The sequence below is a fragment of the Psychroflexus sediminis genome, from assembly GCF_900099815.1.
In the GTDB taxonomy this organism is placed as follows: Bacteria; Bacteroidota; Bacteroidia; order Flavobacteriales; family Flavobacteriaceae; genus Psychroflexus; species Psychroflexus sediminis.
Genome location: NZ_FNCW01000013.1, coordinates 1 through 57,671 on the forward strand (window position 1 = coordinate 1; position 57,671 = coordinate 57,671).

Genomic DNA, 57,671 nt, shown 5'->3' on the forward strand with positions numbered 1-57,671 from the left:
ATCAATATCCTGATATAAAGACAGCCTACGATCTGGTTCAAGGACTCAGAAACATATTCAATACCGCAACATCTATTGAAATAGCCTATACAAAATTAGCACATTGGTATAAAGATGTAGAAAATACTGGCTTGAGAGCTTTCAATACAATAGCAAACACAATAACGCTCAATTATAGATCCATCCTGAACTACTTTATAAACAGAAGCACGAATGCATCAGCAGAATCCTTTAATGCCAAAATAAAAGCTTTTAGAGCACAGTTCAGAGGTGTTAAAAATGTAGAATTTTTCCTTTATAGACTCACTACGATATTTGCATAAACACAACTTTTAGTCTTGATCCTTTAAAAGCTTTATCTGACAGAGGATACTGGTGTTTTCCTGAAATTTCTCGTGAAGTCACCCTGGAAGCTAGACAACTTGGGATAGAACATCTATTTTTGGATGAGCCGCTGAAGTTTAGCGAGATGCTTTTAAAAGGTAGAATAAAACAATTTGAGGAAGCCGAAACCTTAGAGACACGACAGGTCTTTATAGACAGGGGTATTCCAGATGTTACCGCATATATGAATCATTTTAAGCAAGAGTACCCTCAAGAATTTAACGAAGCCAACGACAATTATAGATACGATCATGTATTTCTCTTTCCCATTTGGAACGACATTTATACACAAGACAATGAACGCTTCGAAGACTTGGAACTTGCAAAAAACCTTCAAGATGCTCTCATAAAAACTTATCGCGATCTTGATTATGAACTCATAGAAGTTCCAAAATCAAGAATTCAAGAGCGAATAGAATTCATTTTGAAAAGCATTCAAGAAAAATGACACCCACTCCCCTAGACATACTCAAAACCCATTGGGGATATGAAAGTTTTAAGCCTTCACAGAAACTTGCTGTCACATCTGTTTTGTCGGGGAAAGATACCTGTGTGTTCCTCCCTACTGGTGGTGGAAAATCGCTTTGTTTCCAGATTCCTGCCCTTGTGGAACCTGGAATTTGCATTGTGATTTCACCTCTCGTTGCCCTGATGCAGGACCAAGTTGAAAACCTGAAGTCTAGAGGGATAAAAGCTCAACTGCTTAGAAGCGGGATGTCCTACAAAGAAATTGATCAGAAACTGGATAACTGCGTGTATGGTAATTACAAGTTTCTGTATCTATCCCCTGAGCGCCTTCAGCAGGATCTGGTCCAGCAGCGTTTAACCAAAATGAATGTCAACTTTATTGCTATAGACGAAGCTCACTGTATTTCTCAGTGGGGACACGATTTTCGTCCAGCCTATTTAGAAATTTCAATTCTTAAAGAATTACATCCTAAAGTTCCTATTATAGCTTTAACTGCCACTGCTACAAGTCAAGTCAAAGAAGATATTGTTGAAGAACTTAAACTTAATGATCCCATCGTGGTTGAAGAGAGTTTTGAACGATCAAACATTTCGTTTCTGAATTTGTTTTCAAATGATAAAATGAATGATTTGTTCATATTATTGAGTCAAACAGGACCAAGTAGTATCGTTTACGTGCGTAATCGCTCAGCCTGTATGGAGCTATCTGTTTTTCTCAATAAAAAAGGACTGAGATCCACTTTTTTTCACGGAGGAATCACTCAAACTGAAAAACAAAATCGGCTGACTTCCTGGTTAGCTGAAGAACATCACGTTATGATTGCTACCAATGCTTTTGGCATGGGAATCGACAAAGCTAATGTAAGGCTAGTCATTCATTACCATTTGCCAGAAAGCATGGAAAGCTACTATCAAGAAGCCGGAAGAGCTGGAAGAGATGGCTTATCAGCGAAAGCCATTATTCTTTATAATGAAAGTGACAAACAGCGTCTGAACAATCAGTTTGTAAAAACCATTCCCACCTTTGAGGCTGTAAAACTGGTTTATAAAGCTCTGATGAGCAAATTTAGGGTAGCTTACGGGGAAGGTGAAAACAGAACTTTTGATTTTAATTTTCATGAGTTTTGTTTACATTATAAGCTGCATACTATCCTGACATATAATACCCTGAATCTTTTAGATAGATTGAGTGTTATCAGTTTAGATAAATCCTTTCAGAAAAAAACTAAATTGAAGTTTTTGGTCTCCAGCCAACACCTTATTCGTTTTATCGATACTCACACGCAATATGCCCTGCTTGTGAGAACTCTGTTAAGAACTTACGGCGGTGTTTTTGAACAAGAGCTAAGCATCAACCCACAACTTCTTAAAAAGAAAACAGGATTTAATGATACCGAAGTTTACACACAACTCGAAGCTCTGGAAAAGCATGGATTGCTCTCGGCTGAATTTTTAAAACAAGACCTCAGTATTACCTTGATTAAACCACGTGAAGACAAATACAGCTTAAATCCACTTCGAAAACACATTTTTCAATACCAGGAAAACAAACTTCGAAAAGCTGAGACTGTTTTGAAATATATTGAAGAAAATGACTTGTGCTTACAAAATTTTATTCTTAAATATTTTGGCGAAACAGACTTCACTGCATGTAGGATATGCAGCAATTGCCTTAAGACTAAAGCGGAAGGGAAAAAAGAATCCAGTTTTGGAGATGATAATAGCATTGAATCTTTTATCTTAAAAGTTTTAGGCCAATCTGAATCCAGTTCAAAAGAAATTATCCAAAAATGCGATTTTCCTAAAGCTATGCTGCTTGAAAGCTTACAAAGCCTCCTTGAAAAAGGAAAGATTAAATTAACTTCTAAAAACACTTATAGAAAAAACTTATGAACAAATTACGTGTACTTTTTATGGGAACCCCCGAATTTGCTGTTGGGATCTTAGACCACCTGGTAAACTCTCAAGTCGATATAGTTGGCGTGGTTACAGCTCCTGATAAACCGGCTGGCCGGGGTAAACGCTTACAGGCTTCCGCTGTAAAGCAATATGCTGAAAAACAAAATATTGAGGTTTTACAGCCGACCAATCTTAAATCTGAAGAATTTCAGGAAGATTTGAAGCGTTTAAATCCGAATTTGATGGTAGTTGTGGCCTTCAGGATGTTACCTAAAAAGGTCTGGAGTTTTCCCGAATTTGGTACTTTCAATCTTCATGCCTCCCTGTTACCACAATACCGTGGGGCTGCCCCTATCAATTGGGCAATTATCAATGGTGAAAAAGAAACTGGAGTCACGACCTTCTTTATCGATGAACAAATTGATACCGGTAAAATTATTGATTTTAAAACTTTACCTATAAAACCTGAAGATGATGTAGAAAGTCTTCATGATAAATTAGTAACACTAGGAGCTGCATTGGTACTTGAAACTGTCAAGTCTATTGAAAAAGGAAAAACGGAGGCTAAATCTCAAAAACATGAGATGACTTTAAAATCTGCTCCGAAACTAACCAGAGAAAATACAAAGATCAACTGGAATCAATCAGCTCAAGAAATTATCAATTTTGTAAGAGGCTTAACTCCTTTTCCAACCGCCTGGACAGAGGTGAATATGAATGGTGAGGTTCTAAGAGTGAAAATCTATAAAGTAGACGCTAGTTTTGAAAATCATGATAAAACTGTTGGGAGTTCCTTCTATAATAAGGAAGAGAAAAATATTTGTGTCGCAGTAAATGATGGCCTTATCCAGATTAAGGAACTTCAGTTGCCTGGTAAAAAAAGATTGACATCACAGGCTTTGGTGAACGGATTGGGGTGGGATAATGACTACAGATTTATATAAAATTTAAATTTAGATATCAGATATTTAAAAATAATAGCTGGAAAAGCTGTTTTTTCGCCCATTCTACAAGGATTTTATGCGTATTTTCTTGCACAGTAATATTTTCCATATAAATTTGTAATGTGTTAATAAAATGTTTAATCAATAAAATCTAAATTTTACATTATGAACAAAACGAATTTAATCGATGCCATGGCAGAAGATGCTGGCGTTACTAAAGCTGAAGCTAAAAAAGCATTAGAGTCTTTTCTGGAAAACGTAGAAGGCGCTCTTAAAAAAGGAGATCGCGTTTCTTTAGTTGGATTTGGATCTTGGTCTGTATCTAAAAGAGCTGCACGTGAAGGTAGAAACCCACAAACCGGTAAAACTATCAAAATCGCTGCTAAAAATGTAGTAAAATTCAAAGCTGGATCTGACTTGCAAAAAGCGGTCAATTAAGCTAGGAATTTTTACATTTCATTAAAAAATTAAAGACCTTTTGTAAAAAGGTCTTTTTTTTATTATAATTTTAATTAAATTGTTAAATCTAAAACCCTGACTATGGAAAGACTGCAACCTAACCGAGGGGATGTATTAGTATCTGAACCTTCTACGATTGGTGATTTAACGTTTAATCGATCGGTTATACTCCTAGCACATCTGGATACAGAAGGAGCTGTCGGTTTTATCATCAATAAGCCATTGGATTTTAATCTTGAAGAATTAATTCCGGAGATAGATGAAACTTTTAAAATTTTTAATGGGGGTCCAGTCGAGCAAGAAAACCTTTATTTTATCCATGACGTTCCCCATCTGATTTCAAATAGTGTTGAAATAAAAGATGGTATTTACTGGGGAGGTTCCTTTGAAACCATTGTGAATTTGATTAATACCAGGAAAATAACTTCAGAAAACATCAAATTTTTTCTAGGCTATTCGGGCTGGGATGCTTCTCAACTTGAATCTGAAATCGATTTGAATACTTGGATTATAGATTCAGATACCAAGGCCAATGATATTCTTAATTCTCTTAAAGATGGCCGATACTGGCAGGAAAAGATGAAAAACCTTGGAGGCCAATACCTATTATGGTCTAATGCACCGGATAATCCAAACTATAACTAAACTTCCACTAGCCTAGCTTTCGCATTAAGCTTTCCTATTAAATTTTTAGCTAAAGTGTTAGTGTAGGTCTTCTTTCTATATTTAGTGATGGATTGTATACCTTGTATCGCGTTTGTATAAAAGATTTCATCTGCTTTTTGCAGTTCAAATGGCGAAATCGACTCTTCGGTTATGGTATAATCTTCCGTCTTCTTTAAAATTTCTATAAGTTGCTTCCGAATAATACCATTAAGGCAGCCATCCGATAAAGGCGGCGTTTTAATTGCAGAGCCTTTTATAACGAAAATATTACCATTGGTGACTTCAAGAACAGATTTTTTCTCGTTGATAAGAAAACAATTATCAAAGTCATTTTCTTTGGCGTAAACACCCGCCAGAATATTGACTAGTTTATTATTAGACTTGATTGTGGAAAGCATTCCTGACTGAATGTAGTGGTCTTTAAATAATTCAACTTCACAAGGCTTATCATTTAAAGTGAAAAAAGCGTTATCTAATGGCCTTGTTGAAATAATGTATCCAATCGTATTATCTTCTGGGATGTAATACCCCCCTTCAGATCTGTGGATGTTTATCCTTACTCTCACTGGTGCTTTTTCTAAATCATTGGCTTTGATTAATTCAATAATTTTTTCTTCCAAAAATTCGGGTGAAAATTCCATAGGAATATGCATTCTCAAAATACGCATGGAAGACATTAACCTAAAATAATGAGACTCCCAAAACATGATTTTGGAATTGATAACTCTCAGGGTTTCAAAAAGTCCGTCACCATAAGTATAGCCTCTATTATTGAGATTTAAAGATGAATTTTCAATAGATTGTATTTCTCCGTTTATAAAAACGTTCATAGTAATTTATTATGATGATCCTAAAATTTGCTTCAAGTCTGACACTGTATTTTCCCACAACATCTTGCCTTCATCCACTTCATCCTCCTCGGCAAAATCGGTAATCATGAGCGATACATCTTTGGTAATTTCATCGACTTGAATCTTCATCTCAAAATAATAATTTAAACCTTCTTCCTCATCTGCAGTCCACCTCAATTTCATGCGATCGTCTGTTTTTTTGGAAAGTAACTTAGCCTGTTCTTCACTTCCTTCCCAAATAAAGGTGAAAAGTTCGCCCCTGGAGTTCACATTATCAGCAAACCACTCGCTTAAACCAGATGGAGTTGATATGTATTGATACAATAAGGATGGAGAGGCTTGTATTGGAAATTCTAATTCATATTTGACTTTATCACTCATCTTAATCAATTTTAGATTGAAAAGCAATATATGGATAATTGGGTGAAGAATAAAAATTTTAATTGAAATTATTCCATAAACAAATTTGCGAAAGCAAAAGATAATATTATCTTTGCAATCCTTTAAAAAGGCGTGGTAGCTCAGTTGGTTAGAGCGTCGGATTCATAACCCGGAGGTCACGAGTTCAACTCTCGTCCACGCTACAAAAAAACCCTGCATTTTGCAGGGTTTTTTAATTTAAGAGGGTTCTCACTCAATTAAGCATTATTTTCAGGGCTTAAGTAAATTGTTCAAATTACTTACTAGATTTTTTCTTATTATCTTTCTTTTTTTTGCCTTTTTCAGCTTTCTCTTTAGCCAATTGTTTATCACGCTTAGCTTTGGCTTTAATTTCTCTGTTGAAGTGAACTCCATCACCATGCATATCGGCTAGATGCACCTGCTCTTCACTTTTACTCGCATCCTCCCAGGGCTTGATGTGTGTTTTATCTTTTAAACTCATATTTTTTTTTGTTTAAATATAAAGTTAATCTTACTTTACACAACATAATAAAGAGTTAAAAGGGTTAAAAACTGAGAATTCGATAGCTTTTTGACCAAATTTTCTAAGACTATAGTTAAAACAGATTAAATATCAAACCCAGCAGTGGGTATTCAAATTGGTATTACTCAATTTTAACTAATGTTGATTTACCAGACTTATTCTTTTTAATAAATAAGGATTCAGAAACTTGTTTGTAGGATATTTTAGGTGGATTTTTTATATAGGATTCATCAAGGATTATATTTTGAGGTTCTTTGGATAAGTAGGCTTCCAAATCGCCTTGTTTATTGATCAAAACTTCAAAATAGTTGTAATACACCACTTTCTTACCCAAAGCTTTATTTTCACCCGCTACTTCTTTAATCAGTTGCAAAACAATGGCTTTGCCCTTCTTGAAATTTTTTGCATTTAAAAACTGGGGTACTATAACTTCGTTTCCTGAGGTATCGATATAACCAAAATAGGATATCCCCTCTTTTTCCATTTCTATTAAACATCTTCCATCACTAAATAAGGGATAAAAGCCGTTATCTGTTTGGTTTTCAACAAGATCGGATCTATAATCAATAACTATAGCGCCCTCTCTGTCGATAAAAGCCCATCGATCATTTTTTTGTACAGCAGCCAAATCTTCATGAAACGGAGATACATAGTCTAAATTATCTAGGGTTTGAGATAAGCTTAAAAAAGGAAGCATTAAAATAATGCAACTTATCCATTTAAATTTTGCCATTATTTTGGTATTTTAAGATTTATATCATAAATATACGAACCTATTATGGCTTCTAAAATGATATTAATCATGGTTTAGGGTAATTATGACAAATTTAGAAGAGTCTCTGCTTTTGAAAATTTAAAAATTATGATACAAATCTAGTGGGGTTTAGCCAGAGACATGAATCATCAATTTTTCTAAATTGCAGTTGCTTTGCTCGCCAGTAGCCATATTTTTAAGATTATACACTTGATTTTGCATTTCGCGACCACCAGCTAAAACCACGTAAGGAATAGAGCGTTTATCGGCATAAGACATCTGTTTTTTCATCTTTGCAGCATCTGGATAAAGCTCTGCTGCAATATGATTTTTTCTTAATGCTTGTATTGCTTTTAAGGCATATAAAGCTTCTTCATCTCCAAAGTTGATGAATAATAATTTTGTGGTCTCTTCTACAGTTTTTGGAAATAGGTTCAATTCTTCCAAAACCAAATAAATTCGATCCAAACCAAAGGAAATACCAACGCCACTCATATTTTTTAAGCCGAAGATGCCAGTCAAGTCATCATATCTTCCACCTCCCCCGATGGAACCCATTTTTACATTGGGAGGAGCAGAAATTTCAAAAATAGCTCCTGTGTAATAATTGAGTCCGCGTGCAAGTGTGACATCCAGATCTAATTTTGCGGTTTTAAGCGGTAATTCCTGTAAGGCTTTCTGAATAAATTCAAGTTCTTCTATTCCTTTTTGACCGATTTTAGAATGGGACAATAAAGATTTTAAAAGATTGATTTTTGTTTCGAAATCATCTTTCAAATTAAAAATAGGCTTGATGTTTTCTATGGCAGATTCAGAAATACCTTTCTCCAGCATTTCTTTTTTAACTCCTTCTTCTCCAATTTTATCGAGTTTATCCAAGGCCACTGTAAAATCGATAAGTTTATCGCTTTCTCCAATCACTTCAGCGAGTCCGGAAAGAATTTTTCGATTGTTGATTTTGATGCTGACACCTTTTAGATTCAAACTGGTAAATACAGCATCATAGAGCTGGATAAACTCGACTTCCTGCCACAAACTATCGCTACCAATCACGTCGGCATCGCATTGCGTAAATTCTCTAAACCTTCCTTTCTGTGGACGATCTGCTCTAAATACATTTTGAATTTGGTAGCGCTTAAAAGGAAAATCAATATCGTTTTGATGCTGAACCACATACCTGGCAAAAGGAACCGTAAGATCGTACTTGAGGGCTTTTTCCGTAATAGAGGATGATAATCTTAAACTATCTTTCTTTTCATAAACAGCAGTATCAACTTTCTTTAAAAAATCCCCGGAATTTAAAATTTTAAAAATCAGGCGATCACCTTCATCTCCATATTTACCCATTAAGGTATCAGAGTTTTCGAAAGTAGGGGTTTCAATAGGTTGAAAACCAAAATCTTTGAAATGCTGTTGAATCGTGGAAATGATATAGTTTCGCTTGCTGACTTCTATCGGTGAAAAATCTCTGGTTCCTTTGGGTATTGACGCCTGACTTGCCATGTTGTATATTAAAATTATAAAAATGCTAAAATAAATTTACTTTTCTACCATCGCATTAAAATACTGGTAAAGTTTGCCTTTAGTGATATGAGCACCTTGCTTTATGAGAGCAAAAATATCTTTATTTCTATCTTCACTTAAAGCTTTAGTGGAAGTGTAAATTTGAATATCATCATTCAATAAGTTATCTCTAAGCCACTGAAACCCTTCTTTGGTATTGATATCCACAGCTTCATTCTCAATTTTAATCCCAATCAAATTAATGTGTTGATCTGTAAATTCAAATAAAAAGAGCTGCTGTGGAGAAAAATGTTCAAGATAATTAACTTTATTGAGGACACCTTCCCAAACTAGATCGCTAAACACGTCGAGTTCATCTTCAGCAACTTGTGGTTTATGGGTTTTAATATCCTCCCATTCCTCTTTAGTTATAGATTGGCTTGCCAAAAAATTGATGAATTCTTTGTGCATCTCTTTGAATTGTTCCTGTGTAAGTCTTTCGTATTTCATAAATGCAAAAATAAAAAAAGATCGGCAGAAGCTCTACCGATCTTTCAAATGAAACTTAGAATATCTTTAGAAAATATATCTTAGGCCAACCTGCATTCTCCAACGAGAAATTAAACTGGTATTGACCGCAAATGAATCTACTCTATTTTCACTAAAAGTGTAGACAGGTTCATTGGTTTGTGAATCTACAGTCACACCAATTGGTTGTTGGTTAAATGGTTCCTGAACGATACCCCAATCAGAATTGATAAGGTTTCCAAAGTTCAAAATATCCAAACTCAACTGAATCGTATTGGTCTTATCGCCAGAAACTTTAAAGTTATAATCCTGTAAAACTCTTAGGTCTACAGTACTTCTCCAGGGTGCTAAAGCGCCGTATCTCTCAAAGTAACTACCTCTATTATCTCTTAAATAATCATTATTTTCAATAAAAGCATTAAAAGCATCTGCTTGTCCTGCACCTGTAAACTGCATTTGTAACAATTCCTGCTCGGTAGGAATATAAATAAGATCATTGATATTGGAGCCATCGTTATTGATGTCACCACCGTAAGTATAATTATAGCGTCCGCCTTTGGCGTATTCTATAAAACTAGAGACTGTAGTGGCCCATTGGTTTTGTGACCCATATTGCCAGTTTTTAGAGATGACAGCAATAAATCTATGAGTATCTCCATATTTTGAAAAGCCAAGAACGTCCTGGTTTGCATTTCCTACAACCGGGTTGAATGTAAATGCATCACCAGTAATTTCGGCTTCAATAGAATTCACATCTTTAGCATTTAAATAACTGTAGGAAGTGCTAATGTAAAGCCCATTATCAAAGTTCTTTTTAAGGGTTCCAACAAGATTATAAATTCTTCCTTTGTCAGAATTTGTAAAAACGAAAGCACTGTTTTCACCTTTATCAGAAGCAGCATAAACAGCTCTACCATCTGCGCCATTCAGTGTTTCTGAAGGGGGCTGTAATCCCCAATTTTGTACGTGAGCAGCATTGATGTCTTTGGTGTAAGAAAGGTCGGTAGAAGCAATGATTCCATTTTCAAATTTATAATCCAGCCCCAGGTTGGATCTCCATACCTGTGGAAATCTGAAATCTGGATCTACAATCTGAAAAAACGTCTGATCGGCACCAGTCACCTGATTCCCAATCCAAACAAAAGGTAATCGACCTGTAAACACACCTGTTCCACCTCTTACCTGCAAGGTTTTATCATCTCTGACGTCCCAGTTAAAACCAAGTCTTGGAGAAATTAAAACTTCATCCGTTGGCAACTGAGTGGAGTTAAGCCTTGTTTCTGAATTGGTTTCAGGATCAAAATAAACCGTACTAGGATCTACGGAAGCCCCGTTATCTGTTTCAATAAATTCACGGATATTTTCATCGGTATCAAAATACATCGGCTTGTCGAATCTTACGCCGTAAGTCAGTTTAAAATTATCAGTCATACTCCATTCATCCTGAGCATAAAATGACAATTGACCTACATTGGTTTCTGCAAGTCTCCATCCTCCGTCGTTTCCAACACCATTGGCGTTCCTTGATTCAAAAACGTTTTGCGCATAGGTTAAATTTCTAGCGATGGCACTCTGGTCTCCGGCATTGGCATCAGCTAGAAAGGCCTCTACAGAGGGATAAGCTCTGAAGGTTCCATAATATCCGTTGGGATTCCCAAAGTTGTCGTAAGCCGCCAAATTGAATGAATTATCAAATTCAAAGCGCTCAAAAGCTGCTCCGATGGTAATGGAATGATCTCCAACAAAAATGTTGAAGTTATTGGTGACCTGAAATACCTTTTGCTGCAGTTCATTATTGATTGAAAAAGGCTCGTGTCCTGCGATGATGTAATTAGACCCACTCCCATCCTGAATGGTAATGGGGGGAGCAGGAGAAGAAAACGGATTTCTAAAGTCGTCAAAATGGGTAAATCCCGCCTGAAACTTATTGGAGTATTTATTACCGAAACTTGAATTTAATTCAAATTGAACGGAGTTCAGGTTGTTGTTAATTTCGTATCCGGAATTTTCAAACTGAATGACTGAAGGACTTGGTCCTCTGAATCCTAACGCGGTTCTATTGGCTGGGTTATCTTTTGAGGCTCTCAAGAAGTTGTAAATAAGTGCCGCTTTATGATTTTGATCAATGTTCCAATCCAGTTTTAAAATACCTTTTGTGGATTCAGAATTATAATTGAAATTTTCAAATCTTCCAGTATCATACCCCAAATCTGAAAGGGCATTAGACACAGCAACCATGTCTGAAGCCAGGACTCTGGATTCGTTGATTGCTCCGGTTCCTCTATTGGGAGCAAAAGGCGAACCTAAATCTGTCCTATCGTCTTTTTCAAAATTGGCAAAAAAGAAGAGTTTGTTTTCAATAATTGGTCCACCCACGCTGACGCCATATTGAATTTGTTCCAAATCATTTCTTGGGACATCCTGACCTTTAATTTCACCGCCTGTCATATCTTCATTTCTAAAAAAACTGTAGGCTGTCGCTTTAAAGGTGTTATCACCACTTTTGGTAACAGCATTAACGGAAGCACCGGTAAATCCGGATAAAGTCACATCGTAAGGCGCTGTGGTTACTTTGATTTGTTCAATGGCATCCAGAGAAATGGGCTGAGCCCCGGTTTGTCCTCCGGGAGTTGGAGAGTCCAGGCCAAAAGGATTATTGAAAACGGCTCCATCCAGGCTAAAATTGTTGAATTGGTCATTTCTACCACCAAAGGAATTGCCACTAGCCGTAGGTTCCAGTCTTGTGAAATCCTGTGCAGATCTGGAAATGGTAGGAAGTCGTTTTAGGTCCTTGCTGGTGATTTGAGTAGCTGCTCCGGTTCTCTCACTGGAGAAAGTAGGATTGTCAGAAACCGTAATTAAGACTTCATCCAATGCATTGGAAGTCGTTACCAGTGTGATATCGATATTGTAAGTTTCCCCTAGGTCGAGAGTTATATTATCCAAAATTTTGGTCTCGAAGCCAACGTAACTTATGTTAACCCGGTAAGGTCCTCCAATTCTCATGTTATTCAATCGGAATCTCCCATCTATATTAGTCATAGCTCCATATACAGAACCTGTGGGCAAATGTGTAGCAACCACATTTGCTCCGGGCAAGGTGATTCCCTGATCATCCTTTACAAGGCCAGACATAGTTGCCGTAGTCACCTGAGCTGTAACAGCAGACATACTCATTAAGAACAGTAAAATTAAAACGTAATTTTTTTTCATATTAAGATTTGTTGAGTGTTATAAAAAAGAAAAAAGCTGCCCATTCAAGGACAGCTTTTAAAATAAAGTTTAGTGTTAGATGCATTTAGCTTTCTTCAACAACATCAAAAGTGAAATCTAAAATCACATCTCTGTGAAATCTCAATTTTGCTTCGTATTGACCTAAACGTTTAATGTTTCCACCTAAGATAGTAATGTACTTTTTGTCGATATCCACATCATGCTTTTTCAACTCTTCACTAAGGTCGCCAGCGGTAATACTTCCAAAAAGTTTATCACCAGCACCTGCCTTAGAAGGTATTTTTATGTCAAGCTCTTTTGCTCTCTCAGATAACGTATTAGCCTCTTCAATGACTTTCTTTTCTTTGTAAACGCGCTGCTTAAGGTTTTCTGCCAAAACTTTCTTTGCTGAAGGCGTTGCAAGTACTGCAAGACCCTGAGGGATTAAAAAGTTACGACCATATCCATTTTTAACAGATACCAAGTCATCGGCAAAACCAAGTTTTTCAACGTCTTTTTTAAGTATAATTTCCATTTTTTTGCCTTTTTATTTTAATAAATCACCTACGTATGGCATCAAAGCTAAGTGGCGTGAACGCTTGATAGCCTGAGATACTTTTCTTTGGTATTTTAAAGAGGTTCCTGTTAAACGTCTTGGTAAAATTTTACCTTGCTCGTTTACAAATTCCATCAAGAAGTCAGCATTTTTGTAATCTACATACTTAATGCCAGCTCTTTTAAAACGACAAAAGCGGGTTTTACTTTTAGTTTCAATGTCTAACGGGGTTAGGTATCTAATCTCACCGTCATTTTTTCCTTTCGATTGTTCTTCAATTGTTGCCATAATTACGCGCCAGTTTTAATTCGTTTAACTCGTTCTTTAGCCCAATCAATAGCATGTTTGTCTAATGCAACGGTCAAATAACGCATCATTCTCTCGTCTCTTCTAAACATAACTTCTAAAGGCTCGATGGTTGCTCCATCTACTGTGTACTCAAATAAGTGGTAAAATCCACTCTTCTTGTGCTGGATTGGGTAAGCCAATTTTTTTAGGCCCCAATCTTCTTTGTTTACCATCTTTGCACCTTTCGAAACCAGAAAATCTTCGTATTTCTTTACTGTTTCCTTTATCTGTTCTTCAGATAAAACGGGATTCAAGATGAAAACAGTTTCATAATGATTCATAAATATTTGTTTTAATTTAATGCCTGCAAAAGTACAACTTATTCTTAATATTGCAAACCCCTTGTCTTGATATATTTTAGCTATTATTCTTCATATCCATTTCAAACTTTTATCTTTACTCAAAAATCATTCAAACACCTATGAATACTTATATAGATCATACTTTATTAACTGCCGATACCACTTTAAAACAAATACATAACCTCTGTGAGGAAGCTATCGCCTACAAATTTGCGACTGTATGCATCAACTCCAGTTATGTTGAATCTGCCGCAGAAATTCTTAAAGACTCAGATGTTAAGGTTTGTACTGTCGTAGGTTTTCCACTAGGTGCGTCTTCAACCAAAGCTAAAGTTGAGGAAGCCCAACAAGCCATAGCTGATGGTGCTTCAGAAATAGATATGGTGATCCATCAGGGAAAACTAAAAGCTAAAGATTACGACTATATAAAAGCTGATATCTCAGCTGTCAAAAATGCTATTGGCAGTCATACCTTAAAAGTTATTCTTGAAATCTGTAATCTTAACGACGAAGAAATTGCCAAAGCCAGTAAAATTGCTGACACAGCCGGAGCTGATTTTGTTAAAACTTCAACTGGATTTGGAAGTCACGGGGCAACTTTAGAGGCTATTAGGATTATGAAAGCTAATATTTCCAACCACGTCCAAATCAAAGCTTCGGGTGGCATAAGAGATGCGAAAACTGCTCAACAATATATTGAGCTTGGGGTGACTAGAATTGGCGCTTCAGCAGGAATTGCCATTGTAGAGGGAACATCACCTGATTCAACTTATTAAATTTAACAACGATGAGTGTACATATCGACGCTAAAAAAGGCGATATCGCCGAAACTATACTTTTACCCGGAGATCCTTTGAGAGCCAAGTGGATAGCCGAAACTTTTCTTGACAATCCAACCTGCTACAATAAGGTTCGAGGCATGCTGGGTTTTACGGGTTCCTATAAAGGACAAAAAGTATCTGTGCAAGGTACCGGAATGGGAATTCCTTCCATCAGTATATATGCGCATGAATTGATTTCCGAGTTTGGCGTAAAAAATCTTATTCGGGTTGGTAGTGCTGGTGCCATCAAAAAAGAAGTTGAGATGCGTGATGTGATTATCGCTATGTCGGCATCTTCAAACTCTTCTTTGAACAGGAATAGATTCAAAGGTGGCGATTTTGCTCCTACGGCAAGTTTTAAACTCTTTGATAAAGCTGTTCAAACAGCTAGAAAGCTCGCTATCCCCTTTAAAGCAGGGAATGTGCTTTCGTCAGATCTATTTTACACCGACGACCCGAAAGATCATGAAATGTGGGCGGCTTTCAACGTGTTATGTGTAGAAATGGAAGCCGCAGGTTTATATTCCATAGCTTCCAAACATCAGGTCAGTGCTCTTGCCATTCTAACCATTTCAGATTCTTTAATTACTGGTGAAAAAACCTCTGCCGAAGAACGTGAATCTACTTTCAATCAAATGATCAAAATTGCCTTAGAACTTGGAGACTAAAGATTCAGATCTTCAAGTATTGAACCAATACCAGGGCTTCATGAATGCGAAGTTGATGATAGATCAGCTTCCGGATTCCACTATTCCTGCTTTTGAATTTGAACGCCTGGAAGACATCAGGCAAATTGATAACTTTCCCTATGATGAAGCCAGGGTGTTTAATTTTTTAGGAAAACGAGCTGAAGTTTTTTTTAGATATTACCTTAATTTATCCAATCGCTACGACGAGATTGCTTACAGCCTCCAAATTTTGAATGATAAAATAACTATTGGAGAATTTGATTTTCTCTGCCAAGATGTTGTTCAGAATGAAATTTTACATGTGGAATTAGTCAATAAAATCTACCTGTACGATGATAGTCTGCATGAAAATCCAGATTATTGCTGGATTGGTCCCAATAAGCGAGATCGGCTTATAGATAAATTGGACAAACTAAAATCTCAACAATTCCCACTGCTCTACCATCCAAAAGCGGAAAGCAGCTTACATAAATTTAACATCGATCCTTGGAAAGTCAAGCAGAGAATATGTTTTAAGTCTATTTTGTTTTTGCCTGAACATTGCAACATCAGGTTCTATGCCACCAATCTTGAAGCTGTCGCCGGCTATTTTTATACGCTTAGTCAATTTTTGAGTAAAAAATGGAAACATCAGTCCTTTTTTATTCCGAAGAAAATAAACTGGTTTACAGATGAAACCCGACATACCAACTGGTATTCCTACTCTAAAGTATTACTAAAGCTGCAAGAGTTTATGGAAAATAAACAATCGGTAATGCTCTTCAGAAGAAATAAGAAAGGCGAAACCCATAAATTTTTTGTGGTGTGGTGGTAATGCCTAAGACAGAGTTTGCACTTCTTCAGCCTTCATGTCTTCAATTGTTTCCTCTCCTATTCTGTAGCGAATTAGTCTTAAGGTTGGCAAACCCACTTTTGCTGTCATTTTACGCACTTGTCTGTATTTTCCTTCTGTAAGTGTAATGGAAAGCCATGATGTTGCACCGTGATCTTTTTCATTTCTGATATTTTTGGCACGTTTAGGCAATTCATTCGGAGGAGTGATTATACTGACTTTGCATGATTTGGTTTGATAAGGCTTACCATAAATACTGATTTCTAATCCTTCTGAAAGCTGAGCTAACTGCTTTTCTGTGGCAAGACCATCTACTTGAGCCCAGTATTCTTTTTCTATTCCTGTTGAAGTGATTTTGTGACTGAATTTACCATCAGTAGTTAGAAATAATAAACCTTCAGAATCTTGATCCAGGCGACCAACGGACATGATCCCTTCGGGAAAATCACCGAGTTCACCAAGAAGTCGTTTGTTACGCCTTCGGTTTTGATTGTTTATAAACTGACTTAACATGCCGTAAGGCTTAAAAATTTTGAAATTCGCCATCTAAACAGGACTTTGGTTTTATATTTATGCAAAAATACAATTAAGAATATGCTGGAAGAAATTAAAAAGAACTACGGTCATTTATTTGAAGAAGAACTGCTTCAAGAGATCAAAGACATAGGAGTTTTAAAAACAGTAAGTGCTGGTGATGAGTTGATAAGGACTGGTCAATATTTATCGGCTATGCCCCTGCTTATTGACGGAGTCATAAAAGTAATGCGAGAAGATGAAGATGGCTTTGAACTCATGCTTTACTTTTTAGAAAAAGGAGAGACATGCGCTATGACCTTATCGTGTTGCACAGGGTCTGCAGTCAGCGAAATACGAGCCGTGGCAGAGACAGATTCTAAATTGTTGATGATTCCTGTTGAAAAAATGGAAGAATGGCTGGGTAAATATAAATCATGGAGAAATTTTATTTTTGACAGCTATCACCAGCGCCTCATGGAAGTTCTAGCGACAATTGACAACATAGCTTTCAAAAAAATGGATGAGCGTTTACTTGAATATTTGAAAAACAAATCTAAATATTACAAGGATTCTGAAATCAAAGTTACACATCAAGATATTGCTTTCGATCTTCACACCAGTCGTGTAGTCGTTTCAAGACTTTTAAAACAGCTTGAAAAAACCAATCGCATAAAATTGAACAGGAATTCGATAAAGTTAATCGATATCGATTAATGCGTAACTTTTGTTACTGTAAGATCTGACAAAATTCTTTTATTTTGCATAAAATTTAATCCCTCAAGATTTTTACCTACTCTGTATTAAAATTCAGAAATAAAGGTTTTGAAGTTCAAATCCAATAAGATGCAAACAAAAATAACAGTACAAAATTTAAAATGTGGAGGCTGCGCCAATACCATCTACAAACATCTCAATTCTTTTGAAGATGTAAGCAACCTAGATATTGAAGCAGAGCTTTCATCGGTTTCTTTTTCTTATAAAGACGACTCAACCCTTTCAGACGTTGAAAATAAATTAAAGCAGTTAGGCTATCCGGTTGTTGGAGACGCAAACAACTATATAAATAAGGCGAAATCATTTATAAGCTGTGCAACAGGTAAAATGAACAAATAATTTTTTAAAACAAAAGCTATGACAATAAAACAATATAACGACAAACCTTTATCTCATCTCTCTTATGCCATTGTAAGTAATGGAAAAATGGCGGTTGTTGATCCTGCAAGAGATCCACAGCCCTATTATGAATTTGCTGAAGAAAACGATGCACAAATCGTTGCGGTGTTTGAAACCCACCCCCATGCCGATTTCGTAAGTAGCCATTTGCAAATCCATAAGGAAACCGGCGCTACAATTTATGTAAGCAAGCTTGTAGGTGCCGATTATCCCCACAAGGCTTTCGATGAAGGCGATGAATTCAAAATGGAAGACATCACTTTCAAATGTATTCACACCCCTGGACATTCTCCAGACGGCATAACTATTCATGCGGTAGACGATACCACGACCAAAGAGGCTATTTTTACTGGTGATACTTTGTTTATTGGAGATGTGGGAAGACCCGACTTAAGAGAAAAAGCAGGTAATATGACGGCTAAACGCAAGGAACTTGCTCAGGCGATGTACAAGACCATGACAACGAAATTCAATCATTTGTCTGACAATGTTTGGGTGTATCCTGCACACGGAGCCGGGAGTTTATGCGGCAAAAATATGAGTGATGATACAACGAGTACTCTAGGTAATGAGCGCATTGGAAACTGGGCGTTTCAGGAACAAACAGAAGAGGAGTTTGTAAAAGAAATTCTCGACGGACAACCGTTTATACCTTCTTATTTCGGACATGATGTCGACATCAATAAAACCGGAGCGGCCAATTATAAAGCTTCCGTTTCTGATATTCCTGTTCATTTGAACGTGGAGACTTTTGATGCAGATGCTCCTATTATCGATACACGACCTCAAGCGGCTTTCAAAGCCAATCACATTTCCGGCAGCATCAACATCATGGCCAGAACCGAAAATGATAAGATTGAAACCTGGATTGGTGCAATCATTAAGCCAGGTGAAGCATTTTATTTGGTGCTGGAATCTATCTCAGATTATGATGAAGTTGTCTCTAGAATAGCTAAAATAGGCTATGAATCACAAATTAAAGCGGTTTTAACCCTGGGTCAGGCTCAATTTGAATCTTCTGAGGATTTGGATTACACAGATTTTAAGCAAAACCCGGATCAGTATACCATTATAGACATCAGAAATGTGAGTGAGTTTGAAGAATCTCAAGCCTTCGATTCAGCCAAAAATCATCCTTTGAACGAATTAAGGGAAACTGCAGAAGAGATTTCAACAGACAAACCTATTGTAGTTCACTGTGCCGGCGGTTACAGAAGTGCAGCCGGAAGCAGTATTATCGAAAGAATTTTACCAAAGGCTAAGGTTTATGATTTAAGTGAACGGATAAAAGACTTTAATCAATAGTTCCAAATTATATTTTTTTTAAAGGGCGATGAATTCTCATCGCCCTTTTATTTTTGGTGTAGTTTTGTAATGATGAAAAAAATAATTTTACTTTTTATAGGATTTACTTTGTTTTCCTGTATGCAGCCTCTTGATAAGCAATCAACCAGACTGCCTTATGTTTTGAAAGGAAGCATCAATGGAGAATTTGATGATTTCATTAGGATCAGGTACGACGACCAGATCGATTCTGTAGAGGTCATTAACAATAGCTTTCAATTTGAAGGCGAGGTATCTTCACCTAAAGCTTTCCGATTTACATTTGACTCGATAACAACTTCTGATGTGTTTTATCTTGAAAATGATACCTTAGTTTTCGATATCATTGTTGATGAAGTGAAACTTGATCAGGATACATTTAAAGATTACGAAATCAGACAGTTAAGCGGAGGAAAAACGAAAGATCTAAAAGCATACATGAATACCCTTTTGAAATCAAGTTCGAAATCAAAAAAAAACAGAAGCCTCCTCGTAAAAGAAATTGATAGTTTAATTAAAATTTATCCAAATCATGATTATCTTGGAAAATTGCTTTCAGAACTGAGCATGAAACAGTATTTGTTATATACCGATATAAGAGGCTTAGTTTCTAAGATAAATATAGATGAATTAAATCCTCATGATATTGGTGTACTTGAAAAATACCAACAGAAACGAAGAAATTATCAAATAGGCAGTGAGATTCCTTCTTTTGAATTGATTTCAATTACTTCTGAAACCGTAAAACTCAGGTCTGAACTTTCTAAACTCAATCTCATTATATTTTGGGACAGCTGGTGTGAAGAATGTAAATCCAAGCAAGCCGATTTACTAGAAATCTATCGTAGTTATAAATTCGAAGGCTTTGAAGTTATTGGTGTTTCCTTAGATACCAATCAGCAGGATTGGATTACTGCTGTTTCCCAAAAATCCTTCCCTTGGAAGTCCCTTAGAGTGGAAAGCGGCTTTACAGGAAAGATGGCTTCCGAAATGGGTATCGTAGACCTTCCTCAGAATTATCTCGTGGATAAAAAAGGCAGAATTATTGAAATAAATTTAAGTCTTGATGAACTTAAAACTATATTATCTGCGTTATTAGATTAACTTATTTTAAATTAGTAAAAAAAAACATCATGAAACGTATAATCAAACTTATAGTCATTGGTTTATTTTTTTTAAGCGCGACAAATTCAAATTCTCAAAGTCTGGATCTTGGAATTAAAGGTGGAATCAATTATGCTTCCATATCAAGTATAGGTGAGGATAGTAGGCTAGGTCTAACTGGAGGCGCGTTTATCGGAGCTCGGTTTAATGCATTTGCAGTTCAGGCGGAAGTTTTATTTTCTCAACAAGGAGGTGAATTTAATCAGGAGTCCATAGAAACCGATCATGCTCTGGTTCCTATCCTTTTAAAATTTCATTTTCTGAGAATCTTCAACTTGCAGGCTGGTCCGCAATTCAATTTTCTGGTAAATGACTCCGATATCTTAGAATCTGAAAAACTCAGTGTTTCCGGTGCTGTTGGTGTGGGCTTGAGCTTAGGCTCCTCATTGAGTATTGATGCCAGGTATAATTATGGTTTTACCGATGCGTTTAAAGGAGCTGAAGGAAAACACAGGTTTATTTCTCTGGCACTTGGTTTTTCTTTTCTATAAGCTCAATTGAAAACTCAGAGTTTTCACCAATGTCAATTCTGGACATCTGATAGTCCGGATGAGTCAAAATGAGTTCATCACCTCTGTTTTTGGTGTTGATTCTGAATTCACCTTTGGCATTCGTAGTCGAATTTAAGTCGGTTCCCATCACTTGTACGAGAACATTTTCTACAGGTGCTCCACTGGCGTCAGTAACTTTCCCGTCCAGCAGATGACTATCACTTCCGCAGGAAATAAAAACCAGAGAAAGCAAGATAAAAGTAACTTTTTTCATAGTATCATTGTAATAAATAGTTATTGAGTCTATGACACGAATATACAGTTTACTTTTCATCTTCTGCACCACTTTCAGCATGCAGTCTCAATTATTGACTGGAGAAAATAAGCAATTTAGCAGAGCGGATACCTTACGGGGAAGTCTCAGACCAGAACGAACCAGTTTTGATGTCTTGTCCTACAATTTAGATATCCAACTCGATCCCAAGGAACGTTTTTTAAGCGGTTTTAATGAAATCGAGTTTCGGGTCTTGGAGAAAACCTCAAAAATACAGCTGGATTTATTTCAGAATATGAAAATAGATTCGATCGTATTCAACGAAACGAACCTGACTTACGAAAGAGATGAACATGCAGTTTTTATCAATTTTGAAACCCCTTTGAAAGCAGGAACTACAGAAAGTCTTACCTTCTATTATTCAGGCTACCCAGTGGTTGCTAAAAATGCTCCCTGGGACGGTGGCTTTGTGTTTTCTGAAGACAAACAGGGAAAGCCTTTTATAGCAGTTGCAGTTCAGGGAACGGGAGCCAGTCTCTGGTATCCAAACAAAGACCACCAAAGCGATGAACCGGATTCAGCAGATATAAAAGTGAGCGTACCCAATGGGCTTATGAATGTTTCCAATGGTAGATTGATAGAAGAAATCCCTCTGGACAACGCTTATACCAAATGGCACTGGAGGGTGGAACATCCAATCAACAATTATAATATCACTTTGAATATTGCAGATTATGCGCATTTTGAAGATGAATACAGGGGTTTATCTCTTAATTATTATGTCTTGAAGGAAAATTTAGAAAAGGCTAAAGAACAATTCCAACAGGTCAAGCCTATGATGGATTGTTTTTATGAAAAATTTGGTGAATATCCCTTTCAGAAAGATGGCTATAAGCTCGTTGAGACCCCCTATTTAGGAATGGAGCATCAAAGTGCAGTGGCTTATGGTAATAATTACTTAAACGGCTACCTGGGGAAGGATATGTCCAATACTGGTATTGGCTTAAAATGGGATTTTATCATCATACACGAATCTGCACATGAATGGTTTGGAAACTCTGTATCTGCCGCAGACATTGCAGACATGTGGATTCACGAAAGTTTCACTGCTTATGCCGAATCTGTTTATGTAGAATGTGAATATGGTAAAAAGGATGCTGTCCAGTATTTATATGGTCTGAGAAGGATAATTTCTAACGACAAACCTATCATTGGTAAATATGGCCTCAATCATGAAGGCTCTGGAGATATGTACTACAAAGGGGCCAACATGCTGAATACCTTGAGAAGTGTTATCAACAATGATGAAAAGTGGTGGAAACTTTTGAAAGAATTTCATGAAACCTTCAAGTATCAAACCATTCATGCTGATGATGTGATTGACTTTTACAATCAGAATACTAATTTTGATCTAAAACCTATTTTCAATCAATATCTGAATTACGCTGATATACCAGAATTACAACTGAAATTTAACGATAAAGGTCAGGTGCATATGAGATGGAAAACCGATGTAAAAAACTTTAAAATGCCGATTGAATTTCAAAATTCTACAGAGAAGATTATCAAAAGGCAAGTTGTTGGTAATGACTGGGAATCAATAGATCTGGAAATAAATGATATCGATGAATTAGCCATTAATAGATATGGATTTTACATAGATATCACCAAAATTGATGAGTCAAATTAACTCATCAATTTTGATAAGGTTTTCTTTCGATGTATTTTACCTGAGGGAGTTTCTTCAAACTTGTCTATTAGATAAATATGTTTAGGTTTTTCGTACTTGTCAAAACTTGACATCTTATTGATGGCTTCTCTTAGATCGCTCAGGAATTTGTCATTTTGAGGGGCTTCTATAAACAGAACCACTTGTTCTCCAAGGGAGTCATCAGCTAAGCCAGCTATAAAAAATCTATGCGTAATGAGTTTCTGTAGTTTTTTCTCAACGCTTTCTGGAAATATTTTAACTCCGCCAGAATTGATAATATTATCTACCCTACCCTTCCAATAAAACTTTTTATACGTCAGTACCTCTACAATATCATTAGTCACAAGTTCATCATCCAGTATTTTTGGGGCTTTTATAACTAAACAATTATTTTCATTTTGAGATACACTTACATTGGGCAAAGCTTTAAATGGCCTTTTTTCGGTATTATCAGTTTTAGGATTCAATTTTCTTGCTGCTATATGCGAAATGGTTTCAGTCATCCCATACACTTCAAAAACTTTGGTAGGAATGCCTTGAATTAATCCGATAAGATTTTCAGAAACAGCCCCCCCTCCGACAATTAATTTCTTCACCAAATGAAGCCTTCCTAAAGAATTATCCATCTGAAAAGGAGTCATCGCGCAAAAATCATAAGTTTTAAAAAGCTTGTCCAGTGGATTTGATTTTGGTTCTACTATATCCAAATCCCAACCGAGAACCATAGCTCTTACGAGCATCATACGGCCTCCAATATAATCTGTTGGTAAACAAAGCAAGGCGTTTGTTCCTTCTTCAACTTTAAAAAATTTACCTGTAGCCAAAGCGCTATTGATCATTTTTTGTTTGTCGATGAAATAAACCTTAGGTTCTCCAGTAGAACCTGAGGTTCTTACTTTTATACTGTCATAATCGTCATTAAGCCAATCCAGAAGAAAGTTTCCCACGGGTTCTTCAAACGGCTCACCTTCTTTTACATAACTATAAGCTACAGAGCGTAATTCAGTTTTATTGAAATGATTCCCATTAATTTTAAAACGAGGATGAATTTCAAAAGAATGATTTTTCATAAGCCGATATTTAGATAATATCAATACTAAATATTATTAAAATAATAATCCACATTAATATGTTAAATTATCATTATGAGGCATTTAAAGTAATTCGACTTTACCAAATAGCCTGGATTTCCAATTTTTCCAATTATAAACCTTTGCCATAATTAATAAATAAATAGGGTAAATTATAAGAACTGGAATTAAAACATCAAAGCCTATGGATGGTTCTGCCGTGTAAATTAAGATAGATTCTGTTTGAAAAGCTGTCCAGTCTGCTGTAACGAGCAAGGCCGTAATCAAGTTATTACCCGCATGAAAGCCTATAGAAAGTTCCAGACCTTCGTCCATAAGTGCCATAACGCCCAGCAAAAAACCGGTTCCTATATAACTTATCATAATCACATAACCAAGCTTTGTCACTTCTGGATTGCCAAGATGTAATAGTCCAAAACCAACCGAAGTTGCGATTAAAGGAAGCCATCTGTTTCTAAAAACAATACCAAGTCCTTGCATGAGATAACCTCTAAAATAAATTTCCTCGAAAGTGGTCTGAATAGGAACCATAATAATACCGATAGCCGCTAAAATCAGGAATTGATCCCATTTCAAATTCCATAAAAAATCATCCGGATTTAAAACAAAATCTATTATTGTCATGACAGCTATAAAAAAACCAACGATGCTGAAGCCTAAAAGGACTCGTTTCCAATCAAATTTTACACGAGTCGTCAAAACATCTTTAAATTTCTGATTATGAAAAAATTTCACAATAAGCCAAATTCCCAAAAATCCAATGGCAAATGATAATAGCATCAAAAAAAACGTAAGGTTTGAATCCAAGGTGCCCATCAAGGTCTCGTAATTCGACAAACTAGACAAATCTCTTCCCTCCATTGCCAATTTGTAACTGACTACACCTATAAAAGGTATGGTACCCGCTTGCCAAATAATGAATATCAAAAATGCGCCAACAAGATACCTCCACCATTCGTGATCTCCTTTTGCAGCTAATGCGATGTAATCTTTCATAAATTGAATTTATTTTCCCATTCAAGATCAGGATTATACATGATTTTTTCACCTTTTATCACTAAAGGACTTTCAATATTATTGGTGTAAAGCCCTCCTGTACCAAGCCCTTGTGGCATGTTATTATGTTGGACATAGGTAAACTGAGCTATGGCATTAAGACCGATATTACTTTCTAAGGCACTCGTGATCCACCATCCGATGTTATGCTGTTTTGCCAGCTCAATCCATTCTTCAGAACCACGAAAACCACCGATTAAACTGGGTTTCAAAATAATATACTGCGGCTGTATAGTTAGTAAAGCCTTTTCCTTATTTGTTACATCTTTAACACCAATTAATTCTTCATCTAAAGCTATAGGCAAAGGGGTTTGTTGACAAAGCCTGGCCATGTCCTGCCATTGACCCTGAGCGATAGGTTGCTCTATACTATGCAAATCGAATTGACTCAAACGTTCAAGCTTATCCAAAGCATCATCGGGAGAAAAAGCGCCATTGGCATCTACACGCAATTCTATATCCGAGGCTGAAAATTCACTTCTAATGTATTTTAACAATTCCAATTCTGATTCGAAATCTATGGCGCCAATTTTGAGTTTAATACAGCTAAACCCCTGTTGGATTTTTTCCTGAATTTGGGTTTTCATAAAGGGCTTATCTCCCATCCAGATCAATCCATTGATAAGCATTCCCTCTTTTCCCTCTGTAAATTCTGAAGGAAATAAAAGGTAAGGATTTGCAGAAGATAAAGATTGAAAAGCCATTTCCAGACCAAATTGGATGGAAGGGAAATCTTTTAATTGTGAATAAAGTGTTTTAAGACCTAAATGAATATTTTCGCAGGTCCATTTTAGCTTTTCTTCATAATCTTTCCTATCATCGATGCTTAACCCTTTAAGGAGCCCACACTCTCCTATTCCATAGCTTTCTTTTGTTTCAAGCTTGATGAACCAGGATTCCTTAGTTTTTAAAACACCCCGCGAAGTTCCGCTTGGACGTTTAAATTCTAAGCTGTGTTTAAAATAAGATGCCTTCATTTTAAAATTTGGATTAAAATTAAAAAAGCCAATCTACTATGAGAGGCTTTTTTAAAATTTGGGTTTAGATATATGTTTTAACGTAATTTATCTAACCAGTTTTTTATACTTGATACGTTTTGGCATCGTATCTCCGCCAAGACGTTTCTTTTTGTTTTCTTCGTAATCACTAAAGCTTCCTTCGAAAAAATAAACTTCAGAATTTCCTTCAAAAGCCAAAATGTGAGTACAAATCCTATCCAGGAACCATCTGTCGTGAGAAATCACGACCGCACAGCCCGCAAAATTCTCCAAACCTTCTTCCAAAGCTCGCAGCGTGTTAACGTCCAAATCGTTTGTAGGCTCATCGAGTAAAAGTACGTTCCCTTCTTCTTTTAAAGTCATAGCCAGGTGAAGCCTGTTGCGTTCTCCACCCGAGAGTTTATCTACTTTTTTGTTTTGCTCACTTCCATTGAAATTGAATCGACTTAAATACGCCCTGGAATTCACTTTCTTTCCGCCCATCATAACCAGGTCCTGACCATCACTGAAGTTTTCCCATATGGATTTATCCGGGTCAATATTGGAATGCGCCTGATCTACATAAGCGATTTTAGCGGTTTCTCCCACGATAAATTCACCTTTGTCTGGTTCAATTTCACCCATGATCATCTTGAAAATCGTGGTTTTACCGGCTCCGTTAGGGCCAATAACGCCAACAATCCCAGCCTGTGGCAGATTGAAATTCAAATTTTCATACAAAAGCTTGTCATCAAATGCTTTGCTAACGCCTTTGGCATCAATCACGTTGGTTCCCAGTCGCGGTCCGTTGGGAATATAGATTTCGAGTTTTTCATCAAGTTTATCCTGATCCTGACTCATTAATTTGTCGTAATTATTTAACCTGGCCTTTTGTTTGGATTGACGTCCTTTTGGCGCCATCTTAACCCATTCCAACTCGCGTTCTAAAGTCTTCTGACGCTTGCTGGCCTGTTTTTGCTCCTGAGCCATTCGCTTAGATTTTTGATCCAGCCAGGAGGAATAATTACCTTTCCAGGGAATACCCTCTCCTCTGTCCAGTTCCAAAATCCAGCCGGCTACATTGTCTAGGAAATATCTGTCGTGAGTTACAGCGATGACGGTTCCTTTATACTGCTGTAAATGATGCTCCAGCCAATGCACAGATTCAGCATCTAAGTGGTTGGTAGGTTCATCCAGAAGCAATACATCCGGCTCCTGAAGTAATAATCGGCAAAGCGCTACTCTACGCTTTTCACCACCAGATAGGCTTTCGATCTTCTGATCGGAAGGTGGAGTTCTAAGCGCATCCATAGCCACATCAAGTTTATTGTCCAGCTCCCAGGCATTGGTAGCATCTATTTTATCCTGAAGTATCGCCTGTCTGTCCATCAGTTTTTGCATTTTATCTGCATCTTCATAAACCTCCGGCAATCCAAAATCATCATTGATTTTATTGTATTCATCCAGTATTGCGACTACATCCGAAACGCCTTCCTTTACTACATCTAAAACAGTTTTATCAGGATCTAATTCCGGTTCCTGTTCCAGATAGCCAACTGAATAATCTTGTGAAAACACAACATCTCCCTGGTAATTTTTTTCTCTCCCGGCGATAATTTTCATCAAAGTCGATTTCCCCGAACCATTAAGTCCCAGAATACCGATTTTTGCACCGTAGAAAAAACTGAGGTATATGTTTTTCAGTACAGGCTTATCTTCACCCGGATAGGTTTTGGATACTCCCGACATGGAAAATATCACTTTTTTATCGTCTGCCATTTTAATTTTTTTATTCGATTATAAGTCTGCAAATATCTGAAATTAAAGTCAGATTGAATTTTTATTATTTATAAAGCCTTAGCAATCGTAAGATGATTAACATTTGCCCTGTATGATATGACGTATGCTCTACCACCAGGAGTATTTCACGTAACAAGCTATGTTCGTCAGAATTTTTAACCGGAAGATTTAAATCGTTTTCAGGGTCTAAAATGAAATCTTCTAATTTTCTCCGATCCTCAAAATAATCTTCTTTGAGCTTTTTCCAGTCTTTTTCAGATTCCGGAGAGGACTTTGCAGGCCAGTAATCCTCAGGCCAGGCAGAGCCCTTGTAGTCTTCTGAAGTGGAAAATTTCAAGATGTCCTTTTGAGCCCAGACAATATGATAAAAAAGTTCATAAAAAGAATAAGGTAAATTATTCGGGCGTTCGCCTAATTTCTCGAAGCTTATATGATCTATAACCTCTTCTATAGGCATAAATGCCTGTCCCCCTTTTAAATGTTTTACCAGTTGTTTCCGTTCAGCTGAATCTGACATCTTAGCAATTTTAAACTCTCCCCTTCAAAGCATTAAACACCCATGCAATTGCAAAAAAGCCAACACCAACAGAAGCAAAACCCCAGCCGGCAATCTCATTATATCTAAAAGCACCCAGAGCTATAAGCCCTAATCCAACAATCACCATGATAAAGGTTGCCCACGCTAAAACAGTATTTTTATTCATTAATTATTGTATTTGTGAAATACAAAATTACGAAAACGATTTTTAATGTTGCTGACCTCCTGGATTCTTTATGCTTAACTCAAAGATGAATTCGTTAAATCCTTCTTAGATGCAGTTTTTTAAGCACAGGTTTAATGTTGACTTCAAGGCATACATTTCATCTATATTTTGTAGTAACTTTTGATTGATTTCAAGTTCAATACCCAGATAGTGTTCCGGGAACTTTTTCCGTAAACTTGTTGTAAATCCGTCTGCTTTTCCCAAATACGGGTAATTCATTCGAGCTCTGAACTGACCAAAGCGTGTATTCAATTCTTTTTTAAAGCGTTTTGCCCAGTCTTTCTCAGCTTTTCGTTTGGGATCGTACAAAATCCCAAATTCTGCTTCCCGAACTCTGCCGTTCAAAACAGGAGTGAAACTATGTACCGATACATGCAAAACCTGTTCTTCAGCGATGATTGTGTCTTCTATTTTCTGCTGAATTTGATGTCGATAGGATTCATAAAAATCAATTATAAGACGATTTTTCTCTGCTTTGACCATATGTTTTGAGATACTGGAAAATAAGTGAGGATGATGCAGTGACCTGTTCACTTCGATTAAAAGTCTGCTCCAGGGGTAATGCGAGGAATAATCCGCTAAATCCTGCAGGGATTCGTAAACCTCAAAAGCACCGAGGTCGAAGCCTTCATGGGTTTCCAGGCGATGCTGTTCACTTTCAAACCGGGTTTGGTAGTGGGATGGCAGCAAATTAGCAGCATGTTCGCAAGTCAGGATCAATTTCACGGTAAAAACAATTCGTTTTTGGATAAGCTGTCACCGAGTTTATGATAGACTTTCAGAATATTTACTTCAGAAAAGTCCGCGTCAACTGCTTTTAAAATTCTGGTAGATAAACTCCCCTGTTTTAAAATCAAACCAATAGCATCAGCATGTCTGTCGCTCATTCTTGAAGAAACCTTGTCAAATAGATGTTTGAGAACTCCTTTTGCAGGCATGGATTTTGCCTTTATTCCAAATAATCCCAGGTAAGCTTCATTAGAGATGACCGCTTCTTCTGCATACTCGATACTATCATTCAAGATCTCAAAAAGCGGAACTTCATGCCAGGCTTTCTGTTCTTCCAAAGGGGTATAGGTTTCATGGATTAAATCCTTTAAAATTTCAACACTGAAACTGGCTATAGCCACATCAGCCAGAGGGCATTCCTGTAAATCCAGTACCCTGATTTCGATGGCATTTCTGTCAAATCTGGCAATAGCTCCTCTGGAATTCAGGAAATGATGTTCTAAAATTTCATCTGTATCGAAATCTGCAATTGCTGCATTAATAGGATCAAAAATCTTTGTCTTATAGGCTTCATAGTTAAACACCTGTTCAGGAATCACCTTCCCGGTCATTTCTGGTATTTGCTTCTGATTGGTGAGATACAATTTCATCCTGGCATCCATATATCCTTCAAACTTGCCGTCTAAAATCGGTGAACTCGCGCTTAAGGCTGGTAAAATGGGCAGCAAAATGCGTATCGCGGCATGTAGTTTTTCAAATTCTGAATCATCGTAAAAGGGTAAATTGATGTGCATGCTCTGCACATTGGACCATCCGTGACCTCGACAATCAAAAATTCTGTTGTAAAGCGCATAGATTTCACTATAAGAATGCTGCCACAACTTCATCTCCAGTTCCGAATTCATCAGTGGATGGGCCGCTGAAGGCCACAGACGCCAATTTCGGGCCTGAAGCAGTTGGTTGATTTCGAGTATGTTTTTATGAAAGTTTTGATCCAGCGCATTTAAATCTGTGACGGGACCATTGGTTTTCAATTCTACCACATGCGCAGCTAACTCATTACTCCATTCAATAGAACCGTTATCCACATCAGAAACAATGCTTCCCGTTTTGAGCTTCATCAATTCATCTACAGAAGCCTGGATTTTGCCGGTTGAAGCATGCACAAGCATGTATTCCAACTCTATACCGAATACATCAAAGAGGTGATATTTCATAGCTCCTGTTTAGAATTAAGACGGTTTTTCAAAGCCTGAAGAATTGTTGTGTATACGGCATCTCCATAAAGCCCGTCTTCCACTCCAAAATCTATATTTGGATTGTCATTGATTTCGATGACAAGTGCTTTTCCATCAACCTCTTTCACATCTATGCCATAAAGCCCTTTCCCCATGATTTTAGCTGATTTCAAAGCGGCTTTTATCACAGGCTCCGGGACTTCTTCAACAGCAATACAGTCTGCATTTCCATCCTGATCTCCTTTTTTGTTTGCAGTCCAGTTATAAATTTGCCAATGCCCTTTGGCCATAAAATAGCGACAGGCATAAAAGGGTTTGGAATCTATAATCCCAATTCTCCAGTCATATTCAGAAAAGGTGTATTCCTGAGCAATAATGAGATCGGAGGTTTTAAACATCTCTGTGATTAAGGTTTCATATTCTTCTTCCGTTTTCGCCTTTTTTACACCAAAGGAGAACGTGGAATCAGGGGATTTCAATACACATGGCAATCCCGTGTATTTAAGGACTTCATGTGTATTGTCTTTATGAACAATCATTGTTTTTGGTGTAGAAATTCCGTTCTTATTCAGCGCCTCAGCCATAAATACTTTATTGCAGCATTTCAAGATGGCATCCGGGTAATCGACAATCGCTAAACCATCCTGCAGGGCTTTTCTGGCAAAGGTATACGCCTCATTATTGACCTCTGTACTCTGTCTTATAAACAGGGCGTCGAACGAAGAAAGTCTGTATAAATCTTCCGGATAGATCAGTTCGACATAGAAATTCATTTTCTCTGCTACATCCATAAACTTTTTCAAAGCCTTTGGATTACTGGGTGGTGCAGGATCGTTTTTTTGTACCAGAATCGCTAAATCGTATTCAGATTTATCAATTTTAAGGGTATCGTAGCGCTTTTTAGAAAAATACTGAGAAGCGAAATGATGCATGCTTTCCAAATGATCTTTCGGGATTTCAGAAAGAGAAATGGCCTTTATCGACTTTATATTCCATTTGGTGGTGTGTTTAAAAATCACTCTAAGGAAGGGAATTTGATAATACCTGAATATCAAAGTACTTAATTCCCGATACTTTTGTGCAACATTTTGACCGAAATAGATGCTCAAAGTGAATTCCTGAGACTTAATGGTCTTTAAACTTTTCTGAATTTCTTCTTCAAAATCTTCAGAGACGATTTTCACCAGTTTCTTTTCGCCGAGATCTACCAAATTACTTATCGTAGGTATGGAAATATGTCCCCTGGCTTCTGCCAGTAAGGATACATAATACCCTTTGGATTGATAAGTGTAGGTATCACTCAAATTGAATACCCTTGCATTTTTCAATGCTGTATATTCAGGCTTTATAAGGTAATCTTGAGAAGTTATAATGGAGGTATTATCCATTACAATTGGCCATTTTTCGGGTTGGCTCACCACAATTAGTTTGTTCATTTAGGGATTAAAAAACCAATCAAAAGTAGTCTAAAATTGAATCCCAATTCAGTTTTGGAAAAAAATAACTGGTAATGTATTTATTATTTTTATTCCGGTCTTAATCCAACAAAAAAACTCCCTAGCTTTCGATAGAGAGTTGAATCTGAATACTGATTTTATGAGTAAGAAGTCGTTCTTAAATAAGGTTTGATTTCTTTGTAGTTCGGAAACTTTTCCTTGGCTTCCTCGTTGCTTACCGATGGAGAAATAATGCAATCTTCCCCTTGTTTCCAGTCTGCCGGAGTAGCCAGTTTTTGATTGGCCGTTAATTGCAGACTATCAATCACTCTTAAAAGTTCGTTGAAATTTCTTCCTGTAGAAGGCGGATAAGTCAGTGTAAGTTTTATTTTCTTATCGGGACCGATCACAAATACAGAACGTACAGTCGATTTTTCAGAAGTGTTGGGATGAATCATATCATACAACTCAGCTACTTTTCTGTCTTCGTCAGCAATGATGGGAAAATTGACAGTTGTATGTTGAGTTTCGTTGATGTCTTTAATCCATTCGTGATGCTCTTTAAGCGGATCTACACTCAAGGCAATCACTTTAACATCTCTTTGATCAAACTCTTCTTTTAACTGAGCTGTTCTCCCTAATTCAGTAGTACAAACGGGTGTAAAGTCTGCCGGATGAGAATAAATAATCCCCCAGCTTTCGCCTAACCAGTCATGAAATGTAATCTTTCCCTGGGTGGTTTCTGCTGTAAAATCGGGTGCGGTATCGCCTAATCTTAAATGTGCCATAAGTAAACTATTAATTTTATTAGTATTCAGTTATTGAATTCAATTTTCAATCAAATCCGTTCATAAAATTAAGCATAGAATTATTAGGCTAAACCGTATATTTCAACTTTAGCGTTTCCTTAAGTCTTGGATCGGTAAGTATAAAATTTATAGAAACAAAGCTATTCTATGAAGTAAGGACTGGTTCTGTAACAAAATCAATTTTCACCACACCATCTTCATCAATTTCATTTAATAGTACTTGATGTTTGGTATTGACCAGTTCAGGGTTCCAAAAGCTTTTAACTTTGACGTAATTTTCAGTGAAACCATGGATATAGCCAGATTTATTTTTGCCTTCAAACAAGACTTCGTGAGTAGAGTTCAGCTGGCTTTCATAAAAGGCACGCCGTTTTTTGGCAGAAAGTCCTCTTAGCATCTTGCTGCGTTTCTTTCTCACTTTTAAAGGGACGGCATCTTCCATTTCTGCTGCGGGCGTATTGTCTCTTTCAGAAAAGGTAAACACGTGCAAATAAGAAATATCCAATTCGTTTAAAAAAGTGAAGGTTTCCAAAAACAAGTCATCGGTTTCGCCGGGAAAACCAACGATAACATCGACGCCAATGCAGGCATCCGGCATTTGATTTTTGATTCTCTCAACCCGATCGATATAAAGTTCCCTCAGGTATCGCCGGCGCATTTTTTTTAGGAGGGTATTGCTTCCGCTTTGTAAGGGGATATGAAAATGAGGCACAAAACACTTACTGTGGGCAACAAAATCTATGGTTTCGTCTTTGAGCAGATTAGGTTCTATGGATGAAATGCGAACTCTATCAATACCTTCCACCTGATCTAGGGCTTTTACAAGGTCTAAAAAGGTATGCTCGTGTTTCTTGTTTCCAAACTCCCCTTTGCCATAATCTCCAATGTTGACGCCGGTTAACACAATTTCTTTGATGCCCTGTTCAGAAATCTCCCTGGCATTCTTAAGCACATTTTTCAGCTTATCTGATCTTGAAATACCACGCGCCAGTGGTATGGTGCAATAGGTACATTTATAATCACATCCGTCCTGAACTTTTAGAAATGCACGCGTCCGGTCTCCAATAGAATATGAGCCTACGTAAAAATCGGCTTCATCAATTTCACAGGAATGCACCTCGCCAAAGTCATTTTTGGTCAAATCGGTAATATAATCGGTCACTTTAAATTTTTCGGTTGCGCCTAGCACAAGGTCCACACCATTGACACCGGCGAGCTCTTCGGGCTTTAATTGTGCATAACAGCCAATTCCAATGATAAACGCATCGGGATTTGATTTTTGAGCCTGCTTAACGATGGTTTTGAACCGCTTATCTGCATTTTCAGTAACGCTGCAGGTATTGATGACCACCACATCAGGATCGCTTTCGAATTCTACTCGCTGGTAACCCTCTTCTTCAAAATTCCTGGCTATGGTGGAGGTTTCGGAAAAATTCAGCTTACAGCCTAAGGTATAAAAAGCAACTTTGGGTGTGGACATAATTTAGTTTTGTAGAGAATCGGGTTGTCAAAAACAAATTCAGAAGAAACCTCTATATTCGCAATTGTGTGCAAAGATACCAACTAAAATTTATTTTCGAAAATTGAACACCCACTCTATTCTTTCTTTCTTGTTATTGCTGAATCTGCTGGTACTGACTTCATGCTCAGACTCCAAGATAAGCGATCGCGATCACCTGGTTTTCAGGTATAACGAACATGCCAACATCACTTCGCTGGATCCCGCTTTTGCAAAAGATCAACGGAACATCTGGCCAGCTCATCAGCTTTATAATTCTCTGGTGAAACTCGATAAGAAGTTATCCATCGAAGGAGATATTGCGCGTAGCTGGACCATTTCTGAAGATGGCCTGACCTATGAATTTGAATTGCGGGATGATGTCTTCTTTCACAAACATCCCATTTTTGGCAAAGATTCAACGAGACAAGTTCTAGCTTCTGATGTGGAGTACAGTTTAAAACGCCTCACCGACCCTAAAGTGGCTTCGCCCGGCAGCTGGGTGATGTCTGATGTCAAACGCGTTAAAGCTCTCAGTGATTCTGTAATACAGATTGAACTCCTGCAAAAATTTCCCGCTTTTCTGGGCTTGCTGAGTTCCAAATTTTGTTCTGTTCTTCCAGTAGAAATGGACAAACTCGATTTTCAAACTTCACCTCTTGGCACCGGGCCTTTTAAATTTAAGCGCTGGGAAACAGGGGAAAAACTGGTGTTAAGGAAAAACAACTTGTATTTTAAAACCGATGCCGATGGCAATGCCCTGCCCTATCTGGAAGCTGTAGCCATAAGCTTTTTACCCGATAAGCAAAGTGAATTTTTAGCTTTTGTACAAGGTAAGCTGGACTTTCTTAGCGGTCTGGATCCGTCTTATAAAGATGAACTCATCACTGTAGATGGCGAACTCAATTCCAAATTTGAAACGGATATCGCTATGGAAAAAAGTCCCTACCTCAATACGGAGTATCTGGGCTTTTACTTAGATTCAGACACTGAAGAAATGAAATCTAAAGCCTTTCGACGAGCGATCAATTACGCTTTCGATAGAGATAAAATGATAAAATACCTAAGAAATAATATAGGAATTCCTGCCCATAAAGGCTTTATTCCAGAAGGGCTTTCAGGACGCGCACGTATTCAGGGATTTACCTATGAGCCGGAAAAAGCCAGGAAACTGATTCAGGAATTTAAAGAGGAAACAGGCATACAAGAGCCAAAACTCATCATCAGTACAAATCCGTCCTATATAGATCTGGTAGAATTTATCCAGAAAGAAGTTCAAAGAATTGGTGTTGAAGTAGAAATTGATGTCATGCCGCCTTCCACTATTCGTCAAAAGCGTTCTGCAGGACAGCTGGAGACGTTCAGAGCGAGCTGGATTGCCGATTATCCAGATGCGATCAATTATCTGTCTTTGTTTTACAGTGAGAACTTTTCACCCAATGGTCCTAATTACACGCATTTTAAAAATGAAACTTACGACAGGCTTTATGAAAAAGCCATAAGTATTACCAGGGATTCTTTAAGGTATAACTTGTATTCAAAAATGGATTCTTTATTGATTGAGGAGGCACCTGTAATTCCTCTGTATTATGACGAGGTAGTTCGTTTTAGATCCAAAGCAGTGAAAGGATTGGGCATAAACCCGTTCAATTTATTAGATCTTTCTGAAGTTAAAAAAACCAGGTAGAGCTCTTCTAAATTTAGCTTTTCTAAGTATTCCTTTTCTATATTTGAAAAAAACCACTTTATGGATATTTCAAGTTTAATCATCATTGGTGTCATAGCTTCAATTTTGGGGTTTGTTATCGCAAAATTAATAGACCGTTCTTCCATTTTAAAATGGCAAACCACCTCGGCACATTTTGAAAAACTTTATTCCGAATCGCTTCAGCGTCAAGAAAAAGTCAAAGACGAGTATCTGAAAGTGAGCGAAAAGCTTCAGGCGGAATTGAAATCGGAAGTTAGAGAACGCTATCAAATTCAGAACAGACTCACCCAAAAAGAAACTGAACTCGAAGGACTGCAAAGGCAATGGGCTGAGCAAAAGGAAGAGATGCAAGCCTTGCAAAAGAAATTTGGGGAAGAGTTTGAAAACTTAGCTCAGCGCATTTTGGAGCAGAAATCTGAAAAATTCACCCTGGAAAACAAAAAAAATATCTCCCATATTCTGGAACCTTTGAAGGAAAGACTCCATTCTTTTGAAACCAAAATTGAAAAAACAAATATCGATTTCCTTAAGGGCCATTCTCGACTGGACGAGCAACTCAAGCATTTGAATGAACAGAATTTGAGAATATCTGAAGAAGCCAATAACTTGACCAAAGCCTTGAAAGGCGATAACAAAACGCAAGGCAATTGGGGTGAAATGATTCTGGAAAAGGTATTGCAGAAATCAGGCCTGGTTAAAGGAAGAGAGTATGATATCCAGCAACATTATAAAGATGAAAACGGTGTGAGTAAGCTGCCTGATGTTGTGGTGTATTTGCCCAACGAAAAGCTGATGGTAATCGATTCCAAGGTTAGCTTAAAGGCTTATGAAAACTATATCAACACGGAAAGCGAACCTGAAAAACAAACTTACCTGAAAGCTCATGTGAAGTCTCTTGAAAATCATCTCAAAGGCTTAAAGGAAAAGCGGTATGATTTACTTGGTGGTGAAGCCTCTCCAGATTTTATACTGATGTTTATTCCTGTGGAACCGGCTTTATTACTGGCTCAAAGTGAAAATTCCAATTTCTTTTACTCTGCGTTTCAGGATAACATCCTGATGGTAAGCCCTACAACTCTACTTTCTACGCTGAGAACAGTGGATATGGTGTGGAGTAACGAAAAGCAGCAGCAAAATGCCCTCGAAATTGCGAAACACGCCGGAGATTTGTACGATAAATTCGTGAATTTAATTGAAGGACTGGATGCTGTAGGAAACCGGATAGACTCTACAAAAACTACTTTCGATCAAGCCATGAAAAAGCTAACAGGCCAGCAAAATCTCATTAAAGATGTTGAAGCTCTTAAAAATCTAGGGGTCACTTCCAAAAAAACAATCGATTCTAAATGGATTACAAACAAATAAAACCAAAAACCATGACTAAAAAATTTAAACATAGTTCAGAATCTGCTGTAATACTCAGTCAACTAATGCTTCCCTCCCATTCCAACTTTGGAGGGAAAATTCATGGAGGCTTTATTCTTTCACTGCTTGATCAGGTGGCTTTTGCCTGTGCTTCCAAGCATTCAGAGCATTACTGCGTCACCGCAAGTGTGGATAGGGTTGATTTTCTGAATCCTGTAGAGGTTGGAGAACTACTGACTTTAAAATCTACTGTCAATTATGTAGGAAGAACTTCCATGGTAGTAGGTGTGCGCGTGGAAGCTGAGCATATTCAAGACGGCAGTATAAAACATTGTAATTCTTCCTATTTTACCATGGTTGCTAAAGATCAAAACGGAAAGTCTATTGAAGTTCCGGGGCTGGAGTTACATTCTGAAGATGATTATAGGCGCTTCATCAAAAACATTAAGCGAATGGAAAATAGAACCAAACATGATGAAATTTTCTCAAATTTCACTTTTGACAAACAGGAATTTCAGGAAATTTTGAAAGCGTATAATGTGCAAATGAAATAGTTCTAAAGGTTTTTATTAATTTATATTCATTCTAAATAAATACTTGATATTATTATTTTTTTAAAATAAAAACGCTTTTTTTTAAGATATAGAATTATTTAACTCAAAAATAATTTCTATTCTGCAAAATCATATTCCACTATATTTATTATTAAACAATAACACCCCCTAAAAATTAGGGGGTGTTATTGTTTAATAAATGCTTTATTGTAGTTTAACCCCGTTAAATCAATTTAAATATGAAAAAAATAGAAGCAGTCATCAGAAAGTCAAAATTTGATGATGTCAAAGAAGCCTTACATCAAGTTGAAGTCAATTTTTTCAGTTACTGGGATGTCACAGGAGTCGGTAACGAAAAACAAGGTCATGTTTATCGCGGTATTTCTTACAGTACAAGCGATATACAAAGACGGCACTTATCTATTGTGGTCTCAGACGAGTTCATGGACCGAACTGTGGATGCAATTCTTAAAACAGCATACACCGGCAATGTTGGAGACGGAAAAATATTTGTTTCTGAGGTACTTCAGGCCTATAGAATCAGAACAAAGGAAAACGGTAAAGAAGGAATAAGATAATAACGCATTAAAACATTAATCTATGGATTTAGGATTATTTACAGCAAACAACTTGTGGATGATGATTGCTACAGCACTGGTCTTCTTTATGCATACCGGGTTTGCTTTCTTAGAAATAGGCTTAACAAGACAAAAAAATACGATTAACATATTATTTAAGAACATATTCATCATTACGGGCGGGTTGTTACTTTTTTATGCATTTGGATTTAACCTGATGTACCCCGGCTTTGTTGATGGAGATATGGGTATCTTAAAATTTGCAGGTTTCGGTTTAGAGTCTCCAGAAGGAGGGGTCACTGCAGCATATGCAGATGGCAATTATACCTATTGGACGGATTTTCTGTTTCAGGGCATGTTTGCAGCAACAGCTGCCACCATAGTTTCTGGAGCTGTCGCCGAACGCATTAAGATTGGTTCTTTTATGATTTTCACTATCATTTATGTAGGCTTAGTTTACCCTATAGTAGGCTCCTGGAAATGGGGGGGCGGTTTCCTTGATTCCTGGGGGTTTTATGATTTTGCCGGCTCTACTTTAGTTCACTCTGTTGGCGGTTGGGCTGCCTTGGTTGCTTCGGCCCTTTTAGGGGGTAGAATCGGTAAATTCAGCAAGGAAGGTAAACCTAAAGCCATTCCGGGACACAGCATCCCCCTGGCCACAGCTGGGGTTTTAGTGCTTTGGTTAGGCTGGTTTGGTTTCAACGGAGGATCTGTTTTATCAGCAGACCCTGGACTTACTTCTTTAGTACTGGTCACTACAAGTCTTGCAGCCGCAGCCGGAGGCTTTGGTGCAATTATATTATCGACTATCCTCTATAAAAATTTAGATTTAACCATGTTTTTGAATGGTATTTTGGGTGGGCTTGTCGGCATAACCGCTGGTGCAGACCTGATGTCCCCCAATGAGTCTGTCCTTATTGGCTTAATCGCCGGATTAATTGTGGTTTGCGGCGTTGCTCTGATAGATAAACTAAAATTGGATGACCCTGTTGGTGCTATAACCGTTCATTTAATCTGTGGGGTATGGGGAACTTTAGCCGTCGGCATTTTTGGATCATTAGCTAGTAGCGGCCAGCTACTCAATCAACTATATGGGATATTAATAATAGGAGCATTTTGTTCTCTGTCATCTGCTATTATATTAATAATTATCAAATCTACCGTAGGTTTACGTGTATCTAGAGAAGAAGAATTGGAAGGACTGGATATCCATGAGCATGGCATGGATGCCTATTCAGATTTCAGAATTAATGAAAATTAAAAGATCATAAATGGAGCTTTAAAAAATCTTACTCATACTTTAAAACTATAGGTAATAAATCTAAAGTACTTTAGGCATCTCGATATTTGACACGAAGCCAAGTTAAACCTAAGTGAACTGATAAAAATTAAGCTGTTCGTTTAAAAGACAGCTAATTGAATTATATCGTCACCTTAATTAAATCATTGAGAATAAAAGTCTGTTTGTACCTTAATTTAAAGGTCCTGACTTTGAAAGCTACTGATGTTTATTATAGAACATCATGGCACAATTCAGCCTTTATATTTATAGTAGTTTCCCGTTGAAGGAGGTAGAAGAGTCGAATCCTTTTGCCACTTAGTCAATAGTTCTAAATACTTAATGTCAATTTTTGGAGCCTGAGGCTCTAAATCTCCAGATTGAAATTCTCTATGCAAGATATCTTCAATATAGAAGTCTTCCCTAACTCCTGAAGGATCGTATTTTTCTTTGAGTGAAATGTTGAAAAAATTAGCCGTAGTATTATACCAAAAAGCTCTCCAGCCAGACCTCAGATCTTTAACTAATTTGAAAGTAGTCTCCCCTGTTTGTCGATGAATTAACTTTACTAAAATTTGACCTTCAGTTTTGGTTAATTTTTTTAATTCTTCTGTAAACTCCTCTTCAATATATCTTTGTATAATCAAGGTGTATTTACGCTTATCACTTTTAGATTTTATGTCCTCTAAACGATGATTTAAGGTTTCAAAGCGTTCTGAAGCTAATTTAGCATAGGGCCATACTTTTTTGGTTTTTCGCTTGAGTATAAGATAACTTCTGAAATCATCTCTGTTTTTAAATTTCAATTTAGGTAAAATAAAAACTTCATCGAGCTTAACTTCGGTAACCCAGGTTGAGTCTTGGCCAATGACCATGTATTTTTTTTGGCCTAAAACAGAATCAGTTAAGATTTCCTTGTTTTTATATTCCTGAGCACTTATTGATAAGCTCAAAAGCAAACAAAAATAAGCAATAATTTTCACGTCAATTTAATTTAAATATTCAAAGCTAAAATCATTCCAAAATTAAGGTTTCGTTTTCAACTATATCTCAATACTTTACTAAATTAGCATCTTAAAACATGAAGATATGAATGATAATTCACTGAAATTTTTAGAAAAATACTTAAATAACGCTGCTCCGACCGGATATGAATGGGAGGGACAAAAACTGTGGATGGAATATCTAAAACCCTATGTGGATGATTTTATAACAGACACTTATGGAACCGCTGTCGGAATCATTAATCCTGATGCTGATTTTAAGGTTGTCATTGAAGGTCATGCCGACGAAATATCATGGTATGTTAATTACATCACGGATGAAGGATTGATATACGTTATCAGGAATGGAGGAAGCGATCATCAAATTGCGACATCTAAGCGTGTCAATATTCATACTAAAAACGGAATTGTAAAAGGTGTTTTTGGATGGCCGGCGATTCACACCCGTGACAAGTCAAAAGAGGAAACACCAAAGATTGAAAATATCTGCATCGACGTTGGTTGTACCAACAAAGAAGAAGTTGAAAAACTTGGCGTGCATGTAGGGTGTGTCATTACTTATCCAGATGAGTTTTTTATTCTTAATAATGATAAATTCGTTTGCCGGGGGTTAGATAACAGAATGGGCGGCTTTATGATTGCTGAAGTTGCGCGAATGTTAAAAGAAAATAAAGTAGAATTACCTTTTGGTTTATACATCACCAATTCTGTGCAAGAGGAAATTGGGTTACGCGGAGCAGAAATGATAAGCAATACAATACAACCCAATGTAGCTATTGTGACCGATGTTTGTCACGATACTACCACACCTATGATTGACAAAAAGAAAGAAGGCTTAACCAAAATAGGCGCTGGACCTGTTATCAGTTATGCACCTGCAGTTCAAAATAAATTACGCGAGTTGCTCATCGATACAGCCGAAAAACATAAGATACCATTTCAACGCCTGGCAGCAAGCAGAATGACTGGTACCGATACCGATGCTTTTGCTTATAGCAATGGCGGGGTTGCCTCTGCATTAATTTCTCTTCCCCTGCGATACATGCACACTACAGTAGAAATGGTACATAAAGACGATGTTGAGAATGTCATTAAACTGATTTACAACTCTTTATTAGAGATAAAAAACGGGGATAAATTTAGTTATTTCGAATAAATTTTGAATATTTCTATCAAGCAAAACGGCCCCTATGAGGCCGTTTTGTTTGAATTTAGAATAAACTCATTATATTAATTCTTAACCTCGAGTCGATATACTTTGTCTGAAGCAGTTATGAATAAGGTTTTACCAACTTTGCTGCCCCACGCCAGATTGGTGATTTGCTCGTCAAACTTTAAATGATCCATTTGCTGTCCTGATTCATTAAATACGCTTAGACCATTAGGTCCGGTGGTATAAAGACGGTTTGCCTGATCCATAATCATACCATCCGCCCCGCCTAACTGAGTAGGTTTACCAATATTGGTGAAAAATGCTTTAGAAACGACTTCTCCCTCTTCATCGAGATTGAACTTTATAATGTCACCTGTTTCAGAGTCGGCTGCAAATAGCAAACTTTCATCAACTGACAAGGCGATACCATTGGGCAGTTTGAATTCGTCGTAAATTAGTTTTAAACTGTCATTTTTAAATTGGTAAACACCAGAAAATTCCAGTTCAGGCTCACCCCGAACTCCAAAAGTTGGATCGGTGAAATAAATAACACCAGACGATGTGATAGCTAAGTCATTTGGACTGTTTAATTTTTTTCCTTTATAGGCTGCAGCTAAAGTAATGACACTTTTATCTGAATTTATCCGACTGATTTTTCCGGAATGTTGCGCGATAATAATATCCCCGTTTGGCATTTCATCTATGCCGTTTGAGCGACCAGAGGGCTCTAGCCAAACCTCGACCGTGTCTTTATCAGCTTTCCATATATAAATTTTACTGGCTGGGATATCACTAAAAATCAAACCTTCGTTATCAAGCCAGTGAGGTCCTTCCGTAAACTGAAATCCACTTGCTATGACTTCAGGTTCTCCAAATAAATTTTTCTCTCCCGTTTGACAGGAAACAAATAAAGTGACAGCACTAAGGACGAAACACAACTTAAGAGATATTTTCATGTTTTGAATATTTTTACAACGTTGATAAAGTTTAGACTTAATTTTTGAACCCATTACAATGTTTATCCAAGCTGAAATCAAGGTCTTAAGTAAACAGCTTAGTTTTGTTGAGATAGGCTTTACTTATTCCATTTAATTTTGAGATTCTGTTTTTTTGTAATTATCATCCCAGTCTTTAACCTGCGGATCACCCAGTTTGTCTTGTGATTTAGCCACTAACATAGCTACGGCAGCATCACCTGTAACATTGACACTGGTTCTTAACATATCTAAAGGTCTGTCTACAGCAAAAATAAGTGCTAAACCAGCTTCAGGAATACCTGCCTGACCTAGAACTATAACCAGCATCACCATTCCTGCACCAGGAACTGCGGCAGAACCAATGGAAGCTAATGTGGCTGTGGCGATAATCCCCAATTGGGCAGCAAAACTCAACTCTATTCCGAAAGCCTGAGCAATAAAAACGGCAGCAACTGCTTGATACAGGCTTGTTCCGTCCATATTAATCGTGGCTCCAATAGGCAACACAAAACTTGACACCTGAGGATGAACCCCTAAATGTTCCTCTACCCGTTCCATGGTTACGGGTAATGTCGCAGCACTAGAACTTGTTGAAAAGGCTAATAATTGAGCAGGAGAAATCCCATTGAGAAAAAATCGCGGTGATTTTTTTGTAAATATTCCAACGACTGAAGCGTAAAAACCTATCATCAATATCAATCCACCAGCCACACAAAGTGCATAATAGGCTAAAGCTATAAACAAATCAGCACTTGGCGCCTCGACAACGAGTGCAGCCAATAACGCGAAAACACCATAAGGTGCTGCCAGCATGATGAGGTCTATCATCTTTAATATGACTTCATTGAGCGAATCAAAAAATTCCTTGATGGGTTTCGATTGCTTTTCTGGAATTAGAATCATTCCAATCCCAAAGAAAATGGCGAAGAAAATTACCTGTAGCATATTGGAGTTACTTGAGGCAGCTCCAAATATGTTCTCTGGTACCAAATCTTCAAGTGCCTGCAGCGGGCCAGATTCTTTTTGTTTTTGAGCGTTTTGACGAGTCGTTTCCGCATCACCGCCATAACTCTCTACAAGCTCCTCCCGGGTATCACTCTCGATGCTTTTTCCAGGTTCAAAAACATTAACAATAATAAGTCCGATACTCACTGCAATTACAGTTGTTGCTAAATAAGTTAATATGGTTCGCAAACCCATTTTGGACAGACTTGAAATATCTTTTAAATCTGAAACCCCTTTGATAAGTGAAGCAAGAATTAAAGGAACGGCGATAAGTTTTAAAGCATTTATAAAAATAGTTCCAAAAGGCTTAATCCAATCTGTAATAAAACCGCTTCCCCATTCAAAATAAGAGAGTATAAAAGCAAATAATATTCCCAGGCCCATCCCTATAAGGATCTGCCAGTGTAGTTCTAATTTTTTCATGTTAATGGATTGATTTGTTTAATAAATATGCGTCTGCCAAAACTAAAGCAGACATAGCTTCAACTACAGGTATTGCTCTAGGAACTACACATGGATCATGTCTTCCTTTACCCTGCATTTCAACTTCTTCAGAATTTTTATTTATGGTTTGCTGCTTTTGCATTAAGGTTGCAACAGGTTTGAAGGCCACCCTAAAAGTGATATCCATTCCGTTGGAAATACCACCTTGTATACCTCCGCTATGATTGGTTTTAGTACTTCCATCTGTATTGAACAAATCATTATGTTCGCTTCCTTTCATAGAAATACCGTCAAAGCCAGAACCATAATCAAAGCCTTTCACCGCATTGATGGTCATCATGGCTTTTCCTAGATTGGCGTGTAATTTCTCAAAAATAGGATCTCCCAGATTTTTAGGAACATTCGAAATCACACATTTTACAATTCCTCCAATAGTATCCCCCTCTTTTCTAATTTGCCTGATATAGTCTTCCATTTTGGACGCCAATTTTTCATTAGGGCATCGCACAGGATTTTTTTCTATTACATCAAAATCAATTGAGTCTTGTTCAGTAAATTCAAGAGAACCGACCGAATGAGTATAGGCCGTAAATTTGACATCTTTAAGGATTTGCTTGGCAATAGCACCAGCGACCACCCAGGATGCAGTTTCTCTGGCGCTAGACCTTCCTCCTCCTCTATGGTCTCTTTGACCATATTTTTGATCGTAGGTATAGTCTGCATGATTTGGACGAAATACATCTTTAATATGGCCGTAATCTTTAGATTTATTGTCTGTGTTCTGAATTTCAAACCCAATCGGTAAACCTGTGGTAATTCCTTCAAAAATCCCGGATTTAAAATGAACAATATCAGATTCTTTTCGTTGCGTAACGATAGCGGATTGCCCGGGCTTTCTTCTGTCCAATTCTAATTGAATTTTCTCTAAATCAAGTTGAATTCCCGGGGGCACTCCGTCTAAAATTCCACCTATGGAAACTCCATGAGATTCGCCATAAGTAGTGAGCTTTAAAAAACTGCCGAAGCTATTTGATGCCATATGATGTTTTGAACAAATGTAATTGTTTTAAGCAATAATCAAAAAGCAATCAAAACAGATAATCTATAAAAATTGCAATTCAACTCAATAATGTAAAATTAAAGTTAATAGATTGTTCAATTTCCTAACCTATAGCTTTAGCTTTCATAATCTTTAGTTTACCGACAAAAACTTGCATTTGTTTTTCTTTATAAAAACCTAATATTTTGAAACGAAAAGTAGACTTAATTGTTTTGTCGGATATTCACTTAGGCACCTTTGGTTGTCATGCACAGGAATTGCTCAATTACCTAAACTCCATAGAGCCTAAAAAAATTATTCTAAATGGGGATATCATTGATATTTGGCAATTTAGAAAAAATTATTTTCCTAAAACACATCTGGAAATCATCAGAACATTGATTGAGTTTTCGATGTCAGGTACAGAAATCGTTTACATTACTGGAAACCACGATGAAATGCTCAGGAAACTAAGTGACTTTGAAATCGGAAATATCAAACTCCTGGACAAATTGATTTTGAATTTAGATGGCAAGAAAGCCTGGTTTTTCCACGGGGACGTCTTTGACTTTTCAGTTCAAAATGCCAAATGGATAGCTAAATTTGGTGGCTGGGGTTATGATATACTTATTTTAGGTAATAGATTTTTGAATTTTATTTTGTTGAAATTGGGGAAAGAAAAATATTCCCTGTCCAAAAAAATTAAATATTCAGTGAAAAAAGCCATTAAATTTATAGCTGATTTTGAAAAAACAGCAACAGATTTAGCTATCGAAAACGATTATCATTATGTTATTTGTGGTCACATTCATCAACCTCAAATTTCTAGAAAGGTAAATAAAAAGGGAACCTGCCTCTATTTGAATTCAGGAGATTGGATAGAAAATCTTACCGCATTGGAATATCACAATAAACGCTGGAAGCTTTTTAAATACAGCGATTTTGAAAAACAAACAGAAGACATCTCTTCTGCGAGTATGTTAAATCTTATTAATGAATCTAGAATGTTTTCTGATAAGAGAACAAAAAAAGCTTGAATTAACTCCTTTGTTTGTATATTCATCAATATGAAAAAACACAGGCTGTCTCTTATATTAATCCTAATCCTCTTTTCCTGGTCCTGTTCAGAAGAAAATGATACTTTTTTGAATTCTGATGCTGATTATTTCCCTCTGGAAGTTGAGAATTCCTGGATTTATGAGAATCGATTAAATCAGAATACTGGAAATTTTCAGGGTACTGAACTATTATCTATTGACGAAAAGTTTCAAAATAGATATGGTTTCACTCAAACGAGTGATGAACTCGTGGGGATATTCACGAGTATGCTTGCCTCTGGCAAGGCTTATAAGCAAAATGGAAATCAAAAGATAATTCTTGATGGACAGTTCACAATCGATTTAGAAAATCAGTTATCAACTATAGAAATTCCAATGCAAGACATTGTCCTTTACGATGCAAATTCATCACTTGGAAATATGATGTCTTCATCTTCCGGGAAATTTCAGCAGAACATCAATGATTTTCCTGTTGATTTTTCATATAGAATCAACTCCGTACACCAGGGTTTCTCTATTTCAAAGGAGATAAACGGCGTGAATTATGAAGACATCTTTGTTTCAGAAATTCAAGTATATCTTTCAGCAAAAGTATTTATTGTTTTTAACGACTTCACCATATTACAAGAACAAGAAATCACAAGTATTACAAACTACTACGCCAAAGATATAGGGCTTATTTTTAGTGATGTTAGAACAGATATCATCTTTGAGGATATTCCGGAACAATTGGAAATTGACATTCCTGATGTAAATTTTAATTCTACCCAAGAATTGGAAAGCTACTTATTAAACCCGAGTTCATAGTACATACTTATTCAATATGGAGACTGGATGAAGGGCTTCTTTTTCAGTTCCGTCTTTTATTTGATGCCTGCAGCTGGTTCCGTTTGCAGAAATAAGAGCATTTGATTTTCTTACCGCAGGTAATAAAATCAGTTCTCCAATATCCTGGCTGACTTTGTAGTGCTCTTTTTCATAACCAAAGCTTCCAGCCATACCACAGCAGCCAGAGGGGATTAAAGTAACTTTAAAGTTTTTTGGTAAATTCAACAGATTAAACGTATGAATTTGATTGGATAAAGCCTTTTGATAACAATGGTTATGAATTTTTATTTCTTTCTTCTCTTCAGAAAATTGCTCTGATTTCAGATTCCCTGATTGTATTTCAGCATTGAGAAATTCCTCAATCAAAAACACATGCTTAGAAAGTTGTTCTGCTGAAGTTTTATCTGTAGCCAATTTTAAATATTCATCTCTGAAGCTTAAAATTGACGAAGGTTCTATGCCCAATAATGGTGATTCTTTTGAAATTTTAGTTGAAAAAACAGCTATATTTTTATCTACAAATTTTTGAGCTTCGTCTAACAGTCCTTTAGAGAAATAAGCCCTTCCACTCTCTTCATGACGAAGAACTTTTATCTCATAACCAAGTTTGGTTAATAATTCTATAGCATCAATCCCAATTTCAACATCCAAATAATTCGTGAATTCATCAATAAACAGATAGACTGTTTTCTTTTTCTCTCCGATTGATTTCAATGAAATCAAGCCGCTATCGATTTTTTTTCTTAGGGATTGCGCACTTAATTTAGGTAAACTTCTCTCTTTAGCAATTCCTGCAATTTGCTTTATAAAACGAGAGGTAAGTGTATTTGTATTCAACCAATTATAAATTGGGGCGACCGGGGAAGCTAACTTATTGATCATGTTGTTTTTTGCAAAAACTTTAGTTCTCAATTCAGTTCCATTAGCCTTTTGATACTGATAAAGAAATTCTGTTTTGAAAGCACCAACATCTACATTACTGGGACACTCATTTTTGCAAGCCTTACAGCTAATGCAGAGGTCAAAAATTTCCTTCAGATTTTCATCATCAAAGGCATTTTTATCCTTGTGTTTTTGAGTAAGCACTTCCCTAAGTAAATTAGCCCTTGCCCGAGTGGTATCCTTTTCGTTTTTAGTCGCCTGGTAACTCGGACACATCCCCCCTTCAAATTCGTGAGATTTTCTACAATCTCCACTTCCATTACATTGCTCTGCAGCCCTGAGAATTCCAAGATTTTTGGAGAAATCTAGTTTGGTAGAAATATTTGGTTCATCTCTGTCTACTTCATACCTTAAATCGGAATCAATTGGCTTTGGATTGACAATTTTACCGGGATTAAAAAGCTTATTGGGGTCGAATACATGCTTGATTTCTTTAAAAATCTCGTAACATTTCTCACCGACTACCAACTCTGTAAAAGGGGCTCTCACTCTGCCATCACCATGTTCACCACTTAAAGCACCGCCATAGGATTTTACCAGATGAGCAACATCTGAAGAAATATTTGAAAATTCCTCAACACCTTGAGAAGTTTTGAGATTCAAGATTGGTCTTAAATGCAATTCTCCAGCGCCAGCATGAGCATAATACACTGCTTTTTGGGCATAAGATTCCATGATTTTGGAAAAATCTGAGATATAATGGGGTAAATCTTCAATAGCAACCGACGTATCTTCAATACAGGCTACAGCCTTTTCATCGCCTTTCAGATTTCCTAAAAGACCAAGACCGGCTTTTCTCAACTCTACTGCAAGATCGATTTCTCCATCTTTTAATACAGGAAAAGCATAAGCTTTGGTTGAACTCTTTAAATCATGAAGAAGATTCTTGACTTGATTTTTCAAGTCTTCCAATGAATTTGATCTGAGTTCAAGCATCAATATAGCTTCGGGGTCTTCTTCAATAAAAAACCTATGCCCTTGATATTTCATACTGTCTTTGGTACAATCCAAAATAGTTTTGTCCATCATTTCACAGGTGAAGAGGTCATGGGCTAATGACATCTCTACAGATTCCAAACAGTCTGAAATGCTTTTGAAATGAGCTGCTAGCATCGCTGAATGCTGTGGCTGAACATCATCTAATTTCATCTCCAGCTCTGTAGCTATGAATAAAGTCCCTTCGCTTCCACACAAAAGTTTATTGAGATTGAAATAAGGATTGGAATCGGTTTTAAAAAAGGAAGAATTATAGAGTTCATCAATGGAATATCCAGTATTCCTTCTATGAATAGAGGGTTTTGGAAAGCCGGTTTCAATAAGATTTTCGATATTATCTTGTTGAAATAGTGTGTTGAAGTACGTATAGATTTCACCTTCAAGAGTATTCAATTCCAGTTTTTGTTGAAACTCCGCTTTGGTAAGGGGTTTAACTTCAATAAAACTTCCATCTGAAAGAAAACCTTTTGAAGAAATAACTTTATCTCTGGTCACCCCATATTTGATAGATGTTGTTCCTGAAGAATTATTTCCAAACATTCCGCCAAGGTTACACCTATTACTTGTGGAAGTATTAGGTCCAAAAAATAACTGATAGGGCTTCAGCTTTTTATTAAGTGCATCTCTTACAATTCCAGGCTGCAATCGAATCGTTTTATGATTGGAATCAAACTCTATTTCATTTGTAAAATGCCTGCTCAAATCCAACACCATTCCATCTGTAACACATTGCCCAGCCAAAGAGGTTCCGGCCGCTCTTGGAGTTATCGAAAGTTGATGTTTGTATGTGAATTCAATTATTTTTTTAAGGTCAGAAATGCTCTTGGGATAAACGACAGCTACAGGAATTTCCCTATAAACCGATGCATCGGTTGCATAAATTAATTTATGTAATTCATCTATATAAAGCTGACCGTCTAAGGAGGTTGACAGAACTTTGAAAAGTGAGTTTTGCATTGGTCTGGTATTCAAATTCAAAAATAATATAGAAGCCTTTATATTAAATGTAAACAAACGATAATATTAAAAATAAAAATATCAAGAATCTTTGTTTAAGTTCTTATTTCAACTTTGTAACCAAAACTTAAATAAGTTAGATTAAAATTAAAATTTTGAAAAACCTTAAATGAATTGGTTTAATTTCTTAAATTTATAGAGTGAGTCTGATTTAGAGTTGGGCTTGATTACAAAACTTTTGTAGTCTAAAATAAATACACATTCAAAATTTATAATTTATGGACATTAATTTCAATTACGTACACGTTACAGCAAGCGAGAGACTCGAAGAATTAGTCACCAAAAAACTTGAAAAGCTTGAAAAAAGATACGATTGGATCGTGAGAAGCGAAGTGTTTTTCAAAACTGAAAATACGTCTAGCCCAGAAACTGGCATGATTTGCGAAATCAAATTAAGTGCTCCAGGACAAAATGTTTTTGCTTCTTCCAACGAGAAAGCCTTTGAACTGGCTATCACAAATACAGTTGAAGATATCAAAAGACAACTTCAAAAGAAGAAAGAAAAAATGTCAACACGCTAATTGCAGATTTGACAAAACTAAAAAGCCAAGTATTAATACTTGGCTTTTTTATTATGAAAAAAATTAAATTATTCTTTTAAAGCATTAATTTTCTCCTGAAGCTCTTTAGCTTCTTCATTCATTCCCAATTGATAATAAATGTTTAATTTGGTCTGTAAAGCATCTATGTTATCAGGATCCAAATCAGTAGCTTTTTCTAAATAAGGCAAAGCTTCCTCATAGAATTTTTTCTTTTTCTCATTCAATTCTTGATACTTTTTATTATCTGCTCTAGAATTTCCAAGCTTATTCATTTGCTCAACTATGGCTCTTTCTTCACTTAAAGTCATTGCCGCTAAGTTTATATAAGCGTTTACCATGTCAGGATTAAGCTCAATTGCTTGTTTGTAATATTCTTCGGCAGATTCTTTATCACCAAGTTGCTCAGATGCAACACCAAGATTATAGTATAATGATGGATTCTCTGGATCCATTTCTACCACTTCTTTCATCACCTCATCGTATTTATCAACCCTTCCTAATTTATAGTACAAATCAGCTTCAGCTTGTTTAATACTGATATCTTCAGGATTTTCTTCTTTCGCTTTTTCAATAGCTATAAGGGCTTTTTCTGGCTCGTCTTGCTGAATGTAAATCAAGGTAACATTCTTTGCAATTTCACCTGTAACACTCGGTGTTTTCTTTTGGGTTGGATCAGAATACTCTCCTGTTTTTACAGCGATATCTCTCATGTTTTTAGATTCGAAAATTTCTTCCTCCCCAGTTTCTTTACTGACTGCTACGAATTGAACAGATGAACCGTCATAATTCATATCCAATAGTTTATTATAATGCTCAAGTGCTGTATCATATAACTGGCCATTTACAGCTGCAGAAGCGGCATAATACAACATAACTGTATCGTTCTTATTAAGCTTGTAGGTTTTGTAAAGCAACTTCTCAGCCATGTCAAAATTGCCTTCATTTTGACTGTCTATGGCAGATTGAACCATGGTCTGTCTTAAGTTGGCTTTGTAATTTAAAGCTTCCTCATTATCCTCTTCCATTTCGAGAATCTTATTTAAAGACTCCAGTGATTCGTTGATATTTTCCAACATTTTTTCACCAGATTGCTTCTCAGCCATGTTTCCAAGGGCTTTAGCATTGGCTAAATGGTAACGAATCACCCATTTATCTTTTTCCTCTGCTATCTGAGGTTTTGCTTTGTTCAATTCTGTTAAAGCTTCTTTATACTTTCCCTCTTCAATAGCGTCCTCTGCGTCTCTAATTTCACTTCGCTGTGAAAATCCTAAACTTATTGAACCTATGATTAGGGTTAATGCTAAAATTGACTTTTTCATGTTTTATTCTATTTATTGAATTTAGTTATTAATATTATTCGTTTGGTACTTCATTATCAGCTTCAGGTAACTCCGTCGTTGCTTCTGAATCGTCTTCATCTTCATTAACTATTTTGGCTACAGCTGCGATTTCGTCATCACCTTTAAGAGAGATGAGTCTCACCCCTTGGGTAGATCTTCCCATAGTTCTTATATCAGATACTGACATTCTGATGGCGACACCAGATTTTTTGATAATCATTAAATCATCTTCATCATGAACTGTTTTAAGAGCTACCAATTGTCCGGTTTTTTCTGAAATAGAAATGGTTTTGACTCCTTTCCCTCCTCGGTTGGTAATTCTGTAAACCGGCTCTCCATCTTCATCGTCGATAAAGGTTCTCTTGCCATAACCTTTTTCAGAAACTACTAAAACGGTTTCATCTTGTGGATCTTTTACACAAATCATGCCAATCACTTCATCCTGTTCTGAAGCCAGGGTAACCCCCTTAACGCCAGCAGCTCCTCGTCCCATTGGTCGAATGTGCTTTTCTTCAAACCTTAAAGCTTTACCGCTTTTTAAGCCTAACATGACTTGATTTTCACCATCTGTGAGCACAGCAGAAAGCAATTCATCGCCTTCTTTAATAGAGATGGCATTGATACCATTGACCCTTGGTCTGGAATATTGTTCTAAGACAGTTTTCTTAACCTGGCCTTTTTTTGTTGCCATCAATACGTAATGGTTATTGATATACTCTTCGTCGGAAAGATTTTCAACCAGAATAAAGGCATTGATTCTATCATCAGGATCCAGGTTCATCAGGTTTTGAATAGCTCGACCTTTGCTGGTTTTACTTCCTTCCGGAATTTCGAAAACCCGCATCCAGAAACATTTTCCTTTTTGCGTAAAAAATAAAATATACTGGTGATTGGTTCCTGAGAATATATATTCTAAAAAGTCTTCGTCTCTTGTTGTCGACGCTTTTTGACCAACACCTCCTCTATTTTGAGTTTTATATTCTTTAAGAGCCGTTCTTTTGATGTAACCTGCGTGAGAAATGGTTAAGACTACACTTTCGTTTGGAATCATGTCTTCCATGCTAAAATCACCACCAATCATGTTGATTTCAGAACGGCGTTCATCTCCATATTTTTCTCTTATCTCAGCAAGCTCCTCTTTTATGATCTCCATTCTACGAGGTTCATTGGCAAGAATGTCTTTTAAGTCCTCGATAGTTTTCATCAACTCGTCATACTCCGTTCTTAACTTATCCTGTTCAAGACCTGTAAGCTGTCTCAGGCGCATCTCCACAATTGCCTTGGCTTGAGTTTCTGAAAGCTCAAAACGCTCGATCAGTTTTTCTCTGGCTTCTTCAGCATTTTGTGAACCTCTTATAAGCGCAATGACTTCATCAATATGATCTGAAGCAATAATTAAACCTTCCAGAATATGGGCTCTCTCCTCTGCCTTTCTCAGTAAGTATTTTGTACGTCTAATGACAACTTCATGTCTATGCTCGACAAAATTGTAAATGATGTCTTTAAGATTGAGCATTTGAGGTCGGCCTTTGACAAGTGCAATATTATTAACACTAAATGTAGATTGAAGCGCTGTATGTTTATATAAGGTATTTAAAACTACATTGGGCAAAGCATCTTTTTTCAAAATATAAACGATACGCATACCATTTCTATCCGATTCGTCTCGAATAAGAGAAATGCCTTCAATTTTTTTATCATTGACCAAATCAGCAGTCTTTTTAATCATATCTGCTTTGTTGACTTGGTATGGAATTTCAGTGACTACGATACATTCTTTACCCTTTACTTCTTCAATTTCAGCTTTAGCACGCATGACAATTCTTCCGCGACCTGTCATAAAGGCATCTTTCACTCCTTCATACCCATAAATAATACCTCCTGTTGGAAAATCCGGAGCTTTTATATAGGTCATGAGTTCTTCTATCTCAATATCTCTATTGTCGATATAAGCGTTAACGCCATCAACGACTTCAGTTAAGTTATGCGGTGGCATATTGGTAGCCATACCTACGGCAATACCGCTGGCACCATTCACCAATAAATTTGGAACTCGAGTTGGAAGGACTGTAGGTTCCTCCAGGGTATCGTCAAAATTTAAAGCAAAATCAACCGTTTCTTTATCGATATCAGCCAGCATTTCTTCGCTGATCTTTCGCATCCTTGCCTCCGTATACCTCATAGCCGCCGGACTATCTCCATCTACGGAACCGAAGTTACCCTGACCGTCCACCAGTTGGTAGCGCATACTCCATTCCTGAGCCATTCTTACCATGGCATCATAAACAGAAGTATCACCATGCGGGTGATATTTACCTAATACTTCACCAACAATTCTTGCTGATTTTTTATGAGATTTGTTAGAAAAGATGCCGAGTTCCTGCAATCCAAAAAGAACTCTTCTATGCACAGGTTTCAAGCCATCTCTCACATCCGGAAGTGCTCTAGAAACAATAACAGACATCGAATAATCGATGTAAGCTGTTTTCATCTCATCTTCAATATTAATTGGTATTAGCTGTTCACCGTTAGCCATTTATTTCAATTTAAATTAATATTTAAAAAATTCACAACACAAGTTGCTAATAAGCAAATATACAAAACCTATCAAATCCTTAAAGACCCTTAAACTCTAATTATCACATTTTTTTACAAGGTTTATTTAATAAGATTTTCACTATTGAAATGGTGTATATCAGTATTAAGGTATTATTTTTGAGTAATGTCTAATAAATATTTAAAGACTATGGATGATAATTTCTCACCAAAAGTAAAAGAAGTAATTGCATATAGTAAAGAAGAAGCTTTACGCCTTGGCCACGATTTTATAGGAACAGAGCATTTGATGCTTGGTTTGCTTCGTGACGGAACGGGGAAGGCTATCAATATACTAGATGCCATGAATGTTGACTTGGAGCTGTTGAGAAGAAAAGTGGAAATCTTAAATCCTTCAGATCATACGAATACAGATATATCTCAAGAAAAAAAGAATCTACATTTAACAAGACAAGCTGAAAGGGCACTTAAAACAACTTTTTTAGAAGCTAAGCTTTTTCAAAGCTCTTCTATTAATACCGCACACCTATTATTATGTATTCTCAGGAATGAAAATGATCCCACTACCAAACTCTTAAATAAGCTGAAAGTGGATTATGATAATGTAAAAGAGGAGTTTAAAGCCATGATAACACAGGATGGTGATTATTTGGATACCCCTACCGATGCGTTTTCTGACGATGCACCAACCTCCGGAGATTCTGGAAGAGAATCGCTGGGTGGATCTGGAAATTCCAAAGGAAAAGCTTCTAAAAAATCTAAAACGCCAGTATTGGATAATTTTGGTCGTGACCTTACTGAAATGGCTCAGGAAGGAAAACTGGACCCTGTTGTAGGCCGTGAAAAGGAAATAGAAAGAGTTTCTCAAATTTTAAGTCGAAGAAAGAAAAACAATCCCCTTCTTATCGGAGAGCCTGGTGTTGGTAAAAGTGCTATTGCTGAAGGTTTAGCTATCAGAATTATACAACGAAAAGTTTCCAGAATACTTTATGACAAAAGACTGGTTACACTTGATTTGGCTAGCCTAGTAGCAGGAACGAAATACAGAGGACAATTTGAAGAGCGAATGAAGGCTGTAATGAATGAGCTTGAAAAGAATGACGATATTATTCTTTTTATTGACGAAATTCATACCATCGTAGGTGCCGGAGGAGCTACCGGAAGCCTGGATGCAAGTAATATGTTCAAACCTGCTCTTGCCAGAGGGGAAATACAATGTATTGGTGCAACCACACTTGATGAATATAGACAACATATAGAAAAAGATGGTGCCCTGGAAAGGAGATTCCAAAAAATCATTGTGGAGCCAACCTCTATAGATGAAACTGTCGAAATACTTCATAATATCAAAGATAAATATGAAGATCACCATAACGTGATTTATACAGACGAAGCCATCAGGTCTTGTGTTTCTCTTACCAATAGATATATGACCGATAGATTTCTTCCAGATAAGGCTATTGATGCGCTAGATGAAGCAGGCAGTCGAGTTCATATCACCAATATCAATGTACCTAAACGTATTTTGGAACTCGAAAAAGAACTTGAAGATATTCGTGAAGAGAAAAATTCTGTTGTCAAAAAACAGAAATATGAAGAAGCTGCAAAATTAAGAGATGACGAAAAGCGAATTGAAAATGATTTGCAGCAGGCTCAGGAAGAGTGGGAAAAAGATTCAAAAGAAAACAAAGAAACAGTCACTGAAGATCACATTGCAGATGTTGTTTCTATGATGACGGGGATTCCCGTGAAAAGAATTGCCAAAACAGAAGGCAATAAATTAGCTGAATTACCGGAAACCATCAAAAATAAAGTAATTGGTCAAAGTGAAGCAGTGACTAAAATTGTAAAAGCAATTCAACGTAATCGTGCTGGGCTTAAAGATCCAAACAGACCTATTGGTTCATTTATATTCTTAGGTCAAACTGGAGTTGGTAAGACACAACTTGCCAAAGTTCTGGCCAGAGAGTTGTTTGACAACGATGAGGCCTTGATTCGACTTGACATGAGTGAATACATGGAAAAATTTGCGGTTTCAAGATTAATTGGAGCGCCTCCGGGATACGTAGGATACGAAGAAGGTGGCCAGTTAACTGAAAAAGTGAGACGTAAACCTTATGCAGTCATTTTACTGGATGAGGTCGAAAAAGCGCACCCAGATGTATTCAATATGCTGCTCCAGGTTTTGGATGATGGTCATTTAACCGATAGTTTGGGACGGAAAGTGGATTTTAGAAATACAATCATCATTATGACCTCCAACGTAGGAGCAAGAAAACTTAAAGATTTTGGTACCGGAGTTGGTTTTGGAACACAGTCTCAAAAGCAGCAGGAAGACGACAATACCAAAAAGGTAATTGAAGGAGCTTTGAAAAAAGCTTTCGCACCGGAATTTCTGAACCGTGTAGATGATGTAGTCATTTTTAATGCTTTAGAACGAGAGGACATCAAAAAAATCATCAATATAGAATTAGAGAGACTTTTCTCAAGAATCAAAGATGTAGGATATAATTTTTCTTTAAGTGAATCAGCTAAAGATTTTATTGCCGATAAAGGTTTTGACAGACAATATGGGGCAAGACCTCTAAACAGAGCTATTCAAAAATACATTGAAGATGCTTTAGCTGAAAAAATCATCAATTCTTCCATTGTTGAGGGGGACACCCTGTATATGGATTTCGACAAGGAAAAAGATGAACTGGTCATAGACGTCCAGAAAACTGCAGACAAAGAATCCTAATGAGATAAGATCGATAAAAAAACTCCTTAACGGAGTTTTTTTGTGGCTAATAATTTAGCCGTTTAAAAAAGTTATATGAAAATTACAAAAATTACCTGGATCTATATAATAGCTGCTATTATCACTATATATGGGATTGTAACAGGCCAATTTCTTTTTTTGTTATTCTGCTTTCCATTAGGATTATTCTATTTCAATAAAGACAACAATAAGAAAAGATAATAGTTAAATAATGATTAAAGCAAACCATTTTTTTGACTTAGACTGACTTAAGTTTTACTTTTAAAAAAACAGATGTTATGAAAAAAAAAGATACCTTATCCGAGACTATGAATGCATTGAGAAACGAGGGCT

The 57,671-nt window shown here is 36.8% G+C and carries 56 protein-coding genes and 1 tRNA gene (1 of these 57 running past the window's edge); 27 read left to right on the top strand and 30 right to left on the bottom strand.

Annotation, left to right across the window (positions count from 1 at the left end):
• The 6 genes from BLP81_RS11585 to BLP81_RS11610 form a co-directional block, all read left to right on the top strand.
• The coding region (locus BLP81_RS11585) for a transposase (RefSeq protein ID WP_245686452.1) at nt 1-323 on the top strand (323 nt) is incomplete at its 5' end.
• Entirely contained in the window at nt 320-832 is a 513-nt protein-coding gene (locus BLP81_RS11590) for an AAA family ATPase (RefSeq protein ID WP_262501434.1), read from the top strand. The genes BLP81_RS11585 and BLP81_RS11590, both read left to right, overlap by 4 nt.
• Nucleotides 829-2,745, top strand: coding sequence for a RecQ family ATP-dependent DNA helicase (locus BLP81_RS11595; protein WP_093369025.1), 1,917 nt, complete (start codon nt 829-831; stop codon nt 2,743-2,745). The genes BLP81_RS11590 and BLP81_RS11595 overlap by 4 nt, the downstream gene beginning before the upstream one ends.
• Entirely contained in the window at nt 2,742-3,695 is a 954-nt protein-coding gene (gene fmt / locus BLP81_RS11600; protein ID WP_245686465.1) for a methionyl-tRNA formyltransferase, read from the top strand. The genes BLP81_RS11595 and fmt overlap by 4 nt, the downstream gene beginning before the upstream one ends.
• Nucleotides 3,696-3,860: 165 nt before the next feature.
• A complete protein-coding gene (locus BLP81_RS11605; protein ID WP_003438613.1) occupies nt 3,861-4,133 on the top strand; it encodes an HU family DNA-binding protein in 273 nt (90 codons plus the stop codon).
• 102 nt (nt 4,134-4,235) lie between these two features.
• On the top strand, nt 4,236-4,799 hold the full coding sequence (locus BLP81_RS11610) for a YqgE/AlgH family protein (RefSeq protein WP_093369029.1): 564 nt from the start codon (nt 4,236-4,238) through the stop codon (nt 4,797-4,799).
• Here BLP81_RS11610 and BLP81_RS11615 read toward each other — a convergent pair.
• Both BLP81_RS11615 and BLP81_RS11620 read right to left on the bottom strand, forming a co-directional pair.
• A complete protein-coding gene (locus BLP81_RS11615; protein WP_093369034.1) occupies nt 4,796-5,650 on the bottom strand; it encodes an aminotransferase class IV in 855 nt (284 codons plus the stop codon). The two genes, BLP81_RS11610 and BLP81_RS11615, sit on opposite strands and share 4 nt — an antisense overlap.
• Before the next feature lie 9 nt (nt 5,651-5,659).
• The gene (locus tag BLP81_RS11620; protein WP_093369038.1) at nt 5,660-6,052 is read right to left on the bottom strand and encodes an START-like domain-containing protein; all 393 of its coding nucleotides are present in this window, start codon (nt 6,050-6,052) and stop codon (nt 5,660-5,662) included.
• Nucleotides 6,053-6,181: 129 nt separating this feature from the next.
• Between BLP81_RS11620 and BLP81_RS11625 the strand changes: the two genes are divergently transcribed.
• Nucleotides 6,182-6,255: transfer RNA gene (locus BLP81_RS11625), tRNA-Met, on the top strand.
• Between the two features lie 92 nt (nt 6,256-6,347).
• On the opposite strand, the gene BLP81_RS11630 is transcribed toward BLP81_RS11625, so the two are convergent.
• The 8 genes from BLP81_RS11630 to rpsF all read right to left on the bottom strand — a co-directional run bounded on the left by BLP81_RS11630 (nt 6,348) and on the right by rpsF (nt 13,779).
• Complete coding sequence (locus BLP81_RS11630; protein ID WP_093369042.1) at nt 6,348-6,554, bottom strand: hypothetical protein; 207 nt, start codon at nt 6,552-6,554, stop codon at nt 6,348-6,350.
• Between the two features lie 163 nt (nt 6,555-6,717).
• The gene (locus BLP81_RS11635; RefSeq protein ID WP_093369047.1) at nt 6,718-7,329 is read right to left on the bottom strand and encodes a WG repeat-containing protein; all 612 of its coding nucleotides are present in this window, start codon (nt 7,327-7,329) and stop codon (nt 6,718-6,720) included.
• 150 nt (nt 7,330-7,479) lie between these two features.
• Nucleotides 7,480-8,853, bottom strand: a complete 1,374-nt coding sequence (gene hisS / locus BLP81_RS11640) for a histidine--tRNA ligase (RefSeq protein ID WP_093369051.1) — start codon at nt 8,851-8,853, stop codon at nt 7,480-7,482.
• Between the two features lie 36 nt (nt 8,854-8,889).
• Entirely contained in the window at nt 8,890-9,363 is a 474-nt protein-coding gene (locus BLP81_RS11645) for a DUF6495 family protein (protein ID WP_093369056.1), read from the bottom strand.
• A gap of 66 nt (nt 9,364-9,429) precedes the next feature.
• Nucleotides 9,430-12,594 (bottom strand): TonB-dependent receptor, encoded by a 3,165-nt coding sequence (locus tag BLP81_RS11650; RefSeq protein ID WP_093369061.1) that lies wholly within the window; start codon nt 12,592-12,594, stop codon nt 9,430-9,432.
• Between the two features lie 85 nt (nt 12,595-12,679).
• A complete protein-coding gene (rplI, locus tag BLP81_RS11655) occupies nt 12,680-13,129 on the bottom strand; it encodes a 50S ribosomal protein L9 (RefSeq protein ID WP_093369065.1) in 450 nt (149 codons plus the stop codon).
• A 12-nt stretch (nt 13,130-13,141) separates the two neighbouring features.
• On the bottom strand, nt 13,142-13,438 hold the full coding sequence (gene rpsR / locus BLP81_RS11660; RefSeq protein WP_003438584.1) for a 30S ribosomal protein S18: 297 nt from the start codon (nt 13,436-13,438) through the stop codon (nt 13,142-13,144).
• A gap of 2 nt (nt 13,439-13,440) precedes the next feature.
• Entirely contained in the window at nt 13,441-13,779 is a 339-nt protein-coding gene (rpsF, locus tag BLP81_RS11665; protein ID WP_093369070.1) for a 30S ribosomal protein S6, read from the bottom strand.
• Between the two features lie 140 nt (nt 13,780-13,919).
• Between rpsF and deoC the strand changes: the two genes are divergently transcribed.
• From deoC to BLP81_RS11680, 3 genes are read left to right on the top strand one after another with little or no spacing between them, the layout of a single operon-like run.
• Entirely contained in the window at nt 13,920-14,576 is a 657-nt protein-coding gene (gene deoC, locus BLP81_RS11670) for a deoxyribose-phosphate aldolase (RefSeq protein WP_093369074.1), read from the top strand.
• 11 nt (nt 14,577-14,587) lie between these two features.
• On the top strand, nt 14,588-15,289 hold the full coding sequence (gene deoD, locus BLP81_RS11675; protein ID WP_093369078.1) for a purine-nucleoside phosphorylase: 702 nt from the start codon (nt 14,588-14,590) through the stop codon (nt 15,287-15,289).
• Complete coding sequence (locus BLP81_RS11680; protein WP_093369082.1) at nt 15,279-16,124, top strand: DUF1853 family protein; 846 nt, start codon at nt 15,279-15,281, stop codon at nt 16,122-16,124. Before deoD ends, BLP81_RS11680 begins: the two co-directional genes overlap by 11 nt.
• A 3-nt stretch (nt 16,125-16,127) precedes the next feature.
• On the opposite strand, the gene BLP81_RS11685 is transcribed toward BLP81_RS11680, so the two are convergent.
• Nucleotides 16,128-16,688, bottom strand: a complete 561-nt coding sequence (locus tag BLP81_RS11685; protein ID WP_093369087.1) for a pseudouridine synthase — start codon at nt 16,686-16,688, stop codon at nt 16,128-16,130.
• Nucleotides 16,689-16,736: 48 nt separating this feature from the next.
• Between BLP81_RS11685 and BLP81_RS11690 the strand changes: the two genes are divergently transcribed.
• The 5 genes from BLP81_RS11690 (at nt 16,737) to BLP81_RS11710 (ending at nt 20,809) form a co-directional block, all read left to right on the top strand.
• On the top strand, nt 16,737-17,372 hold the full coding sequence (locus tag BLP81_RS11690) for a Crp/Fnr family transcriptional regulator (protein ID WP_093369091.1): 636 nt from the start codon (nt 16,737-16,739) through the stop codon (nt 17,370-17,372).
• Between the two features lie 129 nt (nt 17,373-17,501).
• Entirely contained in the window at nt 17,502-17,771 is a 270-nt protein-coding gene (locus BLP81_RS11695; protein ID WP_093369094.1) for a heavy-metal-associated domain-containing protein, read from the top strand.
• 18 nt (nt 17,772-17,789) lie between these two features.
• Nucleotides 17,790-19,136 carry an MBL fold metallo-hydrolase gene (locus BLP81_RS11700; protein ID WP_093369097.1) on the top strand — a complete coding sequence of 449 codons (1,347 nt, stop codon included), beginning with the start codon at nt 17,790-17,792 and terminating at the stop codon, nt 19,134-19,136.
• Between the two features lie 72 nt (nt 19,137-19,208).
• Nucleotides 19,209-20,258: a TlpA disulfide reductase family protein gene (locus BLP81_RS11705; RefSeq protein ID WP_245686466.1), complete on the top strand. Its 1,050-nt coding sequence runs from the start codon at nt 19,209-19,211 to the stop codon at nt 20,256-20,258.
• A gap of 29 nt (nt 20,259-20,287) precedes the next feature.
• Nucleotides 20,288-20,809: a porin family protein gene (locus BLP81_RS11710; RefSeq protein WP_093369102.1), complete on the top strand. Its 522-nt coding sequence runs from the start codon at nt 20,288-20,290 to the stop codon at nt 20,807-20,809.
• Here the strand turns inward: BLP81_RS11710 and BLP81_RS11715 are convergent.
• The gene (locus BLP81_RS11715; protein WP_093369105.1) at nt 20,775-21,083 is read right to left on the bottom strand and encodes a carboxypeptidase-like regulatory domain-containing protein; all 309 of its coding nucleotides are present in this window, start codon (nt 21,081-21,083) and stop codon (nt 20,775-20,777) included. The genes BLP81_RS11710 and BLP81_RS11715 overlap by 35 nt on opposite strands.
• Before the next feature lie 31 nt (nt 21,084-21,114).
• Here BLP81_RS11715 and BLP81_RS11720 point away from each other — a divergent pair, with 31 nt between their 5' ends.
• Entirely contained in the window at nt 21,115-22,773 is a 1,659-nt protein-coding gene (locus tag BLP81_RS11720) for a M1 family metallopeptidase (protein ID WP_093369110.1), read from the top strand.
• Here the strand turns inward: BLP81_RS11720 and BLP81_RS11725 are convergent.
• The 11 genes from BLP81_RS11725 to mtaB all read right to left on the bottom strand — a co-directional run bounded on the left by BLP81_RS11725 (nt 22,770) and on the right by mtaB (nt 34,174).
• Nucleotides 22,770-23,864 (bottom strand): AMP-binding protein, encoded by a 1,095-nt coding sequence (locus BLP81_RS11725; protein WP_093369115.1) that lies wholly within the window; start codon nt 23,862-23,864, stop codon nt 22,770-22,772. The two genes, BLP81_RS11720 and BLP81_RS11725, sit on opposite strands and share 4 nt — an antisense overlap.
• An 84-nt stretch (nt 23,865-23,948) precedes the next feature.
• Complete coding sequence (locus BLP81_RS11730) at nt 23,949-24,881, bottom strand: CPBP family intramembrane glutamic endopeptidase (RefSeq protein ID WP_093369118.1); 933 nt, start codon at nt 24,879-24,881, stop codon at nt 23,949-23,951.
• Nucleotides 24,878-25,918, bottom strand: a complete 1,041-nt coding sequence (locus BLP81_RS11735; RefSeq protein ID WP_093369121.1) for an o-succinylbenzoate synthase — start codon at nt 25,916-25,918, stop codon at nt 24,878-24,880. The genes BLP81_RS11730 and BLP81_RS11735 overlap by 4 nt, the downstream gene beginning before the upstream one ends.
• Nucleotides 25,919-26,005: 87 nt before the next feature.
• Nucleotides 26,006-27,697: an energy-dependent translational throttle protein EttA gene (gene ettA / locus BLP81_RS11740; RefSeq protein WP_093369125.1), complete on the bottom strand. Its 1,692-nt coding sequence runs from the start codon at nt 27,695-27,697 to the stop codon at nt 26,006-26,008.
• Between the two features lie 64 nt (nt 27,698-27,761).
• Entirely contained in the window at nt 27,762-28,235 is a 474-nt protein-coding gene (locus tag BLP81_RS11745; protein ID WP_093369130.1) for a DinB family protein, read from the bottom strand.
• 10 nt (nt 28,236-28,245) lie between these two features.
• Complete coding sequence (locus BLP81_RS13685) at nt 28,246-28,422, bottom strand: CAL67264 family membrane protein (protein WP_093369135.1); 177 nt, start codon at nt 28,420-28,422, stop codon at nt 28,246-28,248.
• 105 nt (nt 28,423-28,527) lie between these two features.
• Nucleotides 28,528-29,208, bottom strand: a complete 681-nt coding sequence (locus tag BLP81_RS11755) for an N-formylglutamate amidohydrolase (protein WP_093369140.1) — start codon at nt 29,206-29,208, stop codon at nt 28,528-28,530.
• Nucleotides 29,205-30,428 (bottom strand): carboxylate-amine ligase, encoded by a 1,224-nt coding sequence (locus tag BLP81_RS11760; protein ID WP_093369146.1) that lies wholly within the window; start codon nt 30,426-30,428, stop codon nt 29,205-29,207. The genes BLP81_RS11755 and BLP81_RS11760 overlap by 4 nt, the downstream gene beginning before the upstream one ends.
• Nucleotides 30,425-31,885 (bottom strand): RimK family protein, encoded by a 1,461-nt coding sequence (locus BLP81_RS11765; protein WP_093369152.1) that lies wholly within the window; start codon nt 31,883-31,885, stop codon nt 30,425-30,427. Before BLP81_RS11765 ends, BLP81_RS11760 begins: the two co-directional genes overlap by 4 nt.
• Nucleotides 31,886-32,043: 158 nt before the next feature.
• Entirely contained in the window at nt 32,044-32,673 is a 630-nt protein-coding gene (locus BLP81_RS11770; protein ID WP_093369158.1) for a peroxiredoxin, read from the bottom strand.
• Nucleotides 32,674-32,839: 166 nt separating this feature from the next.
• Complete coding sequence (mtaB, locus tag BLP81_RS11775; RefSeq protein ID WP_093369162.1) at nt 32,840-34,174, bottom strand: tRNA (N(6)-L-threonylcarbamoyladenosine(37)-C(2))-methylthiotransferase MtaB; 1,335 nt, start codon at nt 34,172-34,174, stop codon at nt 32,840-32,842.
• A gap of 103 nt (nt 34,175-34,277) precedes the next feature.
• On the opposite strand from mtaB, the gene BLP81_RS11780 reads away from it, so the two are divergent.
• The 5 genes from BLP81_RS11780 (at nt 34,278) to BLP81_RS11800 (ending at nt 39,658) form a co-directional block, all read left to right on the top strand.
• A complete protein-coding gene (locus BLP81_RS11780) occupies nt 34,278-35,879 on the top strand; it encodes an ABC transporter substrate-binding protein (protein WP_245686467.1) in 1,602 nt (533 codons plus the stop codon).
• A 60-nt stretch (nt 35,880-35,939) separates the two neighbouring features.
• Complete coding sequence (rmuC, locus tag BLP81_RS11785; protein ID WP_093369166.1) at nt 35,940-37,265, top strand: DNA recombination protein RmuC; 1,326 nt, start codon at nt 35,940-35,942, stop codon at nt 37,263-37,265.
• Nucleotides 37,266-37,276: 11 nt separating this feature from the next.
• On the top strand, nt 37,277-37,819 hold the full coding sequence (locus tag BLP81_RS11790) for an acyl-CoA thioesterase (RefSeq protein ID WP_093369317.1): 543 nt from the start codon (nt 37,277-37,279) through the stop codon (nt 37,817-37,819).
• Nucleotides 37,820-38,058: 239 nt separating this feature from the next.
• On the top strand, nt 38,059-38,397 hold the full coding sequence (locus BLP81_RS11795) for a P-II family nitrogen regulator (protein WP_093369170.1): 339 nt from the start codon (nt 38,059-38,061) through the stop codon (nt 38,395-38,397).
• Between the two features lie 22 nt (nt 38,398-38,419).
• A complete protein-coding gene (locus tag BLP81_RS11800; protein WP_093369174.1) occupies nt 38,420-39,658 on the top strand; it encodes an ammonium transporter in 1,239 nt (412 codons plus the stop codon).
• 272 nt (nt 39,659-39,930) lie between these two features.
• Here the strand turns inward: BLP81_RS11800 and BLP81_RS11805 are convergent, their stop codons facing one another.
• Nucleotides 39,931-40,659, bottom strand: a complete 729-nt coding sequence (locus BLP81_RS11805) for a DUF4294 domain-containing protein (RefSeq protein ID WP_245686468.1) — start codon at nt 40,657-40,659, stop codon at nt 39,931-39,933.
• A 106-nt stretch (nt 40,660-40,765) separates the two neighbouring features.
• Here BLP81_RS11805 and BLP81_RS11810 point away from each other — a divergent pair, with 106 nt between their 5' ends.
• Nucleotides 40,766-41,836, top strand: coding sequence for a M42 family metallopeptidase (locus tag BLP81_RS11810; RefSeq protein WP_093369177.1), 1,071 nt, complete (start codon nt 40,766-40,768; stop codon nt 41,834-41,836).
• Nucleotides 41,837-41,910: 74 nt separating this feature from the next.
• Here the strand turns inward: BLP81_RS11810 and BLP81_RS11815 are convergent, their stop codons facing one another.
• From BLP81_RS11815 to aroC, 3 genes are all read right to left on the bottom strand, one after another.
• Nucleotides 41,911-42,789, bottom strand: coding sequence for an SMP-30/gluconolactonase/LRE family protein (locus BLP81_RS11815; RefSeq protein ID WP_176752717.1), 879 nt, complete (start codon nt 42,787-42,789; stop codon nt 41,911-41,913).
• 132 nt (nt 42,790-42,921) lie between these two features.
• A complete protein-coding gene (locus tag BLP81_RS11820; protein ID WP_093369182.1) occupies nt 42,922-44,238 on the bottom strand; it encodes a dicarboxylate/amino acid:cation symporter in 1,317 nt (438 codons plus the stop codon).
• 1 nt (nt 44,239) lies between these two features.
• The gene (aroC, locus tag BLP81_RS11825; RefSeq protein WP_093369185.1) at nt 44,240-45,298 is read right to left on the bottom strand and encodes a chorismate synthase; all 1,059 of its coding nucleotides are present in this window, start codon (nt 45,296-45,298) and stop codon (nt 44,240-44,242) included.
• A 203-nt stretch (nt 45,299-45,501) separates the two neighbouring features.
• Between aroC and BLP81_RS11830 the strand changes: the two genes are divergently transcribed.
• Entirely contained in the window at nt 45,502-46,335 is an 834-nt protein-coding gene (locus BLP81_RS11830) for a UDP-2,3-diacylglucosamine diphosphatase (protein WP_093369188.1), read from the top strand.
• 30 nt (nt 46,336-46,365) lie between these two features.
• Entirely contained in the window at nt 46,366-47,163 is a 798-nt protein-coding gene (locus BLP81_RS11835) for a hypothetical protein (protein WP_093369191.1), read from the top strand.
• Here the strand turns inward: BLP81_RS11835 and BLP81_RS11840 are convergent.
• The gene (locus BLP81_RS11840) at nt 47,158-50,079 is read right to left on the bottom strand and encodes an FAD-binding and (Fe-S)-binding domain-containing protein (protein WP_093369194.1); all 2,922 of its coding nucleotides are present in this window, start codon (nt 50,077-50,079) and stop codon (nt 47,158-47,160) included. The two genes, BLP81_RS11835 and BLP81_RS11840, sit on opposite strands and share 6 nt — an antisense overlap.
• A 278-nt stretch (nt 50,080-50,357) precedes the next feature.
• Here BLP81_RS11840 and hpf point away from each other — a divergent pair, with 278 nt between their 5' ends.
• Entirely contained in the window at nt 50,358-50,660 is a 303-nt protein-coding gene (gene hpf / locus BLP81_RS11845; RefSeq protein WP_093369198.1) for a ribosome hibernation-promoting factor, HPF/YfiA family, read from the top strand.
• 68 nt (nt 50,661-50,728) lie between these two features.
• Here the strand turns inward: hpf and BLP81_RS11850 are convergent, their stop codons facing one another.
• Nucleotides 50,729-52,000, bottom strand: a complete 1,272-nt coding sequence (locus tag BLP81_RS11850) for a tetratricopeptide repeat protein (RefSeq protein WP_093369201.1) — start codon at nt 51,998-52,000, stop codon at nt 50,729-50,731.
• A gap of 34 nt (nt 52,001-52,034) precedes the next feature.
• Complete coding sequence (gyrA, locus tag BLP81_RS11855; protein ID WP_093369205.1) at nt 52,035-54,557, bottom strand: DNA gyrase subunit A; 2,523 nt, start codon at nt 54,555-54,557, stop codon at nt 52,035-52,037.
• A 210-nt stretch (nt 54,558-54,767) separates the two neighbouring features.
• Here gyrA and BLP81_RS11860 point away from each other — a divergent pair, with 210 nt between their 5' ends.
• Nucleotides 54,768-57,317 (top strand): ATP-dependent Clp protease ATP-binding subunit, encoded by a 2,550-nt coding sequence (locus BLP81_RS11860; protein WP_093369209.1) that lies wholly within the window; start codon nt 54,768-54,770, stop codon nt 57,315-57,317.
• A 299-nt stretch (nt 57,318-57,616) separates the two neighbouring features.
• Nucleotides 57,617-57,671 carry the beginning of a phosphoribosylpyrophosphate synthetase gene (locus BLP81_RS11865; RefSeq protein ID WP_093369212.1) on the top strand. It continues 245 nt past the right edge of the window, so the window shows 55 of its 300 coding nt (coding positions 1-55); the start codon lies at nt 57,617-57,619; its stop codon lies off the right edge, out of view.

Bases quoted from the DNA above. Each gene is read 5' to 3' on its own strand.
- BLP81_RS11735 (WP_093369121.1), bottom strand. From the start codon at position 25,918: ATGAAGGCATCTTATTTTAAACACAGCTTAGAATTTAAACGTCCAAGC.
- BLP81_RS11695 (WP_093369094.1), top strand. From the start codon at position 17,502: ATGCAAACAAAAATAACAGTACAAAATTTAAAATGTGGAGGCTGCGCC.
- BLP81_RS11710 (WP_093369102.1), top strand. From the start codon at position 20,288: ATGAAACGTATAATCAAACTTATAGTCATTGGTTTATTTTTTTTAAGC.
- hisS (WP_093369051.1), bottom strand. From the start codon at position 8,853: ATGGCAAGTCAGGCGTCAATACCCAAAGGAACCAGAGATTTTTCACCG.
- BLP81_RS11815 (WP_176752717.1), bottom strand. From the start codon at position 42,789: ATGAAAATATCTCTTAAGTTGTGTTTCGTCCTTAGTGCTGTCACTTTA.
- BLP81_RS11610 (WP_093369029.1), top strand. From the start codon at position 4,236: ATGGAAAGACTGCAACCTAACCGAGGGGATGTATTAGTATCTGAACCT.
- BLP81_RS11690 (WP_093369091.1), top strand. From the start codon at position 16,737: ATGCTGGAAGAAATTAAAAAGAACTACGGTCATTTATTTGAAGAAGAA.
- gyrA (WP_093369205.1), bottom strand. From the start codon at position 54,557: ATGGCTAACGGTGAACAGCTAATACCAATTAATATTGAAGATGAGATG.
- BLP81_RS11620 (WP_093369038.1), bottom strand. From the start codon at position 6,052: ATGAGTGATAAAGTCAAATATGAATTAGAATTTCCAATACAAGCCTCT.
- BLP81_RS11835 (WP_093369191.1), top strand. From the start codon at position 46,366: ATGAAAAAACACAGGCTGTCTCTTATATTAATCCTAATCCTCTTTTCC.
- BLP81_RS11635 (WP_093369047.1), bottom strand. From the start codon at position 7,329: ATGGCAAAATTTAAATGGATAAGTTGCATTATTTTAATGCTTCCTTTT.
- rplI (WP_093369065.1), bottom strand. From the start codon at position 13,129: ATGGAAATTATACTTAAAAAAGACGTTGAAAAACTTGGTTTTGCCGAT.
- BLP81_RS11765 (WP_093369152.1), bottom strand. From the start codon at position 31,885: ATGAACAAACTAATTGTGGTGAGCCAACCCGAAAAATGGCCAATTGTA.
- BLP81_RS11860 (WP_093369209.1), top strand. From the start codon at position 54,768: ATGGATGATAATTTCTCACCAAAAGTAAAAGAAGTAATTGCATATAGT.
- BLP81_RS11840 (WP_093369194.1), bottom strand. From the start codon at position 50,079: ATGCAAAACTCACTTTTCAAAGTTCTGTCAACCTCCTTAGACGGTCAG.
- rmuC (WP_093369166.1), top strand. From the start codon at position 35,940: ATGGATATTTCAAGTTTAATCATCATTGGTGTCATAGCTTCAATTTTG.
- BLP81_RS11705 (WP_245686466.1), top strand. From the start codon at position 19,209: ATGAAAAAAATAATTTTACTTTTTATAGGATTTACTTTGTTTTCCTGT.
- deoD (WP_093369078.1), top strand. From the start codon at position 14,588: ATGAGTGTACATATCGACGCTAAAAAAGGCGATATCGCCGAAACTATA.
- aroC (WP_093369185.1), bottom strand. From the start codon at position 45,298: ATGGCATCAAATAGCTTCGGCAGTTTTTTAAAGCTCACTACTTATGGC.
- BLP81_RS13685 (WP_093369135.1), bottom strand. From the start codon at position 28,422: ATGAATAAAAATACTGTTTTAGCGTGGGCAACCTTTATCATGGTGATT.
- fmt (WP_245686465.1), top strand. From the start codon at position 2,742: ATGAACAAATTACGTGTACTTTTTATGGGAACCCCCGAATTTGCTGTT.
- BLP81_RS11770 (WP_093369158.1), bottom strand. From the start codon at position 32,673: ATGGCACATTTAAGATTAGGCGATACCGCACCCGATTTTACAGCAGAA.
- BLP81_RS11820 (WP_093369182.1), bottom strand. From the start codon at position 44,238: ATGAAAAAATTAGAACTACACTGGCAGATCCTTATAGGGATGGGCCTG.
- BLP81_RS11760 (WP_093369146.1), bottom strand. From the start codon at position 30,428: ATGAAATATCACCTCTTTGATGTATTCGGTATAGAGTTGGAATACATG.
- hpf (WP_093369198.1), top strand. From the start codon at position 50,358: ATGGACATTAATTTCAATTACGTACACGTTACAGCAAGCGAGAGACTC.
- BLP81_RS11810 (WP_093369177.1), top strand. From the start codon at position 40,766: ATGAATGATAATTCACTGAAATTTTTAGAAAAATACTTAAATAACGCT.
- BLP81_RS11730 (WP_093369118.1), bottom strand. From the start codon at position 24,881: ATGAAAGATTACATCGCATTAGCTGCAAAAGGAGATCACGAATGGTGG.
- BLP81_RS11795 (WP_093369170.1), top strand. From the start codon at position 38,059: ATGAAAAAAATAGAAGCAGTCATCAGAAAGTCAAAATTTGATGATGTC.
- deoC (WP_093369074.1), top strand. From the start codon at position 13,920: ATGAATACTTATATAGATCATACTTTATTAACTGCCGATACCACTTTA.
- BLP81_RS11615 (WP_093369034.1), bottom strand. From the start codon at position 5,650: ATGAACGTTTTTATAAACGGAGAAATACAATCTATTGAAAATTCATCT.
- BLP81_RS11630 (WP_093369042.1), bottom strand. From the start codon at position 6,554: ATGAGTTTAAAAGATAAAACACACATCAAGCCCTGGGAGGATGCGAGT.
- BLP81_RS11650 (WP_093369061.1), bottom strand. From the start codon at position 12,594: ATGAAAAAAAATTACGTTTTAATTTTACTGTTCTTAATGAGTATGTCT.
- BLP81_RS11605 (WP_003438613.1), top strand. From the start codon at position 3,861: ATGAACAAAACGAATTTAATCGATGCCATGGCAGAAGATGCTGGCGTT.
- ettA (WP_093369125.1), bottom strand. From the start codon at position 27,697: ATGGCAGACGATAAAAAAGTGATATTTTCCATGTCGGGAGTATCCAAA.
- rpsR (WP_003438584.1), bottom strand. From the start codon at position 13,438: ATGGCAACAATTGAAGAACAATCGAAAGGAAAAAATGACGGTGAGATT.
- BLP81_RS11715 (WP_093369105.1), bottom strand. From the start codon at position 21,083: ATGAAAAAAGTTACTTTTATCTTGCTTTCTCTGGTTTTTATTTCCTGC.
- BLP81_RS11790 (WP_093369317.1), top strand. From the start codon at position 37,277: ATGACTAAAAAATTTAAACATAGTTCAGAATCTGCTGTAATACTCAGT.
- rpsF (WP_093369070.1), bottom strand. From the start codon at position 13,779: ATGAATCATTATGAAACTGTTTTCATCTTGAATCCCGTTTTATCTGAA.
- mtaB (WP_093369162.1), bottom strand. From the start codon at position 34,174: ATGTCCACACCCAAAGTTGCTTTTTATACCTTAGGCTGTAAGCTGAAT.
- BLP81_RS11645 (WP_093369056.1), bottom strand. From the start codon at position 9,363: ATGAAATACGAAAGACTTACACAGGAACAATTCAAAGAGATGCACAAA.
- BLP81_RS11725 (WP_093369115.1), bottom strand. From the start codon at position 23,864: ATGAAAAATCATTCTTTTGAAATTCATCCTCGTTTTAAAATTAATGGG.
- BLP81_RS11850 (WP_093369201.1), bottom strand. From the start codon at position 52,000: ATGAAAAAGTCAATTTTAGCATTAACCCTAATCATAGGTTCAATAAGT.
- BLP81_RS11700 (WP_093369097.1), top strand. From the start codon at position 17,790: ATGACAATAAAACAATATAACGACAAACCTTTATCTCATCTCTCTTAT.
- BLP81_RS11720 (WP_093369110.1), top strand. From the start codon at position 21,115: ATGACACGAATATACAGTTTACTTTTCATCTTCTGCACCACTTTCAGC.
- BLP81_RS11745 (WP_093369130.1), bottom strand. From the start codon at position 28,235: ATGTCAGATTCAGCTGAACGGAAACAACTGGTAAAACATTTAAAAGGG.
- BLP81_RS11800 (WP_093369174.1), top strand. From the start codon at position 38,420: ATGGATTTAGGATTATTTACAGCAAACAACTTGTGGATGATGATTGCT.
- BLP81_RS11685 (WP_093369087.1), bottom strand. From the start codon at position 16,688: ATGGCGAATTTCAAAATTTTTAAGCCTTACGGCATGTTAAGTCAGTTT.
- BLP81_RS11595 (WP_093369025.1), top strand. From the start codon at position 829: ATGACACCCACTCCCCTAGACATACTCAAAACCCATTGGGGATATGAA.